Raw genomic sequence first — 57,671 nt, forward strand, 5'->3', positions numbered from 1 at the left:
CTTTCACAAGGCACTATAAAAATATTTTATACTATACGATATTATAAATTGAAAATTTGGAAAAATGGAAAATGAGATAAACTCCTTGATAGTACATTGTTAGTATCAATTTATTAAATGATTTTTCTATCAAAGAGTAAAGCATTAAAAAGTAATATTGAAAAAACACAGAAATGAATTAATGAAAGCAGTATGGTCAATTAATAGCAGTCAAGAATGAACAAAGAGAAAAAGTAAAAAGTATTCATCTCTTTCTAATTAATACCGCCGCTAACCCAACTACAACTACTATCACTACCACACCTATTATGATGTATGTAATAGGTAGGTTTGCAGACATTTCAGTAGAATTAGTTTGTATCATTTGTGTAGATGTAGCTGTTTCAGTAGTAATAATACTGATAGACCCAGATAAAGAATTCGTTACGTATATATATCCGTTAGAGGGATCATAAACAATACCTGTCGGACAATTTCCAACTGTTATATTCGCTATTACTTGATTTGTTAAAGGATTGATAACTGAGACCATGTTAGATTTAGCATCTGTAACGTATATGTATCCATTACTAGGATCATATAAAATACCTAACGGGCCTTGTCTGATGGATATATTAGCTATCACAGTGTTGCTACTAGAGTTAATTACAGAAATTGTATTAGACTTAAAATCTGTAACGTATATGTATCCATTACTAGGATCATAAACCATATTCGATGGATCTTGTCCTACAGATATATTAGCTATTACTTTGTTCGTAGAAGTATTAATGACAAGAACTGAGTTAGACCTAGGGTTTGCAACGTATATGTATCCGTTACTAGGATCATATAAAATACCTGATGGAATTACAATATCATGAGGGATTCCTCCGAGTTTTATTCCATGAATTACTTCGTTTGTAGAGGAGTTAATAACAAATACTGGAAATAATATAGAACTACTTGTGATATATATATAACCATTAGAAGGATCATAAACCATATTATCCAGTACTTGTAATGGAGAAAGTAATACATTAGTTATATTCGCTATTACTTGGTTAGTAGAAGGGTCGATAACAAATAGGCTTACTAGACTTGTGACGTATATGTATCCGTTAGAAGGATCATACAATAGACTCCATGGATGCCCTTTAATTGTTATATTAGCTATAACATGATTTGTAGTAGAATTAATTATAGATACCGTATCAGACCCAGAATCTGCAACGTATATGTATCCGTTACTAGGATCATATAAAATACCAAATGGGCTAAGATCACTCTTAGGGCTTATTACATTACCTTGTAGTAGTGTATTATTGTACAGTATTAATGTGTATTTCACATAACCTACGTTGGTATTTGTATTAACATATGCAACTATTATTGAGTTTAGATTAGATAAAAATGTTAAAAACATTAGTATTAACAATATCTCAATTATTATCCTCCTCACATTACTATTGACCATAACAAAAAATGAATGAAAATCTCTAATATTTTTTTTTCATAATAAAAAGTCATAGAATATTTTAGCATTATTTTATCTTAGATTTTGAAGTGCAAAATCTTCTCCTTATTATTTTATGTAATTCCAAGATCTAGCTTTTTAAGTCTTATTATTACACTTTACAGACATTTTAAAGGTAAGATTTTCCATGGAAAAGGTTTCTGTATAATTTGAAAAGACGTTGTTTCACTCTAAACTATAACCAGGTGTAACAATAAGTATATGCCTTTTCGTAATAATTATGACGAGTAAAAAGCTTGCTTAATATATTGAATAATAGGAGCAACTGAATATTATTCCCTATAAACACAATTTCGCTTTGCATCAATAAGAAAAAGAATATATGGTTAATATGGGTAAAAGTCTTCTCTGAGTTGTTTATATTCTTTAGAACGAATCTATGTTTAGAGCTGATTTATTCAAGCCCTATTATATAAAAATTTATATATTTAATTTTCTTTAGTGATTTCATGAAAAGAATAGTATTAGTGATTCTAATAACATCTATAGTGGTTCTCGGAATTGTAACAGCCCTAATGATCCATGTATTCGGTTATGTAACAGTAAATAAAAACTATGTGATGCCGTTAAAACTACCTTTACATAATATTGTGATAAATAATGATGTGGGAAATGTTGTAATTACCCAGAGTCAGAATCCTAAGCTTATAATCCATATAATGGCGGAGGGATTTTTCTTATCTGGTAATATTTGTACCTTATTGTATGGAGAGGTAAACGGTACGTTATTAGTAGCACTAAGATTAAATCAACCATGTTTAGGCTTCGATACTTCTTATAATTTCACTATATATGTTTGTCTTCCAAGCGTTGTGCTTAACAACATAAATGTTACGTTAGATAACGGTAATATAAAGATAGAAAATATAAACTTCAAGAACGCTGATATTAAAGTAAATAATGGAAATGTCGAGATAGAAAATATAAACCATGAGTATTTACTTAAATGATATAAACGGAAACGTGATGTTGATAAATACTAATACATCTGTAATTAAACTTAATAGTGTAAACGGAAATATCAAAGCTGAAGACTTTTACTTCTTCCACGGTTTAATTAAGACTCTAAACGGAAATATAGAGCTAAAAAATGCTATAGGGAATTACCTTAAAGCCTCTACCACGAACGGTAATATTTTCATGATAGTTAACAAATACTTCAACTTGACTTATTACCTTAATACAAGGAACGGAGATATTGAAATAACAGCCCTACCCTCTATACGCATAGTTACATATTCTGGTGTGACACATCCTCCACCGGTAATACATGTTAATACAACTAATGGAAATGTAGATGTGAATACGATCTGAACTGTTATATTAGTAGTTTACACGTGGTACCGTTAAAGAGATAGGGTAGGTTCTGTAACCTTAGGTTTTTATACTTAAAATTTAAAGGAAAACAGAAAACCTTTAAATTACACAGACTGCTAACATCTTTACGTAACTTTTAAATACTTTTAATTATTTTTAATTAATATCTTTATTATGATTATGTTTAATAGTATTACCTCAATATCTTGTGTTGATGGGCTCTCTACTGATGACGGGCTTTGCTCACGAGGTTTTGGGAGTGATAAATAGGGATGGGAGGGTAGTGGTGTTTCCCTCGACTAGCCCCAATGAGTTAAGGGTGAGTGTGATCTCTTAAGAGGGGTACCCGTGGCGGAATTAGAAGTAATTAAAAGTAAAGATAAGTTACGCCACGGGTAAACACATGCAAGTAAAATAACTTGTCCTTTAACACATAATCACCCTATAATAAGGGCACATAAGTAGTGATAATGCTACTTTGCACATTTTAACGGCTTTTCTTTGTATATCTTAATAAGTCCACATTTTTAGTAATATAGTTACTAGTTATTTATTCCAGATTTATTCTTGTAAAATGTTAATCTTTATACTAGAAAATATCGTAAGTACCAGACTAGGTTGTACCTTTTATATTCGCTTAATTTAAAAATCATAGAACTTTTACGCTAATATAATCTTGGTTATAACTACTTCTCTTCTGCTTCTCATACTAAACATACATTCATTAAAGGAGTGTGAACATCAGTTAACCTAAACGGCAATAGCGGCTACCACATAAAGATCTATAGGGGTTTAATCTCTGATTCAGTGAAGTCGCTTTATTTTGAGTCCCTAAATACTAATTAGGATTAAATAAATTAAAAAATGATACTCCTCTTCTTATAGTCACTAAGATAACTTCAACAGCTGTACGGAACGTAATTGAAGAGTCTTTAAGGTCTTAAAAAGAGTAAATCCCCCCACTCATTTTAAGAGATAACTTTAATTACCCAAAAGATATACCAGTATATTGGAGGAACTCCAACCCCGCAAGGTGGCGAGGGTGCCACCATATTGGGGCAATGGGGTTCCTCTTTGCTCTTTCTGCAATCTTCCTTATAAATAATATTAGTATAATAAGATTCTATCGAATCCAAACTTCACTTAATAATTAACCTGAAATGATCTTTGAATATCTTCACTGTAAGCATAAATATTTCATCTTATAAAGATACTATATTTAGAGTATCATGTATTTCCTTTTTAATGCAAATCCTCAAATCTTCTCTCTCACACCTTTTTAATGAATTCACAATCTATTCTATATTCATACCGTTGGAAACACTTTCACTTTCTAACACCTTTTACCATAACCTCTCCGAATCCTATTGCCCTAGATTTACCCACTCCTATATAGTTAGAATAAGCTAACAACTTCCTAATTCCTTCCCTTAAAGAGCTGTTCTTCCTAGCTTCTAAAGTAAAGAGTGTCCATCCCACAAATCCCCTTACCTTACTTTTATCGTAAATTACCGTAACGGGCTTTAAGTTGTAATCAACCTCTTTAAAATAGTAAAGTGCCCTACTGTAACTTATTATTATCTTCTTTTCTTGGTATTTATTCCAATGCCTCTGTATTGAAACCAGAAAGTAAGGTGAAAAAGGGAATAGTAAATACCTATTCTTCTTCCTCTTAAAGTTAGGTCTAGGAGGTTGGATCAGAGTAGGGGTCTTAAACTCAATCTTATAAGCCTTAGAATCTTCTATCTCTACCTCTTCAAACACTTTAGTCTCTCCAACTTCAACAGAAGCCTCAGTACTGTAAACCTTAGTATTAAAATAAGGGTTAGATACAATTTCTTCGAAGAGGTTAATATCTAGACTAGTCAAGTCAAAAAAGTAGTTGATTTGGGGCTTGAGCCTCAATACATTTTTGTCCATCCCCTTAAATATCGATCTCCCTTCTTCATCCTTGATTACTGTAACCCTAACCGGCTTCAAGGGCTCACTACTCTCAGAAATCTTCACATAAGAAGGGTAGTTGTTCATCACAATCCTGGAGACTTTAGAGGTAAAGGGCTGCACGATTACTTCATCCTTAAACTTAAGCGAGAACCTAATCCAAAATATCAATTTAATATAAATCTAGGTAAAGAGTTATATAGCCTTTTTTATAACTACAGCTTAAATTAAACGGTGCGGAAACTTGCATATGAAGCTCTTAAAAAATCTCAGAGTGTGAAGCTCATGTCAGATTGATGAAAAACAACACTTATCACTTCATAAAATATATAAAAAAGCGTAGGTGATAATGTTCTAGTTTAAGGAAAATGTTAAAGTTTTTATTACTCTATTATTAAGTTTTACTTATGACTGAAGAATTTAAAAAGTGGTTTGCTGAATTCCTCAATAAGATCGCCGAGAAGATTAAAAAGGGGGAACAGTTAAGTGATATGGAAATAGAAATAGTGGTAAATTACGTTTCTAATTTACAATTATATGAGTATGTAGATAGGAGAATTAGTGATGTTGAGAGGAGTTTGAGGGATGAGATAAGGAAGACAAGAGAAGAATTACTAGCTAATGATGAGAAAGTAAAGCAAGAATTAATAAAAGAAATCAATACTGCGAAAGGGGATTTGGAGAAAAAAATTGAAGGAACACAAACAGAACTCAAAGCAGATATGTCTACAATAAAGGGCGATTTGGAGAAAAAGATTGAAGGTACTAGAGCAGATTTAGAAAAGAAGATTGAGGACACAAAAACAGAACTTAAGGGTGAGATATCTACAGTTAAAGGAGAGCTGGAGAAAAAGATTGAGGACACAAAAACAGAACTCAAAACTGAAGTCAATACTGTAAGACAAGATTTGGAGAAAAAGATTGAAAACACGAGAATAGACCTTGAGAAAAAGATTGATGATACACGAAAAGATTTGGAGAATAAAATTGAGAATACTAGGACGGATTTGGAGAAAAAGATTGAAGCTACAAGGAGTGATTTGGGTTTAATTGCTGAGGAGGTTTATATTAAGAATTTTGTTGATTATTTGGATAAGGCGGGAGAGAAGGTTATTAGTGTTTATAGGCATTATGAGGTTGGTGAGGGAGAGGTTGATGCTCTTGTTGAAACTCAGGCTAAGGTTTATGTTGTTGAGGTTAAGATGAAGGCTGAGTTTAAGGATGTTGATAGTTTACTAGTTAAGGTTAAAGTAATTAGTGAGGAGTATAAGGGAAAGGACATCGTCCCAGTCTTAACTGGATCAAGGATAAGTAAGACCGTAAGAGGTTATGCAAAAGGCCATAATGTAATGGTAGTGTGATTTATAAAAACTAACTTAGTATAGTAGTTTGAGTAATTCCCTTACCATACCATATTATAATATTTGTTCATGAAATAACAAATACCTAGAAACTACTCCCTTACTTTATTTCGTTTATCACAAAGAATTTTTCAGCTAATAAAACAACATCTCTACATCTGTTTAACGTAAAAATATAACGATTTCCCCATAAGTGCTATTCGTAGGGTTAAGTAGTGCTTTCATTATCAACAAGCTTAAATTTTGCCTTACTTCATTCTGATAAGTCGTTGCTAACAGTTACCAATAAACTATGAGATTTATATACTTTATACACAAAGTATTTTTCAGAAAGCTTGATACCACATGTGGATAGGTTTCCCGAAAGGTGGCAATGTGTCTCTGCGGGTTACCGTTTGTCCCTATACCATCATTTCAATCATTTTATCTTCAATCATGATCTGGTGTAGGGACTTAGCCCTCAACCACCTACCAAGTTTCACGGTAGGTGGGTCATGGGACTCCTTTGAGCCCAACGGCATAGGGCTCACATCTCTGCAATTTTCACCCCCACCCTTTTGGGCAGCGCCCACATCAGAATGAGGGATCATCTCCACCATAGAAATTTAAAATTAACAAATATAAAAATATTTCTATTAACATAAAGAAGGATTCAGCCCGCTAAAGGGACGGAGAGGGATAAGCGAGACTAATTCCTTGTGATGTTAATGAAGCCGAAGGGCTAAGAATTGGATGTAAATTTATGAAAATTCAATGAAAGCCCAACTAACAGATTCAGCCAATTCTTATTTTTGGACTACAAGTTTGTTCTTAAACTCATTAAAATCATCGACTAATATAACGTTAGGTGAGGAAAGGACATTTCTCACAATCCAATAATCTTTATTCTCGTAACAGACCACTTGATAGTCAAGTTTAATCCCGTTTAATTCTTCACCGAAGGAATAAGGTATCTCTAACCCTTTTCTTCCAAAACACTTCTCAGTTATTATCAAAACATCTAAATCACTAGCAGGATAATAATTACCTTTAATCCTACTGCCATGTAAAATAATGGCTACTTTACCAAATATAGGTCTCAATTTCTCAGCTAACTCATTGAAGAAGCTTATTTCCAAAATTAATCACCTTCAAAAGTATATTCAAACAATCCTCAGCATCTTCTTTAACATAGGTGTAACCAAGATTATACCTAGAAACTAAGTACTCATTGCTTAATAATCTCAACTCTTCTCTATTCTCCCTAATAAATTCGTCTATTATCGTGCTCTCACTCTTCCTATTAATCCTTATGTAATTCAGTATCTCTCTCAAATCGTGAACAGTTGGAAAACCCCCGGTAATAGCTAAACTAACCCCCTTAATATAAAGCTCTGCAGCTAAACTTGAAAGGAAACATACCTCAGAGTAAAAACCTTTTTCCAAAGCTAATTTAGCAAGCTCCATATACCTTTGAGCTTTAATCATAAGATCATTGGCTTCATTTGAAACCATTGACCTCACTACACAATATGTAATCCTAATATTAATTTTTCGATTCTCCGTCATATCGACTTTGATAATATTATCGTAAAGTCAATGTTTTGGAAAAGTTCTTGGATTTAGTGATATATCCTTAGTTTAAGGCTATAATTTTTCTGAAAACACTAGTGTTGTAAAAAATCATTTTATGTTTAAAGATGTAAAATCTTTTTCACAGCAAATGCTAATAGCCATTGCGTCTGAGAATACAAAGTATACCTTGCTAATACCGTTATCAGCTGTTAACATGAGTGCGGACATAGTGTCGTCACTAGGGTATTTAAATTTCTAGATTCACATTAGGATATATAAAACTTTTTCTTAGTATCTTCTCCTTATAGAGATTCTCATTAATTAATAAATTTATACCATAATGGCGACACTATCATTACCTTAAATCCCTCTTCCTTTTAAACACTTTAATTATACAGTAAAAATTCAAATATAGATTAAAATTGTAATATCCTTTATTATCAGTAAAGAAATCTAACGATAAATTGAAACTAAATTTAAACTTTATATAATTTATATCAAATTAAAAATATTGTCGTCCACACTCGTTAACATTATAAATTAAAATTAATTATCTTACTCCTTCGCAGATATTAAGACAGTACTCGGTCAAAGTTAAAAGGGAAACAATGACAAAACGATTGACAAACGCTCCACAAGTAAAAAGGTGGACTTTCAATTTAGAATTATTAGCCAGTCTAACGGATTTAATTCTTATGGAACTAGTGTGTGTTTCTCTTCCCATTACACACTCATAAACATTAACCATGTTAGACAAGAGTTAATACAGCTCATAATACAGCAAATATTGTTAACGGAATCCAAAGAATAGAGACTATCAGCCCTAAGACCCTCTTCCTCATTGTAGACAATAATATTCTTCCAGCTATGTATAGGCCTAAAAGCGTGAAAATTAGAGCCGACTCAATAGCAAATCCTATCAATATAGGGAGAGGTACTTCTTTCCTAAGAGCGTAATGACAAACGTAAATCCCTAGTGCGCTTTCCCCGTCATAAGCGACCATCTGTCCTATACCGATTAGGAACATTCCCTTTTTACGCTCAGGCTCCATCACTTTATAAAACAAGAAAGTTAAACTACCTACCATTACGTTTATAATAAGACCCGTTAAGCCTAGATAGCTAATAGCTGTAAGATTAACAGAAAACATCAAGTAAAAATTAGCGGAAGGAAAATAAATATTTTTGCTTAGATTGTGTACTTAGTTTAAAAGAAAAGAATAAGCCTTTAAATTAGCACGGAAACCCTAATAAGAGAAGAGCCTCACCCCTTAAAACCTCAGAGAGTATAAATCTATTGTTAGTTTTGAATAAAAATTCTATCTACAGACCGTTTTACCTTATAACTAAACGTATAGCTTACTGCCTCTTATTCCCTATTACATAAGTTGCATTTATTAAGGAAATTTAAAGAGTAATAACTATGGAAAAAGACCTTTATAAAGTGGATGAGGATTATGTTGAAGCAAGAGTAATTGAGTGTTTATCAGACCTTTTACTCTCTATTGCTTTATGGAAGGACGGGTATACTAGGAACTCAGCTGGAAAAGCTTTTAGTGCAGTAAAAGCACTACTTAGCGCGTTAATTGTAGTTAACGAGGAAAAATTGCTGAGTCTAGCTAAGGACGATAAAGAGAGGGAATGGATAAAGAAAAAGGCTCACACAGTCCCCACACATAGTATGTATGCTTTAGCTCAGATGTTGAAAGAAATTGGCATTGATGTAATACAATTAGTTAACTACGCTTTAGACTTACATGAATATCAATATAACGGCTTTGAACCTGGATTCAGTAAATACAGTAGAAAGGAAGATGTGTTGAAGGATTTAACCACTGTTATTAAAGAGACAGAAAAAGCTGTAATTACTTATTTCCCCAAGGTTGAAATTAAGGAAATTTACGAGAAAATTGACAAAGCATTAGCTAACCTTATATCACAAACTTAATATGACTTGAATTCTTCAAAAAATCTTATTCTATCTCCTTCGCTCTCATGCCCTTCAAACCTGATATTATAAAGGTCACCATTAAATGCAAATAACAATTTAAAATTCTCCAAATTACATCTCCACCTAATTCCTCATAATAATCGTTTTTAATGTACTTAAAAATCTTTTATATCTCTCCATGAGTGTGGAGCTTCCGGTATAAAAATCTTTCCATCAAAAATCAAGCATAGTCCCAACTACTTATGAAAAACAAGACTCTCCTTATAACTCGTCAGCATCAAAGGGCTTATTATAATACAGTACAGTCCAAGTAATAACAGCCTAGCACAAGCAATAATCAACTTCTTACCCCTCAACCTTCCCTTGTGCTCCTCACAAAAACGCTTGATAACAAGGTTAACCCTAATAGCAGTTAAAGCTGCAAGATAAAAAGCCCTCCTCAAAACAGCATCACCTAGAAATACCCCTTGAAACAACACCCCTAGACTCAACAACCTGATCAAGACCACAATAAGCAACTCTTCTTATCAGAAAAACGCCTCCAACCCTTAGCCAAAATTATATAACCCAGCGTCCTACCAATACCCGGAATAGTGAAAACCAAACTATCCTTGGGAACAACCTCTTTAAGCTTCTCCTCAATCTCCCACCCTCAAGCCTCTCCAACTCCTCCAAAAGAAACCTAATCTTAGCCAGAACAACACTATCCCCACCCTTCAAAACCTCCTTCAAATTCCTCTTAGACAAACTATCACTATAACCCAGAAGCACCAAATCCCTCCTTAGCCTATTCTTAACCTATATAGGGCATGGTGGTTTTTCTTCTATTCTCCTCTTTACTCCGAGTTTTTTAGTTTGGTGTTGATGGTGGTATTCCCAGCTTGGTGACTTGTACTCCTAGTAGGTATGCTGCTATTGCGTAAGCAAGGTCTTCTAAACCGTGTTTTCTTGGCTTAAATTCCTCAGAACCAAAAGTTGTGCAAGGGTTACGAGGTCCACCTTGTAACCTCCATATAACCTCATGACCCTTGCACATAAATTTTTCCTAAAACAATTTTTACTCTTTACACTTCTAGCTCTTCTCAGTGAGCCACATTAGAAAAAATATTTTTATGAATATCATAATATTTTTACAAACAATTATTGAATTTGATGACTGTTTGAGAACGGTCCCACCAACTGAACTCTTAGTCTTATGCTTTCCTCAGGGTCTACCTTTGATAATGCGTCTAAGAGTACATCTTCAACATTAATTCCCTTCTCTTCAACCTTCTTTATCAATTCTTCCATATGTTATATTAATAAAAGATGAAAATAAATGTGTAATCGAAGTGATAGTGTCGCCACTAGGGTATTTATATCTATGCATTAAGATATACAAAACCTTATCTTTGCATCTACTCTTTATAAAGATCTCAATTAATTTATACCCTAATTATGAATTGAAGCTATCAGTTTTTCATTGTGGTTTACGTTTGTATTATTAACTACTAAATTAATGTGGAGAATCAATAATAACATATAATTAAATGGGCTATATAATAAAGAATAATTTAACTCTTTGCGTTATTTATTCATTCAATTATATTAATTTGAAGGAGAATATTATAATTCGAGACAGAACAGCGTACTATGTTGAAAAGGCATATAGTAGTGTGGTTATTATCTAAATTACATAGAATATTTAATCTATACTGTATTATTTATACACTAAATTGTACTAATTTATATATATAAAATTATAATTCACACTGAGTCCGTGAATCTGCTAACCCAATTATTTTGCCACAGAGTTTATACTCTCCTTAGAGAATATTACATTTCGCAAAAACAACTTGAATAACCCTTGGGAACACTCGATAATGAATAATCAATTTTTTGATTTCAAAAATAAAGTAAATTTGCAAAAGAACCGTGAATTTCCCCATTTACTGAAATAACGAAAAATTTTTAACAAAGAGTATTCTTAGATATTTTATGGAGAAAAAAACAAATTACTTAAGAAAGGAACTTAGCTTATTAAATTTAGTAATTATTGGTATAGCGGGTGCCGTAGGAACCGGAGTACTATTTAGCTCTGCTGGAATGGCAGCATTGGCTGGTCCAGCAATTGTAATATCTTGGCTCCTTGGAGGTATATTTTATTTATTTATAGGCCTTACTTATGTTCAACTTGCGTCTTATTATCCAGAAGCTGGAGGACCTTCTAGGTACCCATTATATTCTCACGGAAGAATCACTAATTTAATAAATGCCTTTTCTGATCTGATTTGGTATTTGTTTATTCCACCTATCGAGGCTTTAGCAGTAGTAGAAGGGTTAAATTATTTCACTAGTAATTACAAGATTGTTTTGATTAACAGTAATGGTTTTCCTACACTCTTAGGAGCTATAATAGGAGTTTTAATTATGCTACTCTTTATACCGTTTAATTATTATAGCGTGAGATTTTTTGGTATGTCCACAACTTGGTTCGGAAGCATAAAGCTCTTGCTATACTTGGCCGTACTTTTAGGTTTTTTAATTTATTTCTTTCATTTCAGTAATTTTACAGCATATGGAGGATTTGCTCCCTTCGGTTTTGCGGGAATATTCAGTGCAATTCCATTAGCGATGTTTGCATTTGGCGGAATAGGGGTAATACCAGATTATGCAGAAGAGACTAAAGATCATAGTGTGTTGGGAAAAGCCATAATTTATACTGTACTAGGACAAACTGCGATTTATGTTGCATTTGCTATTGCATTTATAGCCGCATTAGATTGGAAAGGTTTAGGAATTTCTCCAGGAAATTGGGCGGCTTTGAGTAATCTCCCGGGAAATCCGTTTATTGACATTGCTGGTACCAGAGGAGTAATTTCCTTGCTAGTATTAACCGGAATTATAGGAATCATTGGTCCTTTTGTCACTGGTTATATTTATCAAGGTGGGGGTATGAGAGTTCTATTTGCTATTAGTAGATCTAAATATGTTTCTGAAAAAATCCAGGAATTAAATAAATATTCCATCCCACTTTGGGCGTTAATAGTATTTGTTATAGTAGGAGCAGTTGTTGCCTATATTGCGGCACCTCTTCCAACAATATACGGTTTAATAAGCGATTCCGTAGTAGCAGGTTATATAGGTTTCTCTGCAAATCCAGTTGCAATGCAAGCGTTAATATCTAAAGGTAAGATGAAGCCAATGATAGCTGGGTCTAATATAATCTCTGCACTGGCATTTATTTTCGCATCTTTAATAATATATTGGAGCGGTTGGCCATCAGTACCTTATGCAGTTCTATTGCTACTTATAGCTTGCATAGTTTTCTCGGTAGTTTACAAGGTAAAAGAAGACTTTTGGAATTCCATATGGTATATTGCTTATATAGGCTTCTTGACTTTAATGACCTTCATAGGTGATAATGGGGCTTTAGCAATACTAAACTTTTATGAGGCTTCTGCTGTTACAGCGATAGCTTCATTAATTTTCTATTATTGGGGTATAAGGTCTTCAAAATGAGTAAGTGTTTTTAAGAATGTAAGTGACATACAGCTTTTAATCTCGATAATCTTGATGAGGAAGCTAAAATTTTAGTTTTTTGGATATTTTCTTCAAATTAGTGTGTAAATTTTAAGATTACTTTTCTCTTATGAGACTAGTACATTTTGGATATTATCCACACTACAAAACCAAAATTACTTTTCTCTTATGAGACTAGTACTATGGAGTATTTCAAAAGAAGGAAGCTCTCATCCATTTAGCCCCCTTAAGAGAAAAAGGAAAATGAGTGTTATCCCTATAACAGTTTCCTTAAGCTCCCTAATAGAGCTGAGGAAGAGTGCCATTAATATCATTACACTTTATCCCAATTTTCGTAATGTCGTAGGAATATTCGTATTATATTTCTACGTACTCTTTGATGAACTTTAAAAAGAAATCCTCTTCGTTCTTCATAAGTACTTGAACATTTATTACAACTATTTCCTCATCTATTCCGTTAAGTATTTCCAGAGCCCTCCTAATCTTCTCCCTATCTGTTAGTTTCTCGTCATAAAATACTGCTATATCTAAATCACTACTACCCGTGATTTTGCCCTTAATTACCGATCCAAATACTACTACCTTATCAACTCTTCCCAATTTCTCAGCAGCTAACTTTACTTTTTCCGCAATCTTCTTCCAGTTACTTTCTAGATATTTTATGTAATCTAGCCCTCGCACCACTTCTCACCCCATATTTTCTTCACTAGAGGTAAAATTATGTTTTCTACTGTATCTAAACAATCTGAGGCTAAATCAGAATCAACATCTATTGGGGAATATTGGCCCTCAAATCTGCTAAGTTCTACTAAGTTGAGCTCCTTTCTCTTTTCCTTAACTAATCTGCCTATCTCTTCTAGTTTAGTTAAGTTAGCCAATTCACTTAAAAGCTTCCTAATGTTATGGGTTTCTGGATATACGAAACCGAGAAATAAATAAGTTGATTTTATTAATAGTTCAGCAGAAATTTGACAGTTCGTAGCGGCAACATCATAAAGTCCTTCATGGAATACGTCTTTAGCAACTTTTAAGTAACTTAATGCCCTTCTACAGAGTAAAGAGGCTTTTTCGTATGAACTCATCTATATTATGTTAGAGAGTAGGCATAAAAGCTTCGTTTATCTCCTCAAATAAGTCTTGGATCATTCGCTTTGTTACTTCCTATTCTATGAAAATGAGATATTTTTGTTGTTTCCATGAAATTTTATATTATGCATAAAATTATTCATGTAAAGTGATGAAATCAAATGTAAGTTTAATAGCCCTTCGGTTTTCTATTAGTTTTGAGCTGAAATTACGTAAAAAAGAAGAGGATAATGAGTGCACTTAATATAGCAAAAAGCACTAATTATTCTAACTGGAAAGCATTTCTTGCATAAAAGGCTTCACAGCTTTATATTAAGGATGTTTATTACGAGACGGCGTCTAATTCGTAATTAATATAATTTACTTTATTAACAAAATTTTCATAGGAAAAAACAAGAATTATAGAACACAACTGATAGAATAATATCTAAGAGAATTGCATCTATATTATATCATGAGTTGAATTCTTAATCAAAAACCACTCTAGGAAAGTTCTTTTAACTTTGATTACTGAAAATTACGAGATTATTTGCAGTCACTTTAAAAAACTGATTTTGTATTATCATACTTGTCGTAATTAAGTGAATTTAATTCTAGGTAAACATGTTTTATAACTTTTTACTTTATTTAGTTATTCACGTTAATTACACATTGGACGCTCTCTCGTGGATCACATAAGCTTCGCATGAAATTAAAAAGAAGTTACGCCACAAATTAGAGGAATAAAGGCTTTTAAATTCTCGTAACAAAATTCTTATGTGAAATCACTAAAAGAAGTTATCCTAGAAGTTCTTGAAAGAGCTGATGAAGAGTTGTCTAAGATGCAACAGAATAAGATTGAAGAAATTTTTAAGGAATTTTCTAGTTCCGATTTCCCTTTGAAAGTTTATCCTGATCCCGCTTTATTCCAAATAGATTTTACACTGTGGTACGGGCTATTCTACAGAAACCGTGAAACAGATAAGACGATTTTTGAAGAAGTCTTACAAAAATTCGATAAAGAGGCATTAGATAAAGTCAAAAGCATGAAGATAATATCAGGGAACTTCAGCATTAGGGGATTTCAGAGAATAAACGATAGATACTATGTAAAACTTTATAACAGTATAGGTGAATTTGTAGTGGAAGTAGGAAAGCAAGAATGGGAAACCCAACAAAAGATCAAAAACACTCACACGATCGCATGCCATATTATGAGCTATAATGGAAAATACTACTTAGTTGGTGTAGTAGAGTACATCCCCTTGGTAGATGAAAATGGTCTTATAATGCCTACATATGTGGATAAGGCTTTAGAAATGGTAGACAGTACAAAGTTAAAGGCTATAGAGGACTTAAATGTGACGGATAAGACAACGTTAAAGCAATGTCTCTCTAAATATCCCGCACAGTGGATAGATCAGATATGTGATACCTTAAACATTAAGGGAAGAGTTAAGAAAGAAAAAATAGATGCAATAACTGAATTCTATACAAAAAACCTAGATAAAATATTAGAAAAATTACCAGAGGAGGCTATAGAGATACTAAGACTAATTCTAAAGGAGGGAGGTGTAGTGAAATATGGCAAGCTGTCTAAGAAGTTCTTAGATGACACTTCGTACTTTCACCATGAACCTAAGACTCCTTTGGGTATTTTAAGATTTTATTGCCTAGTGTTTGTAGGAAAAATGAATATAAATGGTAAAAATTATAAGGTAGCGATAATACCTTCTGACTTGAGAGATGTACTAAAGAAGCAACTAGATTTTGTGTAGTTACTGTAGCCTCATATTTATTCTTGTTGAGGTGATTTAAGGGTTTAATTGTAGTATTCTCTAGGACTAGTATAGTCATTATCCATAATAGGCACTACAAGCTAAGCCCTTCTAATAAACTTGGTTTTGCAACCGTAGGAATTACAAAGGAGTAAAAAGACTTGTTTTGATTTAATTTAAGTTAACTAGATAATTGTATCAACAATATTTATTTTGTAATTTTCAGATAGCACTTATAGGAAAATCGTTACATTTTTACGTTACGTTAAACAAATGTAAGATATATTGTCTTATTAACTGAAAATTCCTTGTGATTAACGAAATAAAGTAAGGAAGTAAATTCAAAGTATTTATTAGTTAATGAGCAAATATTATAATTTTTTATGGTGAGGGAATTTCCTTAAACTACTATTCAGATATCATGCCCCTTAACACTTACTAAGAAAAAGATTATATAATTCTACAAAGAGGTAATTGTATTACATAGCGTAAGTTGATTTAGTTTGTTACAATATAACCCTTTAGTCCCATTGCTGATGTGAAATCAAATATTTAATCATAAAATGAAATTATAAAGAAGCTTGAATTACCCAGAGGGATTCACGGTTCTTTTGCGAATTGTAATATTCTCATAGAATTGGAATAATTCTATGAAGAAATAGTTGATTATATGCCATTACCCCCATTAAGTCCGCGGTACAAACTCCTTGGTCGCTCCAATTGCAAATGTACAATAAATTTTTTAACTTCAAAATGAAAAAATAAAATGAATTTGCAAAGGAGCTGCGAATCTCCCAATTACCCAATAGCAAGGTTTTTTATTCTATTAATTCGAGATATACTTAGATATGTCATTAGCTAATGAGATCAAAAAGGTCTTAATGGAGAACCCCTCTATCTTAGCAGATGTACTGGCATCTAAGCCTGAAATTCTCTATCAAGTCTTAGCAAAGCTTATGCCTTGGCAGAATTTAGCCACAAAGCAAGATTTAGAGGAATTAAAAACTACGTTGAGGCAGGAAATAGAAGAAATAAGGAAAAACATGGCAACAAAACAAGAGTTGGAGGAAATAAAGAAAGTAATGGCAACAAAGGATGATATTAAGGACATGGCAACAAAAGAGGATCTGAAGAACTTAGCTACTAAACAAGAGTTGGAGGAAATAAAGAAAGTAATGGCAACAAAAGAGGACATCAAAAACATGGCAACAAAGGACGATTTGAAGAGTTTGGCAACAAAACAAGAGTTGGAGGAAATAAAGAAAGTAATGGCAACAAAGGATGATATTAAGGACATGGCAACTAAAAAGGATATTAAGAAGTTAGAGGTATGGATTAGCGCCTTAGGTGCTAGATGGGGTATTGTTGCTGAAGATGTTTTTAGGCAAGGTATCATAGAGTTATTGTCCAATGCCGGTTGGAAAGTCGATAGAGAGATTATTTTCGATAAAGATGGTTTTGTTTATGGTTATCCCTCTGAAGTCGAGATTGATGTTGTTTTGAGTGATGGTAAGGTTATTTTAGTTGAGTTGACCGCCTCATTGAAGAGGGGCGAGTTAATCCAGATAAGTAGGAAGAGGGAGTTGTATGAGAAGTTAAAGGGTAAAAAGGTTTCTGAGGTTATTGTAGTTACTCCTTTTATAGATGATAAGAATGAGGAAAGGGTTATAGCTATAGCTAATTCCTTAGGTATTAAGATAATTAAGCCCGGTGAGATAAATAGTTAAGATAAACTTCATGACCTTAACAATTTGAATTATAAATCTGAGTGTATAATTATTTAATGTATAATGAATTTTACTGCTTTGTTAAATTTTCCCCTCCTTAGTAGCTGAGAATTTTTACCTTTATGATTCTGGTGAAGCTAAAAACTTTCTGCTAAAGTTTTATGTTATCTTAGCTGTATTATTTCACTTTAATTATAATCCGCAAATTGATAGTCGAAAATTTAAATGTTAAAACCATTTTAAAAGTTATAGCGTAGGTTAAGGGGTGAGAAAGCTTAATTGGAGGGAATTGCTATTCTTTAATCATTTTCGAGTATAATTAGTGCACTTTTTAAGGATTTCTGCATTTTCTAAGATATTAAACCTTTATTTTCTATGTGGTAAATTATTATCTTACTGCTTCGTTTACTAACTTATTCACTCCTTTTTCGTTTTCTGCGAATTCTTTGTAATTTTTTATTCAATATAACTTAATAGATGGTGCTCAAATTATTATAAGTATAGTACCACTTTTCGTAGAAGGGAAAGAGAGCTCAAACTTTTAGAGGAGAGTTACAAAGAGGATATAGCACAACCCACAATTATTACGGGAGGAGAAGGATAGAGAAGACGGAGAAATAATTAAGCAGTTGAGTAGGGAAAGATAGCTATTTACCATTTATGTACTTAAGACGGACTGACAGGTACTGTTAACAAGCTGAAAGAGAAATTTACAGATTCATGGGGAAAGCATATTTCAAGTCCATAAACGCAAGTTTAGACGAGAGAGCGTCCAATGTGTAATTAATGTGAATAACTATACAAAGTAAAAAGTTATAAAACATGTTTACCTAGAATTAAACTCACTTAATTATGAAGAGCATGATAATATAAAATCAATTTATTAAATGTAGTTACAAATAATTCCGTAATTTTCGATAATAAAGGCTAAGAAAGCTTTTCTAGTATGTTCTATAATATAGAGTTCAACACAAAGTATAATCTAGGTGTAACCTCAATTAAGTATTACTATGCCAGTTGAGTCTGTGATACTTATTTTTCATATGAAAATTTTATTAATAAAGTAAATTACGTTAATTACACATTGAACGCTCTCACGTGTTTTATACTTTCCGTTCAATTTATCATGGTAAAGTCATCTTTATTTAGATTGTTGTAACAAAATTTTTTGCCACATAATAGTAGGTAATTAATATGACAAAACGCGGGGCAAGCCTCGCCTTTTAAAGCGGGGTAAAGTTTTTAATCTTAGCTTAAAACTATTAATAAAGTGCGGGGAAGCCCACAAAGGTGGGCATACTGAAGATATGTGTCCCCGCACAGAACTACATATCCCCGAGTCCCCAAGAGCCAAGAGCAGAGGGCAACTCTTGGTGAGGGATAGGGGTAATGGGCTGAAGACCCAGCCCGTGGTCTACCGCTGGATGAACGGAGCGGGGTGGGTGCTTTACGCACCCACTAGCTATGAAGTTGTGAGGATGAAGGTGGTAAACCACAAACCTATGAACCGCCCTAAGGGAACCCTCGCCCTTTAGGGCGGGGAAGAGGTCAGAGAATGGGTTACGATCTCAACTAAGGTCAGAAAGGAAATAGTTGAAAAAGCAAGAAAGTATGATTAATATCTCTGAAGTGTTAAGAAAAACTTTGGATGATGAAATAGTGAAGAAAGAAGAGGAAGAGGCTAGAAAGTCTTCTAGGAGGATAGCCGAAGAATTAAATCTGACTGTAAGAGATGTTGTGAAACTTATTAGAGAGGATAGAGAAAGTGAAATACGTTTTAGATATGTCGGCAATTATCAGATTAATCCAAAGGCTTAAGGATAAATCGATAGATCTCTTAAAGGAGTGTATAAAGGCTAACTTAGTATATTATGAAATCGGGATTTCCTTTGGAGGGTTAAAAGACACGACTCATTATCTGACTTTTTTAAGGTTGATTTTGTAAAATCCCTAGCTTTCTCTTGAAACCAATCAGAGTTGTAGAAATATTTTAGCAATTATGCCAAACTCGTTATCTTAGAATTTTCCAAGAGGGGGATTTATGAAGTTCAATGAGGTTTAACCGTACGTTATAATAAAGTATAAAATACTCTAAGTCTAAAGCACAACTATGGCATTAGCAATTTTTAACATGATTATTGAAGGAGAAGTAAACGTTAAAAATTTTCAAAAATTTTTCAGTAATATATTAATAGCCGCTGAAATACTGTCCCAAGCACCTACTGAAGAACCTTTAAAATCTCTATATGAGAAATATGCAGAAGAAGTAAAGGGATTAGAAGAGTTGAAAAATAAAGACGATATTTTCTATTTCTCCTATTTAGCACACAGATTATTTGATGACTATCTTAATAACGGTAAGCTGAAGAGCTCACTTGAAGAAGTTGATAAGCTAAAAATTGATAAAACTCAGTTGTCGAGGGAGGAAAAAGAGGTAGTTAAAGACGATAAAAAACTAGAGTCACCAATATATTGGATTTTAAAGACACATGATTTACTAGGTCTGCTAAGGAAGTTTAACTCGGTTAGGGATAAAGAATTTGAGTCTGAATATTTAGGAGTGAAAGTATATGTTACTATTAGGCCTAATGAAGAAGAAATAGGTCTCTATGACCCTTTAGTCTTCTTTACTAAGAGTAAGCCCAGGTTAGGGATAAAATTCGGTGAGATTGCTATAGATCCTTACGAGATTAGGATACTTCAGATGTATGAGATTAGGGAGTACTTCATATTATCTATAGTAGAAAAAATCTGCGGAAAATTTACCTTAAAAACAAAAACTGTACCAGAGATTACTAACGTCTTTACATTTAAACATACTGCATTTTTGATCAGAGCACTGAGATATACTCATTGGGCGTTAAGGACTTCAAAGCTGACCCTAAGTGAAGCTGTTAATCATTTGCCATTCCTTATGAACTCCATTAATAGGCCCAAACAGTTTGTTAATGACGTATTGAAGGACTGCAAAAGAATGCAGACAGAGGGGATAGATTGGGACTATATAAAGAAAGAAATTGAAAATTTGGGTTGGTATAGCATAAAGTTGCCCAATAAACCTAGTAGAAGGGAGAGCAGAAATCTAAATAGACTGAAAGACTTTTATGATTTATCTGAAAAGCTAGGAAATCCTATAATATTACTAGCGTATCTCCTTACATCTATAATATTTGTTTACGAAGTTAATGGGTATGATTATGAACAACTGTTTGAAATCTAGAATCAATAGGTCTTTTTTTAACTCTGACCATATTATTCATTTCTAAATTCATGTTTTTCGCTACACCGCATTGGAAAAGTTCTTTTAAAAACTATTTTGAAATTAAACATAATGATCAAATTTGGTCTCTATTGCTTCATTTAAAAAATTATATGAAAAGTATAAGTGATGCGGCAAACTTGTTTTTATTTTCCTTGGCATCGATTTCATTAAATATTTTGTTTGATATGAACATTGGTATCCCTCTTATTTTGTTTTTTAAATATTCGTCCATTTTCAATATCTTTGTTCTCTCTCCTTTTAAGTAGAAGTATGCTTTAAGTACTGGTATCAAATGGTGAATAGGAACTAATTTCTCTAGTGCATATTCTAGCTTTTCTATTATGGGTTTGCCTCCTATTCTAATAGCCTCTACTTCCTTGAGGAACTCCCTTTTTTCCTCTTCACCACTTATTAATGCTAAGGATGTCTTGTAAAGAATCGCTTCAGGTAACTTTGGTATTGTTTTCTCAACTTCCTTATATAATATCAGCTTTGATATGAGATACGCTAATCGTATCCTTTCTTCTAATTCCTTATCCTTAATGTTTTTAGCCTTAGAGTATAACTCTATAATATCTTGTAATACAGACTTATACTCATACCTTGAGGCAAGGAGTACACGAGCCAACTTCACAATATATATCTCAAACAATGATTCTAATTCTTCGTCTCTCATTTCCTTTTTTCTAGTTAAAGTTATATAAGTAGGTTGAACGAGTGAATCTATGTACTCTAAAGCTTCTTCAAACTCACTTTCTGAATCGTAATCAACAAACATTATAATGCCCGTACCGAAACCATATGCTTGCACATTTTGAGTTATGAAGTCAAATATATGGTTTTTATTATCTAGTTGTGCATCATATACAATGTCAAATATAATCGATAGACTTTGCTCATCTATATTTTTTATGTAGTTAACAAATTTTTCATATAGAGGATCTATATATGAATAATATTTGACTAAGGTGTATGGCATTTTGGGCTCTGCTCCATATATTCCTAGATAGATAAGTGAAAGTAACGTTGCATAAACTTCTACTGGATCTTTTATATCATCTACCGATATTTCATCGGACAGTACTTCATAAGGTCTAATTATAGGTGTAACAGCTAATTTTGCGTAATCTGAAATTTCTTCAATCCATTCCAGATGCTCCTTATTAATAACTGTGTTATAGCGGGCAAAATATTTAAAACTCATTTTTGCGTAATCTCGTATTAACTCTTCATCTTTTGTCTTTATTATAGCATTATATAATTTATCTTCAAACCATGGAAATACTTCTAAGTCTTCCGCGTTTACTATGTACAATTTTAATATCTTAGATGCTTTCCTCAAACACCCTATATTAACGTTTTTAGATGATAGGATTCTATAAATATTCTGATAATTATTTACGTTAGATTCATAAAACTCTATGATTTTCTTCTTTAATCGATAAGGAATTTTACCTTTAGCTAATTTTTCTACACCGATTTCACTCTCTTCGTCACCAATTATGTCTTCAATACTCCTTAACGAATTACATACCTCGCTTAGCTTTTCGCCCAAATCCCAATTTAACTCTTCTATAATATCTGGGTTGTAGAGTATATATTGCGTAATGGGAGAGTAAGAACCTTGTGCAGTCTCTACAAAGTCCTCTATCTTAATATTAGGAAGAGCCTCATCAGAAATTAGCCTGTGGAAAAATACTTTTAGTAAGTCATTTTCAAGTTTTTTCTCCTTAACTTCTTTAATGAGCTCTTCCCTTGTTTTTTCAATGACCTCGGTCTCCTTACTCTCTATTTCCTCGCTTTCTCCTATTTCATAATCGTGGAAATCAAATACTGAAAACCACGTAATAAAAGTCTCGTCTACTTGCTTATTAAAATACCTTAATATTATCTTGCTTACCTTCGGAGGAAAAGGCAGATACTTATGACCTAGAACAAGAAGAGGGAGATAATTGTTGATTAATTCGTTATTGTTTCCGAAAATCGTACTTATGACGTATTTGGTCATATCTGACCTATACTCATCTTCGATTTTTCGATAACTCATATTATATTTCAGTTTATAGAGGTAATAGTAGTAATGTGGTATGTTAATGTTATATTTCCTCCTGCGTATTTTATTGTTCTTTAGATATAAATAGTCGATAAAATCTTTAACATAAGTATCCGAAAATATAAAGGCACATTCTAAGGGCAAGGCATAAAGGATATCCTCTGTTAGTACTGCAATAAACCTTTTATTTTCAGAAGACAGCTTCTCCTTCAACTTAAGTAAGTCGTAATTGTTATAGTCTACAACCTCAACATCCCCTAAATTAGCCATGGAATGGACGTAGTTTGCTAAAGTAGACTTACCGGAACGTATAGGACCAACAATACAAAGATTATTACCGTTAAGGAGTATTGACATTCCCTCTTCAGCCAAACTTACAAAAAACGGGTCCACATCAACTAAGTTTACCTTATCTCCCATGGGTCTTATCTCTCTCTGGCTAACTATTCTTTCTGCAGAACCAGGTAAAAGCCTAAGAGCAGAATCTAATCTATAATATGTCAGTTCCTTCCAAGTCTCGCTCAACTCACTCCATGTCGTCTTAAAGTCTATGTCCTTTGGTATAACTTTTTCTAAAGCATATATTACACTGTCCTCCCCACTTACATCCCCCTTAGGGAAAGAGTAATAAAGCCTCTTTAATCCCAAAACAAGCTCTAAGATCTTGTTAAGTTTGCCTTGCTTATACAGCTCAATACCCTCGTCAACTAGCCTGGGTATAACAGTGTAATAATCAGACATAGTGACTGTCGAGTACATCAAAATTTTCGAAACAGCACTATCATCCCTTATACCGTTATAATAGATCTTTTCAATAGCATCTAAACTTTTCATACTCACTATATTTCCTCTTAAATCCAGGTTTAATGACTGAAGGGAAGGTTTATCAGCTAAAGATACTTTACCTAGCAAAAGATCTATTATATAGCTTCTTCCCTCTATAATAGCCTTACCTACTCCTTTAATCTTCTCCTTCCATTGGTTTAACTCATCTATATTATTAAACTTCTTAGGTAATTCGATAAATTGTACCCCTCTTTCCTCACAATAATCTTCACAGGCCTCTTTAATGAGAGTAGTCTTCCCGCTAAAAGGTAGACCTCCTATTAATGCCTTACCTCTCCTAATCAACCTTCTGATCTCACTAACCTTGAAAATCTCCCTCATGTTATATTCATTTCTCAAAAGCAGAATTTAACTATAGCTGTTTTAGACCTCTGTTGATTCGTCGCTTAATACTATGTTAAAAACATTAATAGAATATGTGTTAGCACTTATAGGAAAATCTTTACATTTTTACGTTACGTTAAATAAATGTAAGATATATTGTCTTATTAAATGAAAATTCCTTGTGATTAACGAAATAAAGTAAGGAAGTAAATTCAAAGTATTTATTAGTTAATGAGCAAATATTATAATTTTTTATGGTGAGAGAATTTCCTTAAACTACTATATGTGTTTATCCGTGGCGTAACTTATCCTTACTTTTAATTCCACAACAGATCTTCTAAATATGTATAATTAGAAGACTTATTGTTTTATTTAAACTGTGCACAGTATAAAATTATGAAGGAATCTACTATGCATAAATTGAAGAATGAGCAATAAAAAGAAGATTAAACTATACTACTAACAACCCCAGCTAAAACCCCATTTAAAACATCAGCTGCAATTACTAATCCTATATAAGTCTGTATGTAAGGTACTCTAAAAGCCACTGGTAAAAGTGAAAACACTAAATAACCCACAGCTGCAATTATAGCTAATTTTCTTACAACTATTAGTGACTCCCCAGCTACTCTAGTTCTAACGGGGTATGTAAAAGCTACCATTAACCCTAATAATATTAATTGAATAACGCCCAGTGCTGGAGATTCTATTAATGAGACTATAGGTACAATGCTGAATGAAGTCGGTGGATAAAAAACCTTTACAATAACATATGCGATTCCCATCAATATCGTTAAAATGAAGGAATAACCTATCCCAGCAGCGATATTCCAGCTTAATTCCCTACTGTTTATTACCCACCACCCCCAAATACAGCCTTAAGTACAGATTGAATAGTTTGAACTTGAGGTGGGGATGGAGTTCCAGTAGGTGTTCCAGGAGATTCACTGTGAGCTGGTGGGGTAGTATGCGTTGGTGGTGCTCCAAATGGGAGATAATATCCTCCTATTACTATTGTAGACAATTGAGGGAAGTATGGAGTGCCTAATGCCATATTAACGCTTGAAGGGTCATTTCTCTCTGCTAAAATTCTTGCTAAACCTAATCTTATTGCCTGACCTCTTCCCCGCCCTAAAGGGCGAGGGTTCCCTTAGGGCGGTTCATAGGTTTGTGGTTTACCACCTTCATCCTCACAACTTCATAGCTAGTGGGTGCGTAAAGCACCCACCCCGCTCCGTTCGTCCAGCGGTAGACCACAGGCTGGGTCTTCAGCCCATTACCCCTATCCCTCACCAAGAGTTGCCCTCTGCTCTTGGCTCTTGGGGACTCGGGGATATGTAGTTCTGTGCGGGGACACATATCTTCAGTATGCCCACCTTTGTGGGCTTCCCCGCACTTTATTAATAGTTTTAAGCTAAGATTAAAAACTTTACCCCGCCTTAAAAGGCGAGGCTTGCCCCGCGTTTTGTCATTTATTTCTATTCCTAAATCCCTTAACTGTAATATCCTCCTTAATTCTGGATCTTGTGGTATAAGCTTTGTAACTCTAACAGAAATTAAGTCTATCCCTATTTCACTGAGGAAAGTCTTTAGCCCTGCAGTTACTGCTGTCGATATATCGGAAAATTTCTTATACACGTCGACAAGCTTTACATTATTAAGAACTTGGCTCACCTCTTGGTCTATTATTGGATTAATATAACCAGCTAAATCAGCATCTTTAAAATACTGCGAACCGAATTGTACGTTAGTCACTAGAAGGGAAGGATTTTGAACTCTGAAATATACTGCTACTTCATACTCTAAGGGAACTAAATCATCGGTTTGGCTAATTCCGGCAACTCTAACTTCATGTCTTGTCATTGATACGAAGTAGACTACAGTATCATAAGGTAGAGACGAATACCTAAACTTTGAAAGAAATGCTGAAAGTGGATTTGCTGGAGATTGAATATTGTGAGTTCCAGGTGGAAGATCTGCTGCAATTTGCCCTTGAATTACGACTATACATCTCTCGGTAGGTTGAACAATAAATATTGATTTTGAGGTTATATTTTCTTTGGGAAATCGATAAATTATTGTGTCTTGAGTCATTACAGAAGTTCCATTTTCCAATTCTGTGCTTATAACTTGTGCTCTAAGTGACATTTCACATCTAATAATTATTAACTATATGAATATAAAAAGATTATGATCGAAAAGAGAAAAGCTTACCTTCAAATTCTACATAGTATAATCTATCTATCTTGTCTCTGGTGGGAAAAACAACTTATTTCTATTTATTATAACTTCCCTCAACTTATTTATCATAGAAAGTATAATGTCGACGTTCTCTGTAGAAGTTGAAAGGTTTAGTATATCATTAGCAATACTTACCATTTGTAAGTCATTATTCAATATTTCATCAAGCTGTTCAGTCTGTATTTTATACCTAGCATAAACATCTCCGCCACCACCTTGTTGAGAGCCTATTAGTCCAATTATCGATCTCAACTGAGACTGTAAATACTCTATTTTCTTTAAAAGAGGAGAAAAAGGTTCTATTGAAGCTATTTGAGATTCTTGCTGAGCGATATTATTAATCGCATTTTCTAGCTTAGATATGGTAGATTGTCTAACTAGAAAATCATCTTGTCTTATTAAGTCCTTTACCTTATACCCTCTGTAACCTGGAACGAGTAACTGTAATTTTTCTAATGGGGTTAACTCTTTTGGCATGATTTAACTTTTCCTCTGAAGATTAAAAATATTTTATGGAGATTATGAATAAATCTCTTATCTGACTCTCGCGATTGAAATGTCAAGTCCGTTAGAGGCATAGCATTTAGTGCCTCCTAACATCATAAGTCCTAGTCTAACCATGAACTCCATTAAGTTGAGTAAGTGTTTGAGGGCTGACTCCCTACACTCAATAATAACTGAAATGAAGGTGTAGTGACAAAAGAAAGCTTTAGTCTCCTTGATTTAATTTTGTAAGGTATCATACTAGAAGGGATAATCTCTATATAGAGTTAGCTAGAGTAGATTCTCATATTAGCGATACAATTTTCACGTTAATAACTACACGTCAGTATGGGAATCTCTTTTTTCTGAGATAAATGATAACATTAGCCAAAATTGAACAAAACCAGTACCATTCAAATAAGACCACATATATTTTATGATATAGAGTATAATTAAATCAATTTTTATTAGAAAAACATGAAATATTGAATTAATTTCACGTGGTTAAAAAGGGGTACATAGAGTTAGCTGAAGTTCACGAAAAATAACTCCCCAACTTGAGGTAAACCTTGTGAAACAACTTCCCTCATCTCCTTGAAGACAAGAAAATCAACGAGAGCTTGAGAAAACTCCCACAACCTCACCCTCCTCCAAGAACGAACCAAAAACCAAACATTCAAAAGAAAATAACAGAGGAGGATAAGAACCAACTCCTTCCTAACATCACAAGTCCTAACCCTAAACTCCTCTAGCGAACGAAAAGCATTCTCAACACCCCACCTCTCCCTATAATCCTCAGCCAAAACAACAGCAGTCCTAACATCAACCTCACCACTAACAAGAAAAGCTATAATCCCATCCCCCTTCCTCAAAATAACAAGATAAGCACCACTAACATGCCTAACACAAAGAAAACCAGTATACCTAACACCACAATAAGTAATATTAACATCCCTCAACTTATCCTCATACTTCTTGTACATCTGATACCTAGCGGTAATAACAAAATCCACGCCAAGACCCAAGAGAAACTTAATAACCTCATTCACCGCACTATCAGCATAAACCCTAACAAGCCTAAGATCAAACTTGTCCAACTCCTCCAAAACAACTTGCATAACCATCTTAAAATCCTCAGCAATATTCTTCACAGTTATAGGTAAAACATCAAGGAAAATACTCTTCCTACCCAAGAGGAAAATTGCAATTTGAGCGAGACCCCAAGAAGTACCCTTATTAGGCTTAATCCTACTCAACAAACTCTTATCCTTGTGGTACTGTGGTTGAGAATGGAGGTCAATAGCAACCCTCCTATTCCTAGTCTCCCTCAAGACTTTCTTACCCATCTCCCTTAATGCCTTTCTAACATCATCAACGTCAATATTGTTCAAGAGTTTTAATGCTCTCCTCCCCTCATTCCCAAGCCTACTCAAGTAAGTTCCTCTAGCTTTAAGTAAGGTTTTGAGGAGTTCTTCGGGGAAAAGTATATTAGTTAGAAAGGTGTAGATTAGTTTGAGGGCGGACCGGACGAAGTCCCTATTGTAGGATTTAGTCCCTTTGTCTTCATTCCCCTTCATATGTTAAGGTCCGCCCTCTAATATACAAAATTTTCTACAAAAATTAGTGTTCACTAGATCTTTTCTGAATTTTATTCATCTCGTTTTTTACGCTAAAAAAGAGATTCCCATACTGACGTTAGAAGACCTATGTGAATTTTTTAATTCTAACCATGTTACTTTATTTGTGAGAAAGACAATAACAGCTTTTATGGATGAAGTTGTTGATTGGTTTAATAGTAAAAGTACTGTAGGCGTTACATTTAATTCTCAAGGGCTATACATAGCTGACGCTATTGGGATTCGTAGAATACCAAAGATTTATATCCTATTTGCTCTGGCCTTTGTATTCTCTTTATCAGTCTTTATTCCGGTAATTATTGCAACTTATGTCTTCTTTCTCGTTGTTAGGTCTACTATAATATATGCAATTGTGCTTATAATATCAATGAGCATATTATCACTATATAGGGATAAGATAGTAACAGCCCTTAACAAGTATCTAATATACTATGCAAGTGATATTGTAGTTCTGTGGAGTGAAGTAAAGGCAATTTCCACCATTAATAAGAGATTTGATAGATATTTCTTGGTAACTTATGTTAATCTTGGATACTGGTATGTTGAAACTTTTAATCATAAGATTATTATTATAAACAACATAGAAGTTCCAGAAAGTAAGCTGGATTACGTAAAGAGTAAATTTATGCTTAAGATATAATTAAACTGAGATTAGTTAAATTATTTTTCCTCTAAAAATTTATTACTTTTTCCAAAGAAGACAATAATTAGCCTAAACTCAGTGAGTATTCTAATGCAGTCATGAAATTCAAAAATTGTTTGTAATATTATATGAAATTAACATTAATGTGTTTAACTATCTTCAAATAAGTCTCTCTAAGGTGTTATCTAGCTAGAGAAAATGCAAGTATAAATAACCTTTAGTTGTTAGGTAACCTTACAAGGACATCATAACCTTTATATCCAAACGTTTAAAACAATAGTCGCTCTTTACATTTTTAGATCTTTTCAGCAAATCATATTAGAAAAACTATTTTTTTATGAATATCAACAATTTTCCTATAAAAAATAAATAGTAAAATAGGGGAAAACTTTTAATAAGAAATCTTGCTACCCGCACTTATTATATTAAGAGAAATTCAAGTTGATAAGTACTTCCACGATAATAGAATTCCTATAGTTGATAAGATTAATGCAAACAAGCCTAGGTAGAGGAAGTCAATTGTTAAGTTTGTCTGTATTCCGAGTAAAAGTCCTCTTATTGCACCGTTAGAGTAAGTTAGCGGATTTACATAAGCTATGGGCTTTAACCATGAAGGCATTGATTTTATTGGGTAAAATGCATTACTAGTAAAGAGTAACGGTAAGTTAAGTAGGTTCATTATTGCCATTTGTGATTGCCAATCAGTTGCTCTTAATGCAAGCATTAGGAATAGTGATGATAGTCCGAAAGACATTAGAAATAGTGCTGCATAAACTCCTAAGAAATCTAAAGCATTAATACCCGGTGCAAATGTCATTCCAAGTAATACTGCAACTACTAAGACTATTGTTGCTTGAACTAATGATCTAATAACAGAATTTAGAACTTTAGCTATAATAATGTTTCCTCTGGGTACTGGCGTTGTTAGTAATCTATCCAGCACACCTAATCTTCTGTCCCAGACTATTGACATACCACTCTGCATTGAAGTAAATAATACAATAAAGGATAGCATTCCTGCAGCTAGGAAAGAGAAGTAATCCGTTGTCCCGAATGTCTGTTTAAGTATTTCTTGTCCAATTTGATCAATTATAGTTTTAGGTATTATTACCCCTGGAAGATTAATCGATGTGCCAGTAAATATGCTCCCTAGATTCATAGCTTTTCCAAATAATGCTATCCAGAATATTGGCTGTATTATGGAGAGTAAAAGGATTACTGGGGCTTTATACCATTTCTTCAATTCCCTAGATGTTAGTGTCCATAAACCGTGATAAAGCGATAAATTTCTCTTTTCTTCTTTTTGAACTTCTACTGTCATCCTCTCGCCCTCCTTAAGGTTCTCCTAAATGCAAACATTTCTTGTGAGCTTGCTTCTTCATCTCTTAAACTTTTACCAGTTATCTCCATGTAAACTTCATCCATTGTTGGTTCTGTTATTGACATTCTAGTAACCTTAATACCATTTTTCATTAAGACTTCTAAGATAGTTGGTGCTTTTTCCTCTCCGTTTTTCACTTTTATTCTTATACCGTCTTGAAACTTCTTAACTTCGAGTATACCATCTGCGAAAAGATTGGAAAGTACTGTTAGTGCTTTTTCGTCATTATTTGTTTGTAATGAGATGACATCACCACCGATTCTTTCTTTTAATTCCTTAGGTGAGCCAATAGCAAGTATTTTACCCTTATCTATTATTGCGATCCTATCCCCGTACATATCGGCCTCTTCCAAATAATGGGTAGTTACAAATATTGTCATATCGTATTCCTCTTTTAACTTCCTAATATACTGCCATATAGCGGCTCTAGTTTGTGCGTCTAAACCTATTGTTGGTTCATCAAGGAACAATACTTTCGGTCTGCTAACTAAGGACATTGCAATTTCTAATCTCCTTCTCATTCCTCCAGAATAAGTTGATACTTTTCTATTTGCTGCGTATGTTAGTTCTACCATCTCTAACAACTCCTTTGCCCTTTCTTCGGCCACACTTCTAGGTATACCATAAAGTCCAGCCATCATCATAATGTTTTCCCAACCAGTTAAGTCTTCATCAGCAGTATATTCTTGTGGTACTACACCTATTGACTGTCTAACCTTGGCTTGTTCTTTAATTATATCGTAACCATTAACGATTGCAGTTCCTTCTGTAGGTTTTAATACTGTTGTGAGCATTTTAATAGTTGTTGACTTTCCAGCACCGTTTGGTCCTAAAAAGCCAAAGATCTCTCCATCATACACTTCGAAGTTTATATGATCTACAGCCACAAAGTTACCGAATTTTTTGGTTAGGTTTATTGCTTTTATCATTACATTACGCATTTTCTACCACCCCTTGTATCAGTTTTAATAATTCGAGGATTTTCTCTTTATGAGAGTGAAGCTTATTTCTGTCAACTTCTTTAAAAAACATTAAAATTCCTTTAAGTTCCTCCACTGCATCTTCCACTGACCCGGAATATCTTGATGGTAAAAGATATTTTATCTCTTCAATTCCTTTCTGTGTAATACTGTATCTTCCATCATCTAACTTCTCTATAACTCCCTCTTCTTCCATTTTTGCTAATAAGGGATACACTGAGCCGGGTGATGGTTTCCACCAGCCCCAGGTCATCTTATATATATCATCAATAATATCTATCCCTCTCCTTGGAGACTGCCATAACAGCCAAAGTATAAGGTTCCTTAATCTACCCTTTTGCTTTGCTATTAATTCACTCATACTATCGATATCGATAGTAATAAATTTAAATTTTTCGATATATCGATATCGATAGAAGATCAATAACTCATTTGTTCCGCTATCATTAGAGAGAAAGCCTTAGCAACATCTCTTATTGATATAACTCCTACACATTTTCCATCTTTTTCAATTATTAAATGTCTAATATTGTTCCTTGTCATTAAATAAAAAGCATCATAAATACTCTTATTATAATCTATCCTTATTAAATTAGTTGAGGCTATTTCGATAGCTGGTGAATTGAGACTTAATCCTCTGTGAACAGCATTGACTATATCCCTCTCAGTAACGATCCCGCTTATCTTCTCTCCATCCTTAAGAACTACTGAACCTACATTTTCCTTTATCATCATGTCTGCTACTTCCTTAATTGTTGAATTTGAAGGAAGACTTACTAAATTTTTGGTAATTAATTGACCTACTATCATAAATATATATACGCAATAAAACTATTTTAGCTTTTCTATAGAGAAAATAAGGAATAAATGATAAAAAATAATAAAAGGGAATTTATATATCTCATCCGTATCTTAAAGATATCCCTAAACCATATCTTGGGTATCTCCAAATAATGTTATTGAAGGGACAAACTATTTTGCAAGCTCCGCATTCAAGGCAATTTTCATATGAGACTATTATTTTTCCTTCGGCAAAAGAGTATACGTTTGCTGGACAGACTGTGATACACGGTGACTTATAAGTTTCGTGACATTTATTGCAGGTTTGTTGATCTTTTATCTCTAGATGCGGTTTCTCATCCCTTTTATACCTTAAAGTATAAAGCCTTTCTTCTACTCTCATTCTAACACCCCTAAACCTAAGATTAAATGTTTCATGAGCTTACCTAGACTACTTTTATAATATCTTAACTTTGAAAAATCTCCTTCGACCCAGCTTGTTAAGAAATCGTTAATAAGATGAGAGTAAAGACCTATGTTTGGTAATAATTCCTTAACTAATGGTCTTGATTTTATAACCTTAGATATTTCTCTAGCTTCGAAAAGCGTTTTTGAGTAGGAGTAACAATTCTCAGCCTTCCCGGCTAAGTAACCAGATATAATTGCTGGTCCGATACCGTCAAAAGTTAATGGATCAATTAATCCTAATGCATCACCGGCAACATAAATTGCACCTTCACAAGGTTTAAATGATGGGAATCCATTCTCTGGAATTATCTTTGCCGAGTATTCCCTTAATGAGAAACCCTTTACCAACTCCGCATACGGCATCTTAAATGAATCTAAAAGTTCAAAAGGTCTAATACCTCTAGTTATAATCTCATCAACCCTAGCACCAACTCCTATAGCTATTGAGTCCTTATAAGTATAAATGAAACCAGCTGAGGGAAGAGGGTAATCGGTTATTATTCTCCAGCTTTCTCCTTCATCCCCTTGTAAATTAAATCTCTTCTCGACTTCATTTCTTGTAGATGCATAAACCTCTTTCACTCCTAGTACAGTTTCCTCATTCTTTAACTCTCTTCTAAGCCCTAATGACATTGAAAGTAAAGCGTTAGCTCCCTCGGCTATTATTATTTTATCTCCTTCTACACTTCCCCTTTCAGTTATAACCTTATTACCTTCAATTCCAGTTACAGTAGTTTTAGTAATTAATAATGCTCCTGCACTTTCAGCCCTTTGAGCTAACCATTTATCAAATTTTAAACGTGAAACTGTATATAACTTACTCTTGGGTTTAACTACAATCTCACTTTCATCATCTTTACTTCTGAAAATTAGTCTAACTCTTTTTACTATTCTCTCAAATGGGATATCCTTAGTTTCAAAGACTTTAGAAATTTCAGACTCCCTTATCATTGCCCCTGAAACATTTTTTGCCCCTGGCTCTGAGCCTCTCTCTATTAAAAGTACTTTATACCCATTTTTTGCTAAAGTGTAAGCTGATGCTGAACCGGAAGGACCGGCACCTATTACAATTGCATCATATTTCATTGAGGAACACCCCTTTCTCTAACGATCTTAACTAATCCTGGTACTACTTCAAAAATATCTCCTATTACACCATAATCGCAGTTTTGAAATATTGGGGCTTCGGGATCTATGTTTATTGCTATTATTCTTCTCGCTCCAGAAATTCCTACTAAGTGTTGCACCGCTCCAGAAATTCCGAGGGCTATGTAAAGCTTAGGCCTAATTGTAGTCCCAGTTTGACCTATTTGCCTTTCTTTAGGATACCATCCCATATCTGCTAAAGGTTTAGAAACACCAACAACTCCGTTAAGTACTGAAGCTAATTCCTCAGCGAGTTTAATATTTTCTGGTGACTTAATCCCCCTACCAACACCTATTACTATATCTGCCTCAGCTAATACATTCCTCTTCTGTAGTTTAGTGTAATTCAATACCTTAAATTTCGTAGAAAGATCTTCGATTTCCTCAACTATGACTTCTCCTTCCTTTGGAATTTTAATGGGATAAAACACACCACCCCTTACTGTTATCATAACTGGCTTATGATTAGGACAAATAATTGTACTCATTTCTTTACCGCCAAAATCCGGTCTTGTTGAATAGATTATTCCTTTTTCATCTACATCAAAACTCACACAATCAGCAATTAATCCAGTGTCAACTTCAATTGCGGTAGTTGATGCTAATTCTCTTGAATTTCTCGTTCCAGGGAAGAAGATAGCTTCAGGTTTATATTTCTTAATAACTTTTGATAAAGCCCTAGTATAAACATCATTAATGTAAAATGGAAATCCTTTGACTCTAGCATGATATACTTTATCAACACCGTAATTAAATGCCTCTTTAATAATTGGTTTAACTTCGTCATCTCCAACTATTACACCAGCTAATTTAGTATCTAAGAGATCTGCTATTCTTCTCCCTTCAGACATAATTTCCCATGATACCCTGTTTACCTCATCTCCAGTATGGTCTATATAAACCCATATTTCACCATTTACCTTAGCCTTTGGTTGAGGTTTAACATATGTCTCTTTTACTTCATTAACTTCCTTCAACGATTTAACAATTTTATCATAAACCCATTGTGGTGCATCATTACCTCTGTAAATTTCCGGATTTCTTGTTTTTGGTGGTGGATGAACTTTAATTACTTTAGTTGGTGAACCAGCTAAACCAATTTTATTAGGCTCAGCACCTATATCATCTTTAGATAATTTCGGTATCTTAACGGTTTTTGATTTAATTAGGCTAAGAATATCAGGCTCTCTGGGTTTATTTATCGTTTCTAAAACTGTAAAAACTGCAGGTAAAGGAACTTCTATTTCCTCTTCCTCATTCTCTACAGTCCTAATTACTCTGGCTTTTCCCTCACCAATTTCGATGAATTTAGACACATAACCAACTGAAGGAATTCCTAGCCATTTTCCAGTTTGTGGTCCAACTTGTTCTGTTTCTCCATCCACTGCTCTTCTCCCGAATAGGTAAATATCACCTTCGCCAATCTTCTTTATTGCCTTATACAAAGTATATGAGGTTGCCCATGTATCAGCACCAGCCATAGCTCTATCAGTTATTAAATATGCTTCATCAGCACCCATCGCTATTGCTTCTCTCAATGCATTTTCAGCTTGTGGCGGACCCATTGTAATTACTATAACTTTTCCACCATACCTTTCTCTAAGCCTAATTCCTTCTTCAATTGCATGTAAATCTGGTGGATTAATTACTGCAGGGACTCCCTCTCTTACAAGGTTATTTGTTACTGGATCTATTCTTAAATCATCTGCATCTGGAACTTGCTTAATTGAAACAAATATTCTCATCAACTATAATATCTAATCATACGTATATAAATCTACATTTGATATTTTTAAAATCATATTGAATTTTTTAAGCACATCTCTGTTGATTAACGAGAGATGAGAAGTTTTGGAAGTAATCTTTTTCTATGTGATATGAAACACTATAAGTCTTTTTAATACTGACTTCATCCTCGCCCTGAAGGGCGAGGGTTCCCCTCATCGGTTCGGGACTACATCCCTCATTTGAGGGGCAGACGAGAGGGTCAGAGACCCCCTCCTGTTAAGATTCATAATTCCAATAACATCCCTATCATTCTCATAACCACAAATACACTTAAACCAACGATAAGAAACCTCAACCATCTTCTTTCCACACTTAGGACAAGAGACAGAAGAATAGCGAGGATTAACATACACAACCAACAAGCCGTGTTTCTTAGCCTGCCACTCAACCCAATACTGAACACGACGATATTGCATAAGATACAGTTTATCCCTAAACTCAGATGGTAATTTATTAAGCATGTTTAATCAAATTCTTGAGGTTCTCTAACTTAATAACATTAGCATTAAAATCCTCTGCAACCTCAACAACCCACTTCCCAACCTTCCTTGCAAAATCCTCCATGATTCGCTTAGCCTTAGAGTAGAAGTACTTAATCCTTACAAGAATCCTCTTATTCACCCTCCACCTCCTTGGGTACTTCATTTGCAGAGCTTCAGCTAAAGACTTCCAATGATGAACCTCATGAAGGCGTGTGAAAATCCTAACATAACGAGTATCATCCTTACCAACAACAATCTCATTCATGTTAATATCAACAGCAACACTTTCCCTAGGTTCAACTTTCTCCAACGGTTTCTCAAAAACTACTTTAAGGAAAGCCTTGCCATCCTTCAGTACGAGTCTCGCTTCCTTCATCTTCCAGTTCACGTAGTCCTTAATGTTTCTAGGATAACCAAGGATTGGGAGCTCACCGACACCAGCAATTCTAACAGTCATCCTTTCTAAGTCCACGTTATAACTTGCTTTTGGTGTTAACCATACAGTCGGCCTATACACTCTAGGAAACCTACCCCTCCTTGGGTTATTATACCAACCCTTGTATACTGAGAGTGCATCCCTATAACAGTCCTCAGCAACCTTTGATGGTAGATTGTATTCCCCTCTTAACTTATCATATAACTCCTCATGGACTCTTCCTAACACACCCTTCTCTTCTGGATTTGGAACATTCTCCTTTAGCCAGAATAGGGTGAAACGTAGTGCCTTAACGTAGTTATTCACAAGGGCTAGGAGGGGTTCAGATAGGGCGATCTTCATCGAAACAGTAGCTCTGATCGCTTTAACCCTCCTAGCCATTAGGAGAAAATTAAAAGAGCTAATATTTAAACTTTATAAGGGGGCTATCCATTCCCTGCTGGCGAGGCTTTCAGCCCCCTTAACCTATATAGGTTTTAATAGCCGGGGAGAGTAATACTCCTCGGCTGGGGAAACATGGTCGATCTCCTATCTGAAGCAAAGTCTTCGTACGAGGGCGTGACAAACCCCTACCATCGGACTGAACATTGTGGAAAAATCCACGAATATAGGTGTGGTAAAGAGGTAGGGGTATTAGGAATAGATGTATCAAAAGATTATCTAATTACAAGTAGGGGGAGGGAAAGAAAATACAAGAACAACTTGAAGGGTTACGAGGAAATCCTCGAAATGAAGCCTTGCCTAATAGTCCTAGAACCTACGGGAGTATACGCAATAAGGCCTAGCCAGTACTTCAAGGAGAAGGGTGTAAAAGTACTACAAGTAAGCCCAAACGTGTTATCAAGAGAAAAGGAGTTTAGGGGGAAGAAAACAGATTTTTATGATGCTGAAAAATTAGAAAACATGGTTGACAAGGCTAAGGAATACGAGTACAACCCCTTGAGGGAACTGGTAACACTTTACCTCTTCCTCAAGGATATAGAAGTAAAGTACAAGAACAGGCTGAAGAGGACATTATTCTTAGTAAGTGATAATGACAAGATAAGTAAGGAAAGGTTAGAAAAGCTCGCAAATGGAGATTTTGCGCAAGAAGAACTATATCAACTAGAATATACACCAATAGTACTTGAGGAAATTAGAGTATTGGCAAAAACACTCTTGGAAACACAAGAGAGGTTAAAAGAAGTTAAGAAAATGATTGAGGAGCAAGTTCCCGAGAACCACGTTTTGTTAACGATCCCGGGGATTGGGAGGCTTGCAGCTGGTATAATTATTGGTGTTGTTGGTGATGTTAAGCGCTTTCCTAAGCCTGAGTCTTTTGTGGCTTATTGTGGTTTAGATCCCGTTGTGGAGAGGAGTGGTAGGAGTGTGATAAGTAGGGGGATTTCGAAGAGGGGTAATAAGTATTTGCGTAGCTTATTCTACTTTTTGGCTGAGATGAATTATTCTAGGAATCCAACATTGTTGAAGTTTTATGAGTCTCATAAGGATAGGTTGCAAGGTAAGAAGTTGTATACTGCTTTGGCAAGGAAATTAGCTAGGATTGTATGGAGTGTTTGGTATAATAATAAGCCTTATGAGCCAAAGTGATTAAAGGTCCCTTCCCCTTAATCGCCACGTGGGTCTAGAGGGCCCACGTGGCAATCTTAGCTAGTACTATGCTTGAAATATGACCGAAAGATTTATTACTGAACGCCCCCATTTTTGTAAATGCAAAGGGACATAGAGTCTGATAATACAAAGCATGTCTTTTGATACCGTTACGTTCACTCTTAATATCTTAAACTGAAACAAGTCTTTTAATCCCTTGGAACAATTATGAAAAAGAGTATATGTTTAATATACAAATATTAACCAGATTATTAATATAGTAGTATTATGGTATCAAAAGGGAAATGCCTATGGTGTGAAAAAGGAATAACTACTTCTACTGCTCTTAGGCATTTTAACTCATGTGATAAAGTTAAGGATATCTTGAATGGAAAAATAGATGGATTCCTAATTAAGGTGAAGGATAAGTTTTCCTCCGATTATTGGTTATATATAGCAGTGCCTTCGTCCTTTACTTTGGAAGATTTAGACAATTTTCTAAGAGATATTTGGGTAGAATGTTGTGGTCATTTAAGTGAATTTATGATTAATGGAGTCCATTACGGTTCTTCTAATACAATGGAGGTGAGTGAGGAAGAGCCAGATATATTAGAATTCGTACCGGCTAGCAAAAAGAAGCTTTCAGATGTTCTTGATAAGGGGTTAAAGTTCAATTATACATATGATTTCGGTAGTAGTACTGAACTCATATTAACAGTGATAGATAACGTTAAACTAAAAGATAAAAAAATATATGTTTTAGGAAGAAACGATCAACCACAGTTTAATTGTGCTAAATGCGGTAAACAAGCAGAATATATTTGTTATGAGTGTTTAGGAGACACAGGCAATTTAGACGAATCTACTTACTGTAAGGATTGCTTAAAAACACATGAACACGCTGATGAGAACTCAGGGTTTATACCCAACTCTCCGAGAGTGGGAGTCTGTGGATACGTGGGAGATGAAGAAATGGAAAAAATAAAAGTATGGCCCATCAAGTCAGGTAAGTCACTTCGCTTATCTTAAATTATGTACTAATGCTAATTGATATTATGCCCAAAGTATAAACTAAAAGTAGAAAGATTAATCATTTAACATGGTTTTTTAAGCTAAGATCAAAAAACTTTACTTCGTCTTGAGGATAGAACTTGTTGTTCATTTTTGTTAGAGCAAATGATAAAGGTAAAATAAAAATATTAACTTACTTTCATAATATCTCTTCAGGTCTAACGGGTGTCTTTGTAAACCTCTTCCCTGTTGCATCCTCTAATGCTCTGATAATTACTGCTGGTCCAACTATTAATGCGGCTTCACCTACTCCTTTAGCACCTGTAGGCCATGTTGATGTGTGAGGTTTTTCAACGAAGTAGCTCTCGAACTTTGGTGCTTCAACAGCTGTCGGTATAAAGTAATCAGCATAAGTAACAGTGAGTTGTCCATCTTCGTTAATGATAGCCTCTTCATATAATGCTTGTCCAACAGCTTGCACGCCACCCCCGTGTATTTGACCTTCAGCTAACGCCGGATTTATTACATTACCTATATCATCATATGCTTTGTATGTTAATACTCTAGGAATACCATAGTCATCGACTTCAACAACCGCTACATGAACACCATACGGGAATGTAACATCACCAGGTAAGATTATTTGGGCTGATATTCCCAACTCTTTACCATAATAACCGTTTCTAGCTACATCATTCCAACTTACTTTTTTACTCTTATCTTTCTTATTATAGAATTCTCCACTTTCATACTCAATTTCTTCTACATCTGCATTTAATAACCCAGCAGCAATTCTCTTCATTTTTTCTAATACTTCCTTTGAAGCAACCATAGCCGCACTAGCTGCAGCAGCAGCTGTTCTTGAACCATAAGTTCCCATACTTGCTACTACTGTTTCTGTATCTCCCCATATTACCTTTATTCTACTAATGTCTATTTGTAAAGTATCTGCAACTACTTGTGCTATTGCCGTTTCTGTTCCTTGACCGTGAGGAGTTCCTCCAGTGATAACTAATACATCACCGTTTTCATCGACTCTGATTTCTCCAAATTCCCAAGGACCAAAACCACTAATTTCCAGGTAATACGCCATACCAACTCCTACTTTTCTTCCCTTCTTTCTCTCTTCTTCAGCCCACTTCTTTAATTCATAGTATTGAAGTTTCTGTATTCCATCCTTTAGTAAAGCCAAGTAATCACCAGAATCGTATTTCAGCCCAAAGGGATTTGTATATGGCATTTCATTTGCCCTTACCAAATTCCTCTCTCTAATAGTTACGTCGTCTAACTTTAATTCATCGGCTACAATACTCATAATTCTCTCTATGATAAATGTTGCCTCTGGTCTACTCGCACCCCTATACATCGTAATTGGTGGTGTAGTAGTATAAACAGCCCTACTTCTTATACTAACGCCTTTAATCTTATAAGGTCCAGGTACCATTAGTGGGATTATTGCAGGTTGTAATGGTGCAGTAAGCGTTAAATAAGCACCTAAATCAACTAGTAAGTCTCCCCTTATACCTAATACCGTACCGTCATTCTTTACTGCTACTTCTCCCTTAAACGTATTATGTCTGGCCTCTGATGCTAACATTTCCTCGCTTCTGGTAGCTGTCCATCTTACAGCTCTTCCTAACTTTATTGAGGATGCTATAACGCTAACTTCTTCTGGCATAAAGTTAACTTTGCTTCCAAAAGCTCCGCCAACATCTGGCATTATTACTCTTATTTTACTAGCTGGAACTCCAAATATTCTCGCAAATTCACTCCTAGCTAAATGAGGAACTTGAGTAGAATACCATATTGTTAACGTTCCGCCTTCATAGCGTGAAACTATACCTCTCGGTTCCATTGGTGATGGAATTAATCTATTATTGGTTATTTCAACTGGGATAACTTTATCTGCTTGCTTAAAAGCTTCTTCTACATTTCCACCATTAAAGGTTTGATCAAAGGCTACATTAGTTTTTAACTCTTCGTGGATTATTACTTTATCTTCTAAAGCCTCTTCCATTTTTACTACTGGCGGTAATTTCTCATAATCAACGTTCACTTTATCAATAGCATCTCTAACAACATATTTATTTACACCAATAACTATTGCTACAGGCTCACCGGCAAATCTAACTTTACCATCTGCTAATGGCTTTCTGGGAACAAACTTCCACATCCTCGGATCTTCATATGTGGTCCAAATTCTTATACCGTCTTTTATTAACGGTGCTAAATCCTTGTAAGTGTATACAGCAACTATACCGGGGACTTTTAACGCGTCTGTAACATCAATACTCTTTATTTTAGCATGTGAATAGGGACTTCTTACAAATCCGGCATATAGTGCTGATATTTGAATATCATCCACATAGGTACTTTTTCCGGTTACGAACTTATCATCATAAAGTCTTTTAACTGCTTGACCAACATACCTCATGCTCTCATCCTCTTAGAAGCATCTTGTACAGCTTTTATTATGTTTTGATAACCAGTACATCTGCAAATATTACCGTGTAAGCCATCTCTTATTTCCTCTTCTGTGGGTGACGGGTTTTCCTTAAGTAAATAGTAAGTTTGCATAATCATACCAGGTGTGCAATAACCGCATTGTAAGGCAAAATTATCTTTAAATGCCTCTTGGATTGGGTGTAATTTACTATCTGATGATAAGCCTTCAATAGTAGTTATCTCTGCACCATCAGCTTGAACAGCTAATACTGTACATGATTTAACTGACTTACCATTCATTAATACTGTACAAGCACCACAAGTAGAGGTATCGCAACCAACTTTTGTACCAGTTAAGCCTAGTTCGTCCCTTAAGAAATGTACTAATAACATTCTAGGCTCAATATCTCTTTCATACCAAACTCCGTTAACTTTTACCCTAATTTTTACCTTTTCTCCCGGTCTAACTAACAACTCCTAACACCTCTTTTAACACATTTATGGTAACGAGTTGAGTAACTTTCCTTCTATAAGATGAACTCCCTCTTGAATCAGAGGGAGGATTAATGGAGTTTGAAACTTTTTCTGCAAATTCCTTAATCTTACTTAATGAAGCTTCACCGACTAGCATTTTCTCAAGCTCATAGGGCCTATAAGGCTTATCACTAACCCCAGTATAGGCTACTCTTACATCTTCAACCTTATTACCTTCAACTTTGGCTAAAACTGCCATTCCAACTAAAGCAAAGTCTCCGGCTCTTCTAACAATTTTCTCGTACTTAAATTTGTAACCTTGAAGTACAGGGAATTTTATCTCTCTAAGTATTTCATCTTCTCTAAGTTCAGTAGTGAATGGACCCTTAAAGAAGTCCTTTGCAGAAACTTCTCTTTCTCCAGAAGATGAAATTAAAACCATTTTTGCATCATAGGCTAGTGCTACTGCAGGATAATCTGCCGATGGATCGGCGTTACTTAGACTTCCACCTATTGTACCCATGTTTCTAACCTGCATATCTCCAACTTTCAATGCTGTATGTGAAAGTAACGGTAATTTATTCCTTATAGTTAGATCTTTAACAATATCAGCGTGTTTTATCATAGAACCTATAGAGACTGTATTTCCCTCATCTCTTATGAAGTATAATTCCCTAAGAGAGTTAAGGTCAACAAGGAATTTAGGTTGTATAAGGCGAAACTTTAACATAGGTATTAAACTTTGTCCTCCAGCAAGAGGTTTTGTACCCCCACCACTCATGAAATCTAATGCGTCTGCAAGAGATGATGGTCTGTAGTATCCGAATTGAGGAGGAAACATTATGTCTTTCTACTCATTACAATATAAAAATTTTTGTATTCGTTTCGTATAAAAAGTAATTAATGTAAAATATGAACAACTATTCATATTTTTTCTTAGCATTATTATGGTAACAAATGAGGTAAAACTATTTCCAATTTGAGAGAAAATAGAAAAATTAAACTATAATAGTTAATTCGATTTTGACTATATAACAAGTTTTTAATTGTTTAACGTTCAATTGGTACCCCTACTAAATTACCATACTCTACCCATGAACCATCATAAAGTCTAACATTTTTATAGGAAAGAACTTCCTTCAACACGTACCAAACTGCTGAAGCTCTCGCTCCAGTCCTACAGTATACTACTATTTCTTTATCCTTATTTATACTAGAAAATATTTTTTCTAGTTCTTCTCTTCCTTTCAAAGTGCCGTCTTCATTAAATAAGATTGTCCAGGGGATATTCTTGGCATTAGGTATATGACCACTGACTTGCGTTTGCTCACATTTATGTTCTGGTGGAGCAGATGTTAAACCTTCATACTCTTCTCTATTTCTAGCATCTATTAACTCGATAGAGTTCAACTTTGAAAGTAATTCCCATAAGAGTATACGCGAACTCCAATCTACTCTTTTAACAATATAGTTAGATTTTTTAGATGGAAACGTAGGCTCATTCTCTACTGGATAACCTTCTTTTAACCACTTATATATACCGCCATTAAGTATAGCAACGTTTTCGTGACCGTAAGCTTTCATTAACCAATAAGTATAGAATGCATATCTGTTACCCATGTCACTATATAAAACGATTAAGTCGTCCTCTTTGACCCCTAAATTACCTAGTACTTTGCTGAACTTTTCTGGTGGTGCGAAATCCCTTATCTTATCGTGAAGTAATGACTTCCATGGTAAAAGTAAAGCACTAGGTATATGACCTTCATAATAATTAATCTCTGGATCAAAATCTATTTCCAGAATCTTCACTTCATTTAAATTCTCGTAAAGCCATTTTACACTTACAAGCATAAGTTGAAAGTATAATATTAGTTAAAAAGGTTAGCTTTGCATTTATTATAGTTTAAGCATAATTTGAAAGTATATTTATATTCATACTCTGTAAGTAGTTATTGATGGTAGAAATAGGAGAGTTAGCCCCAGATTTTGAGTTACCAGATACAGAATTAAAGAAAGTAAAGCTCTCAGCCTTAAAAGGAAAAGTAGTAGTTCTAGCATTCTATCCAGCGGCTTTTACACAAGTTTGTACTAAGGAAATGTGTACTTTTAGAGATTCTATGGCGAAATTTAATCAAGTAAATGCTGTAGTACTAGGAATTAGTGTTGATCCTCCATTTAGTAATAAAGCTTTTAAAGAACATAATAAGCTAAACTTTACCATTTTAAGTGATTATAACAGAGAAGTAGTGAAAAAATATAATGTAGCGTGGGAGTTTCCAGCACTTCCAGGGTATGTCCTAGCTAAAAGAGCTGTTTTCGTAATAGATAAGGAAGGTAAAGTAAGGTATAAATGGGTTTCAGACGATCCTACGAAAGAACCGCCCTATGATGAAATTGAAAAAGTTGTAAAATCCTTAAGTTAAGATTTTTTATAGTGACCCCTCTTGTTAAGATCACAACTTTATGTCCCGGGTAATAATGAGAAAATGATTAAGAAAACTGAAAGTATAAACGCAGACTCTTTTATTTTTGATTTAGAGGATGCTGTACCTACACAAGAAAAAGATAAGGCTAGAGAACTACTCTTATCTCTTTTGCCCTCATTAAACATTAAAAGAAGCTTAATTTGCGTTAGAATCAACTCGCTCTCAACTAAAGAATCTATAAAAGATCTTGATTTTGTGATAAAAAGTGATATTGATTGTATAGTTATTCCAAAAGCCGAAATTGATCTTTCTTTCCTTCATAAAATGACTGGAAAGAAAGTTTTACCAATAATAGAAACAGCAAAGGGTCTAGTTAAAATTGAAGATATAATTAGGAGTGAAGGAATAGTAGGAATAAGTTGGGGTGCGGCTGACTTAGCTGATAGTTTACACGCTAATTTGCCTAAGATAGAAGGAAGTGACTATATAAGACTGAAAATTGTAAGCATAGCTAGGACATACGGTATTCCTCCAATTGATAAAGTATTTTTTGATGTGAAAGACCTAGAGAGCTTTAGGAAAGAGTGTGAATTAGCAAGAGCTTTTGGTTTTGAAGGAAAACAAGTTATTCATCCTAATCAAGTCACAATAGCTAACGAAGTGTTTTCCCCAAGTAAAGAGGAAATAGAATGGGCAAAAAAAGTAGTGGAAGAATACGAAAAATACGCTTCTGCAGGAAGGGGTGCAATAACTATAGATGGTAAATTAGTAGATGCTGTTCATTATAGAATTGCGAAAAGAATTTTAGAGTCATCATAATATAACCTTACCCTCATATATACTCTTTATTCTTTCCCACATTCTATCTATATATTCTTCAAGACCTTTCACAATTTCTGGTGAAACCCCCTTATATCTACCTTGTATCTTTAAGAACTCGTCGATTGGTTTTCTCGTCCTTCTGTCGAGACAATGCATACTCTCTTGAGAAATAGTTAATTTACCATTCTCATATTCTATTAATGGCCAATAACATGTTTGAACTGCTAATTTCCCTACTTCAGCTGTTTTAGAAGGGTCAAACATCCAACCATAAGGATCTGGAGTTAAAACTTGAATATACGTAAAACCTTCAATACTTCTAGCCTTTTTAACCTTTTCCATTAAATCGTGTAGATAGCCTACACTAGCCGTAGCAACATAAGGAATGTGATGAGCCATCATAATAAGCGGTAAGTCTTTTTTATTTTCTTTTTTACCACCAGGCGTTGAAGCTGTTTTAGCCCCAAATGGTGTGGAACCACTTCTATGCCCCCCAGTATTCATGTAAGCCTCATTATCAACGCAGATGTAAAGAATGTTATCATTTCTTTCAGCAGCACCGCTTAATGAAGCAAAACCTATATCTGCAGTACCACCATCTCCTGCCCATACAACTGGTTTAATGTTTTTGTTCCTCATCTTAAATGCTTTAGCCATTCCAGCAGCTGCTGCTGGGCCAGCTGCAAAAGCTATATTCAATACTGGGTAATTATAAGTTGATTTTGGACCCATACCTTGAATTATCGAAGAACAACCAGCAACAACGATAAACACAGCATTTTCTCCTAGAGCCATACTTATTGATTTTAATGCTATATTCTCTGGACAACCTGGACAAGCTGAAGTACCGGGTAATAATCGGGGTTTATTTAATATATCTCGGACTCCTAAGCTCAACTTTTTCCACCTCACTCGGATAAAACCATTCGCCGTCTGTCTTACCTTCAATAAACTTTTTCGTTAGGGAAGAAATTGAATCCTTATTAATAGCTACTCCGCCTAAACCAGTAACTACTCCTTTTATATTAACATCTGGTAAAGTTGCTTTTAACTCTAGGTATAAATGCCCTCCTCTACCAAAGCTCACTGACCTATCAAGCACTAAGATTCCATCTTTATCTCCTAATTTTCTTTTAATATCTTCTTCATCCCAAGGTCTAACATATCTGATCCTATAGAGACCTATTTTCACTCCCATATTTCTTAATTCATCTACAACTTGCATAGCATCTAAAGACCACGCACCCATGGATACTAGAGCATATTCCGCATCATCGAGTTTATAAGATTCGTTTAAAGAAGAATATGAACCTACTGGTACTACTTTTTTCTCATATTCCTTTCCAATCTCTTTGATTACCTCCTTAGAGTTTAACATAGCTAGATGCATCGAATGCCTAAACTTCATGTAATCAATTGGTTGAAACATATTTCCAATATCAACAGGATCTTCTGGATCTAAAACATAAGGCTGTTTCCTTGGGGGTAAGAACGAATCAACTTCTTCCTGACTAGGAATATAAACTCTGGTCTTAGTGTGGGAAAGAATAAATCCGTCCATTCCTACCATCATTGGCAAGAAAACCTTTTCATCTTCAGATATTTTAAAGGCTTGAATTGTTAGATCCAAAGCTTCTTGAGGAGTTGATGCAAATGCCATAAGCCAACCACTATCTCTCTCGCTCATAAAATCCGTATGCTCATTCCAAATATTCCATGGAGCTCCAACGGCTCTGGTACCTACAGTCATAACAATAGGTATTCTACTACCAGCGACCCACCAAATCATTTCATGCATGTAAAGTAGTCCTTGAGATGCAGTAGCAGTATAAACTCTTACTCCAGCAGATGCAGCACCATAAACAGCTGCCATTGCAGAATGCTCGCTCTCAACTCTAATTACTTCAGCATCTAATTCCCCTTTATCTCTCATAGCAGCAAGTTCTTCTATTATATATGTCTGTGGGGTTATTGGATAGATTGCTATCACTTTTACCCTAGACAGTTTAACTCCTAAAGCTACAGCTTCATTCCCAGAAATTACTTTACTAATCATTTTCACTCACCATACTTATTGCTTTTACCGGGCATACGTTTGAACAGACTCCACAACCTTTGCAGTACTCATAATTTATTGATACTTTACCATCAGTTGGTATGATAGTATTTTCTGGGCACCATAAGAAACAAGCTTTGCAGCCAATACACTTATTTAAATCAACAACTGGCTTTACAATTCTCCAATTTCCAGTTTTACCCCCACCACCTTCAGAGGGTCTACTTACAGGAAAGAACTGATAGTCAAGCGACAATTGGACTCACCACCGTTGTTTTCTCATACGCTATTCTTACTGCCTTCTTGTTTAGTTCAGCAATTTTACCTTCAAATTCTTCGTCAATTGCTTTTTCAAGCGAGGGTAAGGAAATATAATTTACTGCCTTTAAGAGTGAACCTAAAACTACTACATTAACTAAAGGCCAACCAGATTTAACTAAACCTAATTCTCTAGCTATTTGAGTTGCATTAACATAAAATGTAGTATAACTAAGTCTGGGTTCTGAAGGAGAATTGAGAACTACCACCCCATTTGATTTTAACCCTTTAAGTGGATTAGAAATTTTTAATAATGAGGGGTCTAAAATTACAACATAATCTGGATATTCAATTGGAGAAGTAATTCTTATAGGTTGTGAATCAATTCTACAGTAAGCCTCTATTTCTGCACCCCTTCTTTCTGCACCATAAAAAGGAAAGGCTGAGCTCCAAAAGCCTTCAATATCCGCTGCAATAGCTAACAAATTCGCGGCTGTTACTACACCTTGTCCCCCTCTCCCGTGAAATCTTATTTCGAGCAATAAAAACCACTCTCAAAATGTAATTTATTTTCCATACTTTAAAAAGTTGAGTATTAAAAAAGTTTATGGACTTGGTAGACCGTAGTATGTAATCTTTTCAAAGAAATTACGTCTTGCTATGATTTCTGATGAAATACCAACTAATGAGGCTAGAATACTTATTAACGGGATAAAGATAGAAATTACCAAGAGTATCAAATACGGTATATGTAGTATTTTCTCTTTCCTTGCAAGACTTATTTCAATAACTCCAAAAACTAAAGGAATTAGTAAGAATAGCAGAGAGTGAGTGAAGTAAAATCCTAATGGGAATACGGTAAATATAGTACCTATGAAGGATAACGGTGTATTAGGATTATACCAAGAGGGTGTGGTCTTTAGCATATATATCATAATGGACGAAAATACAGATAAGGAAATTAGTATAACTGATAAGTAGTATAAACTAGGTGTTACGAGTTCCAGTAGTAATGAAAGGAATGATAAACCGCCAAAGAATACTTCCCTACTAAGCCAAGAAGATTTTAAATTCATTATAACCCTATAAGCCCTTTCTCTTCTATTAACGTGGAAAATCGACGGAACTAAACCAATAGCTAAAAGAATGAGAGAGATTAAGGAATAAAACGGAATCCTAGTTATAAGAATCCCTAGAGAGAGTTCAGAAAGAATTGTAAAGAGTAAAAGTTCAATATATCTTTCCTCTCTTCTTCTCTTTAGCGGTGAAGCCTTGATCTCTTCCTCTTTGGGCTTCTTTATTTCAAGCTTAGGTTTTGTAATATCATAAGGTGCTAGGTAAGGTGCATCATATTTAGGTTTATCTATCCAACCGAAAGATAGTGCACCAGTAGGACATGATTCAACACAATAAGGCAATCCTTCTTTTTTCAAAATCCTTTGCCTACATAAATCACACTTTGTCATTATTCCTTCATGGTTAAACTTAGGTTCTTCATAAGGACAAGCCCATTGGCAATAACCACAACCTATACATTCATTACCATTTATGTAAACTATTCCCATATCATCTTTATGTATAGCATTAGCTGGGCAAACTTTCATACAAAGGGGGTTTTCACAATGATTACAAGCAATAGAAATACCAATTTTTACCTCATTTTGAAACACTAAAAGGGATCTCCAGTTCAGGTTTCCATAATGTTCATTACAAGCATTAACGCAAGCATTACAGACTATGCATTTGTTAGGATCGAATATAAATCCTAGACTTCTCTCCATAACTTAATTTTGTATTGTAACTTTATAAACTTGCCATTTATAATTCTAAAAAGTCCTCCAAATTTTTAAAAAAGGAATAGATTAGAATAAACTTCATAGTATAATTATGGACTTTTACTCTATAGCGTTAGTGAGAAACTTTATACGTTTTCTGATCGAGGATAACCCTACAGATGAAGAAATAGAAAATGTGCCGTTAGATATAAAGGAAAAAGTATGTTCATTAAATGACGAAGAACTCTTACAATTAATTAAGGAAACTGAAGAGTTTATTTCAAGCATTAAAAAGGATGAAAAAGAAGTAGTTGAAAAAATAAAAAGCATTTGCAATAAATTAGTCTCTGATTAAATGCCAAATCCCATTTCCTTTTGCACATAACTCATTATTACCGTCAAAACCCTCAACTTCAACATACGCATATCTTTTAGTTTCTCTTACAACCCTAGCTAGAAATGTGAATGGTGGTGTTTTCATTGCCTTTAGAAATATTACATTAAACTCTAAAGTATAAGCCTCCTTTACGTCAAGAGTTCTTACAGCATAACTACCAGAGTAATCCATAGCGGCAAATATGATAGCACCATGAAGCATTCCTCCAATTCTACTTAACTCCTCTTTATATTCAAAGGAAAGTTTAGCCACACCTCTCTCAATTTTTTCAAACTTAGCACCCATAAACCTAAAGAGAGCTTCATTCTCACTAAGAAGTTTATTTACCTCATCTTCAGTTATCATACCTTAACACCCATGAATCTATAGTAGAATTGCCTAGCAGCACTTATTCTCTGAATATCATTTGTACCTTCATAAGTCTTCAAAATTTGTAAATCCCTCAAAAGCCTCTCTAATCCAGTTGATACTGAAACCCCATAACCTCCATGAACAGTCATTGCCCTCATTACTATTCTTTCAGCTGCTTCAGTAGAATGGAACTTTGCTAAAGAAGCTGCAATAATATACTCTTGCATTCTTCCCCTTTTATAGAGTGTTCCAGCCCAATACGTTAAGAGCCTTGAAGTCTCTAAATCGTCTAGAGACTCAGAAACTTTTTGTTGAACTAACTCAAATTCAGCAAGTTTTTTCTCAAATGCTGTTCTTTGAAGAGAATAGTTGACTAATTTCTCAAATGCTTGTTGAGCTATACCTATAGCTTGTGATGAAACGATTGTACGTGCATAATCAAAAGATTCTACAGCATATTTAAAGCCCATATCAACTTCTCCAAGTACATTTTCTTCTGGAACTTTTACGTCTTCAAGCATTATTTCAGCTGTATGTGAAGCTTTTAACCCGGTAGTTTCTATTCTGCTAACAGTCTTCACTCCCCATTCTCTTTCAACAATAAATACTGTTATACCTTTCCATTTAGCCTTAGGATCTGGAGGAGAAGTTCTAGCAGTTATTAAATAGTAATCAGCAACATCCCCATTTGTGATAAACATCTTTCTCGCATTTAGAACATAGTGATCGTTAACTTTTTTTGCAGTGGACTTAATTCCAGCTACATCAGATCCTGCATCTGGTTCAGTATTGCAGAAAGCAGCTATTTTTTCACCCTTAGCTGTATCCCTTAAATATCTCTTTTTCAAACTCTCGTTACCCCACTTTAGAATAGCCTGGTTGAACATCCACTGAATAAGAAAGAAAGTTGAGAAAGAAGTCCAAATTCTACTTAATTCCTCAGCAGTAACCAAAAGTGATAAATAATCAGCACCTTGTCCATTATATTCTGTGGGTACATCAAGTCCGTAAAGTCCTAAATCTTTAGCCCTTTCTTTAAGATCTTTAGGAAAATCCCTTTCTACCTCTCCCTTGTCTACGTATTTTTTCACTTCGTTTTCAGCAAACTCCCTTACAGCATTCCTTAATAATTCATGATCTTGAGTTAAATCTATAGTAAAATCCTCTATTGACTTTAAAGGGAATACCATCACATATAAATGCATCTAATAACTAAAAAATGTTAAGCAAATAATATTAATGAGTTAAAATCTTGTATTTTTTGATGAATATAGTAACTTGTTTTAAAATAGTTCCCGACGATACTTTAATTAAAATAGTCGGAGACAAACTAGACTTAAACGTTCCTCCAAAAATTAGTACATATGATAAAAATGCAATTGAAGAAGCTGTTAGGATAAAGGAGAAATATGGAGGAAAAGCGATAGGAGTTACTGCTGGAAATACAGACAGAAAAAGTATTAGAGAAGCACTAGCTATGGGTTTAGATGAGGTAATAGCAATAAACATGAAGGAGCCAGACGTAATGACAACTGCTGAGGCAATAGCTGAAACTATTTCACCAATAAAACCTGATATAATTCTTACTGGAGAATCTACCACTGATAGTAGTACATCAGTATTTTCCTCCTATCTCGCTTCACTCTTAAATTATCCCGTAGTCACTTATGCTAAGTCGATTACAATTGAAGGTAATAAAGTAAGGGTTGAGAGGAATTTGACAACATTCCAAGAGATTGTAGAGACGGATTTACCGGCAATAATTTCCGTTGTAGGTGAGATAAATACTCCTAGAATACCTAGTGTTAAGCAGATACTTGAGTCGTCAAAAAAGCCAGTGAAAAATATTGATTATAATAAACAGCCAAAGGTGAAAATTGTTAATGTTTCGCCATATGTAATAACTAGGAAAAAGATTATAATTGAAGGTAAAATGGAAGAAGCTGTAGATAAACTTCTCAATTATTTATCTCAAGAAGGTGTTTTATGATGAAGATTGTAGTATATTCTGAAGATATAGATTATATAAAGACAGCTGTCTCATATTTTCCTAACGAACATGTCATAGGGATAAGTAATAAGACAACCAAAGTTGTAGATGAGTTACATATACTTGATGATATAAATGAGGAATTTATTGCCAATTATATAGCATCATTGAAACCTGATGTGGTCATTACTGGAAGTACTAAGAGGGATAAGACTGTAGCTGGGGCAGTTGCTGGTTTGTTAAGATATCCAATAATAACTGATGTTATCGATCTCTCTAATAATAAAGCTAAAAGAGTAGTTTATAGTGGAATGGGAATAGCTGAAATTGAGTTTTCTTATCCTGTAGTATTAACAGTAAGTAAGAAAAACGTTGAAGTGAAAGAGAAGGAAAGCAAAATAATACAAGTTAAAACTGAGATGAAAAGAATTAGAAGAGTTGAAATTAAGAGCAAAGGAGAGAGCACTGTAGATCTTTCATCTGCACAAATTATTGTATCTGTAGGTAGAGGAATTGGAAGTAAGGAGAATATAAAATATGCTGAAGAATTAGCTAAGGCTTTAGGAGGAGCATTAGGCGGTAGTAGACCAGTAACTGCAGAACTTGGCTGGTTACCAGAGGATAGGCAAATTGGGTTATCTGGAAATAAAGTTAAACCGAAGCTTTATATCGCATTGGGAATTTCTGGCCAACCGCAACATTTAGCTGGGATTAAAGATGCTAAAATTATAGTGGCTGTAAATAAAGATAAATCAGCGCCTATTGTTGAAAATGCTGATTATATCATCATAGGTGATGCTATAGAGTTTTGCCAGGTCATGACTGAAAAGGTGAAGAAAAAGTGAGTTTTGATGCTGACGTGATAATTGTAGGGGGAGGATTATCTGGGTTATCTGCCGGAATAACTGCAGTAAAAGAGGGTTTGAACGTTATACTTTTAGAGAGAGGGGAATATAGCGGTGCTAAAAATGTATCTGGAGGAAGAATGTATATCCATGCTCTTCAAAAATTGATACCAGATGCTTTAGAAAGAGCTCCTCTTGAAAGACCTATCACAAAGGAGACTTATGAATTTTATTGTAAAAATAAAAAGCTAATATTCTCCTTCGAGGAAAAAGGTAAGAAAAATAGTTATAGTGTGTTAAGAGCTAAATTTGATAGATGGCTAGCTAGTGAAGCAGAAAGTTTAGGTTTACTAATATCTTATTCAACATTGGTTACAAATGCATATAGAGAGAATGGTGGAATTACGTTGGAAACTAATAGGGGTACCTTAAGAGCACCATTAGTAATTGACGCTTCTGGAGTAACATCGGTAGTATTTAGATATTTAGGTTTAAGAAACTTTACTCCAGATAAATGGATGCTAGGAGTGAAAGAGATAGTTAAAGCCAACGTAAGCCTATCAGAAGATGAGGGAGAAGCTAGGACAATTGTAGGTTTAATTAACGGAGTAAAAGGAGGGGGATTCGTTTACACAAACAAGGATACTTTATCTGTTGGTATGGCTGTAACTTTTGATTCCTTACCAAAATCAGAAGTGCCAGCAAAAGATCTGGTAGAGAATTTCAGGGAAAAACTTGGTATTGAGGGGGAGATTCTCGAATATTCTGCCCATGCAATACCCTACTACGGTTTTAAGAATTTACAACAGCTTTATGCTGATAATTTAATTGCGGTTGGTGATTCTGCTGGATTTTTAATAAATGATGGGTTTACAATAAGAGGAATGGACTTAGCAATAGCATCTGGAATGATAGCTGGGTTAGTAGCTAAAAAAATCGTGGAAATGAAAGACTTCACAAAGACGAATATATATTACGATATGTTAAAAGAAAGTTTTGTACTTAAACATCTAGAGTTGGCTTATAGTAGATTCGAGTTGATAAATAGGGGAACAACTCTTAACAATTACACCGAGATACTTTGCGATTTACTATCAGATATGTTTACAGTTACTGAAGATAGAAAGACCTTAATAGAGTATGCTTTGCTAAAATTAAAAGAGAAAGGAATAAGTTTAACCCAAGCAATAAGAGATATGGTAAGTGCTGTAAAATGATACCCCTACTTAAAAGATTAGGATTAAATAAATACTCAGTAGATCCAAAACCACACATAGAAGTTAATACTGACATATGTATTACTTGCAAAGATAAACCATGTACTGTATCTTGCCCAGCTGGTACTTATGAAGCACAGCCAGATGGAAGAATTATTGCTCACTATGAAAGATGTTTGGAATGTGGGGGAGCATTAGTTATTTGTCCCTTTGGCGCAATAAAATTTAGATTTCCTGAAGGCGGAATATCATACAATTATGGTTAACTAGTTAGGGCTTTTTTAATTTCCTCTAAAGCTGATGGATTCTCAAGAGCACTTATATCTCCAGTAGGTTTCCCTAATACTACTGCTCTTATTAACCTCCTCATAATCTTAGCATTCCTAGTCTTTGGCAATTCCTTAACAAATATTATATCCTTTGGTGCTAATGCTTTTCCTAACATTCTCTGTGTATAATTTAATAATTCATCTTTCTTGATCTCCTTATTAGTTACAGCAAAGCATAAAATTTCTTCTCCTTTCATAGGATCTGGGACTCCTACACATGCACTTTCAACTACACCTTCGTAAGAGTTAATTATTTGCTCAACCTCTGCTGGTCCCACCCTTTTACCTGCAACCTTAATAGTATCATCACTTCTTCCAACAATGTAATAAAATCCATCTTCGTCATAATAGGCTAAATCACCGTGAACCCATACTCCCTCCCACCTACTCCAATAAGTGTTAAGATATCTTTCTTTGTCCTTCCAAAAGCCTCTTGCCATCCCAGGCCAAACACTTAATACAACTAACTCTCCCTCAACATTTGCTGGTGCATGTTTTCCATTTTCATCAAATACATCAGCATGAATACCAGGAGAGAAGCCGTTGAAAGCGGTAGGTTTAATTTCATTTATTACATAATTTCCTAATATGCCTCCAGAAATTTCAGTACCTCCAGAGTAGTTAATTATTGGACCTTTAACAGCCTCATATAGCCACTTCCAACTTTCATAATCAATTGGCTCACCAGTATTCCCAACAATTCTAACGTCTAACTTACCTTTTTCAACTTCACTTCTAAAGGCTCTAATTAAACTTGCAGATAAACCCAGGATATCAACCTTCATATCTTCGATAAATTTACTCAACAAGGAGTAAGCAGTATAACCTTCAATCATCCCAATTTTCCCTCTCAACAGTAAGGCAGACAATATCATCCAGGGACCCATCATCCAGCCCAAATCAGTAACCCACATGAGTGTCTCTCTTTTCTTCAAATCAAATTGGAAATAAACATCTGCAGAAGCCTTTATTGGGAAACCGTCGTGAGTATGTACGCACCCTTTAGGTTTTCCAGTAGTTCCACTAGTATAAATTATCATGAAGGGGTCTTCAGTATCTGTTACTTCTAACCCATCGCCAGCAGTAGATAATACTTCTGAATAACTAATAGAATCTTTATCCTTTTTCCCGCCTCTTTCCACAACTACTTTAGTTAGCGTAAGCCCCTCTAAATTTTCAAGTGAATTTATCTCTTTTCCTTTTCTTATAGTCATATCTGTAGTAAAAATAACTTTCATTCCACTATCTTCTGCTCTAACTCTTATTGGCTCTTTACCAAATCCCGAAAACAAAGGAACTGCAATCATTCCAGCTCTTGCTATTCCTAGAAATACTGGAACTATTTCTGGTATCATTGGCATATAAATTCCTACAGTATCACCTTTCTTTAATCCGAATTTCTTTAACCAGGAAGAAACTGCCTTAGCTTGTTGAAGTACATCAGAATAGGTTATTGTCCTTGAATTCTCCTTCTCATCCATCCATTTTATGAAAACTTCTGAAGAATCTGGAATTTGATCCCCAATATTTAATTTTCCATTAATGAACCACTTTGCCCACGGCTTTCCTTGAGATAAATCTAAGACTTTATCATATTTAGAATAAAACTTTAATCCTATCCTTTTGACAAATTTGTCCCAAAATTCCTCAGGCTTTTCATAAGTATAAGAAATAAAATGTGATAACTTAGAAATATCGTTTTCTAACATAAAAGAATAAACATTACTTTCCTCAATCCAATCCTTTGTAGGTAACCAACTCATTTAACCCTCACTATTAATGGTATTTTGTATTCAAGTATTTCAACTTCTTTTCCAATATCTGCCTCACCTTCAATGTAAGCTAGTAAACCACCATGCGTACCTTCAAATCGTATTAACGCTATTACTTGAGGCTTTTCCAGTTTGTTTCCTTCATCGTCTTTATAAACAACCGTATAAGTATCTATATATGGTTTTGTAGTAACCTCAACAAAATCATTTTTAACGAAGCATTCCTCACAGTAGAGCCTTGCTGGAACGTATATTCTTCCGCATTTAGGGCATTTTCCTCCTATAATTTTCCTTTGCTTTAGTCCGTTAAAGAATTCTTCACCAGCAACACCTACAGTATAAACATATTCTTCAGCTTCCATTATTTCGTGCCATGATAATAATTTATCTTCAATACCAATCTTATCCCAACTCATTCTATCACCTTAAAACATTCAATATCGTTTATACTTCCAACTCTTTCTTCTCTCCATACTGCCTTAACTTTCTTACCAAATAAACTCATATTTTTCACATCCTCAAAATCTGCACAGATTCTATGGAATAAACCTGGGAAAACCCAATCTTTATCTCTTGAAGGAAATAATCTAATTACTCCAACAATTTCCGGTTTCTCTATTTTCTCTCTAGTCCACGAAATAAAACTTGCAACAACAGTTTCGACTATACCTTCATCCTTAACTTCAACCCACTCGTCTGTAGGTCTAAAACAATCATCACAATACATTCTTGGCGGTACATAAACTCTTCCGCATTTATTACATTTCCTACCAATAATCTTCTTCTCCTTTAATCCCAGCAAAAACTTACTATAGGCTTGCCCAGCACTATAGGCATACTTAGCATTTGGTTTATATACAATTGTATTTACTTTCTTTAAATCTTCTTCTTTTAAGGGAGTCCCATCCATTTTCTCACCCCTTAATTTCTCATAACTATAACAGTTGAGGCTTGCATTAAATCGCCCCAAGCTTGGGCTACTCCAGTATGTACTGGTTTCTTTACTTGCATTCTTCCAGCAGTTCCTTTCAATTGCCAATATATACTGATAGTCTTCATCAGACCAGCAGCCGCAATAGGATTACCAACGCCGAGTAACCCACCTGATGGAGAGCTTGGAATATCTCCATCTATATCAAACATGCCTTCCTTAAGAAGCTTAGGTGCTTCTCCTCTCCTAGCAATCATTAATCCCTCTATATGATGTAACTCTTTATAATCAAAGGGG

55 protein-coding genes and 6 pseudogenes (1 of these 61 cut by a window edge) are annotated in these 57,671 nt (G+C 34.5%); 21 read left to right on the forward strand and 40 right to left on the reverse strand.

The genetic code is table 11. The features are described 5' to 3' along the window. Positions 1-244 precede the first annotated feature (244 nt). On the reverse strand, positions 245-1,456 hold the full coding sequence (locus STK_RS09775; protein WP_010979815.1) for a YncE family protein: 1,212 nt from the start codon (positions 1,454-1,456) through the stop codon (positions 245-247). Positions 1,457-1,965: 509 nt separating this feature from the next. On the opposite strand from STK_RS09775, the gene STK_RS15895 reads away from it, so the two are divergent. From STK_RS15895 to STK_RS15730, 3 genes and pseudogenes are all read left to right on the forward strand, one after another. Further along, positions 1,966-2,466, forward strand: a complete 501-nt coding sequence (locus STK_RS15895) for a DUF4097 family beta strand repeat-containing protein (RefSeq protein ID WP_010979816.1) — start codon at positions 1,966-1,968, stop codon at positions 2,464-2,466. Continuing rightward, positions 2,447-2,830: a DUF4097 family beta strand repeat-containing protein gene (locus STK_RS15900; RefSeq protein ID WP_010979817.1), complete on the forward strand. Its 384-nt coding sequence runs from the start codon at positions 2,447-2,449 to the stop codon at positions 2,828-2,830. Before STK_RS15895 ends, STK_RS15900 begins: the two co-directional genes overlap by 20 nt. Before the next feature lie 183 nt (positions 2,831-3,013). Beyond that, positions 3,014-3,232, forward strand: a pseudogene (locus STK_RS15730) (hypothetical protein). A gap of 927 nt (positions 3,233-4,159) precedes the next feature. On the opposite strand, the gene cas6 reads toward STK_RS15730, so the two are convergent. Further along, entirely contained in the window at positions 4,160-4,945 is a 786-nt protein-coding gene (gene cas6 / locus STK_RS09790; RefSeq protein WP_069168154.1) for a CRISPR-associated endoribonuclease Cas6, read from the reverse strand. A 236-nt stretch (positions 4,946-5,181) separates the two neighbouring features. On the opposite strand from cas6, the gene STK_RS09795 reads away from it, so the two are divergent. Then, positions 5,182-6,135 (forward strand): hypothetical protein, encoded by a 954-nt coding sequence (locus STK_RS09795; RefSeq protein WP_010979819.1) that lies wholly within the window; start codon positions 5,182-5,184, stop codon positions 6,133-6,135. 401 nt (positions 6,136-6,536) lie between these two features. On the opposite strand, the gene STK_RS09800 is transcribed toward STK_RS09795, so the two are convergent. From STK_RS09800 to STK_RS09815, 4 genes are all read right to left on the reverse strand, one after another. Next, positions 6,537-6,725 carry a hypothetical protein gene (locus STK_RS09800; RefSeq protein WP_052846987.1) on the reverse strand — a complete coding sequence of 63 codons (189 nt, stop codon included), beginning with the start codon at positions 6,723-6,725 and terminating at the stop codon, positions 6,537-6,539. Positions 6,726-6,920: 195 nt separating this feature from the next. Continuing rightward, a complete protein-coding gene (locus STK_RS09805; RefSeq protein ID WP_052846644.1) occupies positions 6,921-7,253 on the reverse strand; it encodes a nucleotidyltransferase domain-containing protein in 333 nt (110 codons plus the stop codon). Then, the gene (locus STK_RS09810; RefSeq protein ID WP_198429679.1) at positions 7,231-7,629 is read right to left on the reverse strand and encodes a HEPN domain-containing protein; all 399 of its coding nucleotides are present in this window, start codon (positions 7,627-7,629) and stop codon (positions 7,231-7,233) included. Before STK_RS09810 ends, STK_RS09805 begins: the two co-directional genes overlap by 23 nt. 830 nt (positions 7,630-8,459) lie before the next feature. Further along, positions 8,460-8,840: a hypothetical protein gene (locus tag STK_RS09815; RefSeq protein WP_010979821.1), complete on the reverse strand. Its 381-nt coding sequence runs from the start codon at positions 8,838-8,840 to the stop codon at positions 8,460-8,462. Between the two features lie 272 nt (positions 8,841-9,112). On the opposite strand from STK_RS09815, the gene STK_RS09820 reads away from it, so the two are divergent. Further along, entirely contained in the window at positions 9,113-9,637 is a 525-nt protein-coding gene (locus STK_RS09820; RefSeq protein ID WP_010979822.1) for a PaREP1 family protein, read from the forward strand. A 264-nt stretch (positions 9,638-9,901) separates the two neighbouring features. On the opposite strand, the pseudogene STK_RS09825 reads toward STK_RS09820, so the two are convergent. The 3 pseudogenes from STK_RS09825 to STK_RS15345 all read right to left on the reverse strand — a co-directional run. Continuing rightward, positions 9,902-10,438: pseudogene (locus STK_RS09825) on the reverse strand (transposase); the annotation flags it as partial. Positions 10,439-10,444: 6 nt separating this feature from the next. Beyond that, a pseudogene (locus tag STK_RS09835) lies at positions 10,445-10,663 on the reverse strand (IS1 family transposase); the annotation flags it as partial. A gap of 153 nt (positions 10,664-10,816) precedes the next feature. Next, positions 10,817-10,930: pseudogene (locus STK_RS15345) on the reverse strand (superfamily I DNA and RNA helicase and helicaseubunit); the annotation flags it as partial. 687 nt (positions 10,931-11,617) lie between these two features. On the opposite strand from STK_RS15345, the gene STK_RS09840 reads away from it, so the two are divergent. Next, positions 11,618-13,141 carry an APC family permease gene (locus STK_RS09840; RefSeq protein ID WP_010979823.1) on the forward strand — a complete coding sequence of 508 codons (1,524 nt, stop codon included), beginning with the start codon at positions 11,618-11,620 and terminating at the stop codon, positions 13,139-13,141. Between the two features lie 378 nt (positions 13,142-13,519). On the opposite strand, the gene STK_RS09850 is transcribed toward STK_RS09840, so the two are convergent. Both STK_RS09850 and STK_RS09855 read right to left on the reverse strand, forming a co-directional pair. Beyond that, positions 13,520-13,843 carry a nucleotidyltransferase domain-containing protein gene (locus STK_RS09850; RefSeq protein ID WP_232616464.1) on the reverse strand — a complete coding sequence of 108 codons (324 nt, stop codon included), beginning with the start codon at positions 13,841-13,843 and terminating at the stop codon, positions 13,520-13,522. Next, a complete protein-coding gene (locus tag STK_RS09855; protein WP_010979825.1) occupies positions 13,831-14,244 on the reverse strand; it encodes a HEPN domain-containing protein in 414 nt (137 codons plus the stop codon). The genes STK_RS09850 and STK_RS09855 overlap by 13 nt, the downstream gene beginning before the upstream one ends. Positions 14,245-15,006: 762 nt before the next feature. Between STK_RS09855 and STK_RS09860 the strand changes: the two genes are divergently transcribed. The 5 genes and pseudogenes from STK_RS09860 (at position 15,007) to STK_RS09875 (ending at position 20,952) form a co-directional block, all read left to right on the forward strand. Next, the gene (locus tag STK_RS09860; protein WP_010979826.1) at positions 15,007-16,005 is read left to right on the forward strand and encodes a hypothetical protein; all 999 of its coding nucleotides are present in this window, start codon (positions 15,007-15,009) and stop codon (positions 16,003-16,005) included. Positions 16,006-16,853: 848 nt separating this feature from the next. Continuing rightward, positions 16,854-17,732, forward strand: coding sequence for a PD-(D/E)XK nuclease family protein (locus tag STK_RS09865; RefSeq protein WP_010979827.1), 879 nt, complete (start codon positions 16,854-16,856; stop codon positions 17,730-17,732). A 1,271-nt stretch (positions 17,733-19,003) separates the two neighbouring features. Next, positions 19,004-19,267, forward strand: a pseudogene (locus STK_RS15350) (hypothetical protein); the annotation flags it as partial. Between the two features lie 58 nt (positions 19,268-19,325). Beyond that, positions 19,326-19,550 (forward strand): VapB-type antitoxin, encoded by a 225-nt coding sequence (locus STK_RS09870; RefSeq protein ID WP_232616466.1) that lies wholly within the window; start codon positions 19,326-19,328, stop codon positions 19,548-19,550. Between the two features lie 292 nt (positions 19,551-19,842). Beyond that, entirely contained in the window at positions 19,843-20,952 is a 1,110-nt protein-coding gene (locus STK_RS09875) for a hypothetical protein (protein ID WP_010979830.1), read from the forward strand. Between the two features lie 148 nt (positions 20,953-21,100). Here the strand turns inward: STK_RS09875 and STK_RS15735 are convergent, their stop codons facing one another. The 6 genes from STK_RS15735 to STK_RS09905 all read right to left on the reverse strand — a co-directional run bounded on the left by STK_RS15735 (position 21,101) and on the right by STK_RS09905 (position 28,518). Continuing rightward, the gene (locus tag STK_RS15735; RefSeq protein ID WP_232616467.1) at positions 21,101-24,232 is read right to left on the reverse strand and encodes a hypothetical protein; all 3,132 of its coding nucleotides are present in this window, start codon (positions 24,230-24,232) and stop codon (positions 21,101-21,103) included. Between the two features lie 431 nt (positions 24,233-24,663). Beyond that, positions 24,664-25,002 (reverse strand): hypothetical protein, encoded by a 339-nt coding sequence (locus STK_RS09885; RefSeq protein ID WP_010979832.1) that lies wholly within the window; start codon positions 25,000-25,002, stop codon positions 24,664-24,666. Between the two features lie 68 nt (positions 25,003-25,070). Continuing rightward, entirely contained in the window at positions 25,071-25,271 is a 201-nt protein-coding gene (locus STK_RS09890; protein ID WP_052846649.1) for a hypothetical protein, read from the reverse strand. Positions 25,272-25,348: 77 nt separating this feature from the next. Beyond that, a complete protein-coding gene (locus tag STK_RS09895) occupies positions 25,349-26,365 on the reverse strand; it encodes an SPFH domain-containing protein (protein WP_010979833.1) in 1,017 nt (338 codons plus the stop codon). Positions 26,366-26,458: 93 nt separating this feature from the next. Beyond that, positions 26,459-26,935, reverse strand: coding sequence for a hypothetical protein (locus tag STK_RS09900; protein ID WP_010979834.1), 477 nt, complete (start codon positions 26,933-26,935; stop codon positions 26,459-26,461). A 530-nt stretch (positions 26,936-27,465) separates the two neighbouring features. Further along, a complete protein-coding gene (locus tag STK_RS09905; RefSeq protein WP_010979835.1) occupies positions 27,466-28,518 on the reverse strand; it encodes an ISH3 family transposase in 1,053 nt (350 codons plus the stop codon). A 166-nt stretch (positions 28,519-28,684) separates the two neighbouring features. Here STK_RS09905 and STK_RS09910 point away from each other — a divergent pair, with 166 nt between their 5' ends. Then, positions 28,685-29,218: a hypothetical protein gene (locus STK_RS09910; protein ID WP_052846650.1), complete on the forward strand. Its 534-nt coding sequence runs from the start codon at positions 28,685-28,687 to the stop codon at positions 29,216-29,218. Positions 29,219-29,657: 439 nt separating this feature from the next. Here the strand turns inward: STK_RS09910 and STK_RS09915 are convergent, their stop codons facing one another. The 8 genes and pseudogenes from STK_RS09915 to STK_RS09950 form a co-directional block, all read right to left on the reverse strand. Next, positions 29,658-30,542: an ABC transporter permease gene (locus STK_RS09915; RefSeq protein WP_010979837.1), complete on the reverse strand. Its 885-nt coding sequence runs from the start codon at positions 30,540-30,542 to the stop codon at positions 29,658-29,660. Beyond that, positions 30,539-31,543: an ATP-binding cassette domain-containing protein gene (locus tag STK_RS09920; protein WP_010979838.1), complete on the reverse strand. Its 1,005-nt coding sequence runs from the start codon at positions 31,541-31,543 to the stop codon at positions 30,539-30,541. Before STK_RS09920 ends, STK_RS09915 begins: the two co-directional genes overlap by 4 nt. Then, a complete protein-coding gene (locus tag STK_RS09925; RefSeq protein WP_010979839.1) occupies positions 31,536-31,943 on the reverse strand; it encodes a PadR family transcriptional regulator in 408 nt (135 codons plus the stop codon). Before STK_RS09925 ends, STK_RS09920 begins: the two co-directional genes overlap by 8 nt. Positions 31,944-32,002: 59 nt before the next feature. Next, complete coding sequence (locus tag STK_RS09930; protein WP_010979840.1) at positions 32,003-32,392, reverse strand: CBS domain-containing protein; 390 nt, start codon at positions 32,390-32,392, stop codon at positions 32,003-32,005. Positions 32,393-32,483: 91 nt separating this feature from the next. After that, a complete protein-coding gene (locus STK_RS09935; protein ID WP_010979841.1) occupies positions 32,484-32,765 on the reverse strand; it encodes a ferredoxin family protein in 282 nt (93 codons plus the stop codon). Further along, positions 32,762-33,916 carry an NAD(P)/FAD-dependent oxidoreductase gene (locus STK_RS09940; RefSeq protein ID WP_010979842.1) on the reverse strand — a complete coding sequence of 385 codons (1,155 nt, stop codon included), beginning with the start codon at positions 33,914-33,916 and terminating at the stop codon, positions 32,762-32,764. Before STK_RS09940 ends, STK_RS09935 begins: the two co-directional genes overlap by 4 nt. Continuing rightward, entirely contained in the window at positions 33,913-35,721 is a 1,809-nt protein-coding gene (locus STK_RS09945) for an FAD-binding protein (protein WP_010979843.1), read from the reverse strand. Before STK_RS09945 ends, STK_RS09940 begins: the two co-directional genes overlap by 4 nt. A gap of 195 nt (positions 35,722-35,916) precedes the next feature. Next, positions 35,917-37,063: pseudogene (locus STK_RS09950) on the reverse strand (RNA-guided endonuclease TnpB family protein). 135 nt (positions 37,064-37,198) lie between these two features. Between STK_RS09950 and STK_RS09955 the strand changes: the two are divergent. Together STK_RS09955 and STK_RS09960 are read left to right on the forward strand one after the other, a co-directional pair. Next, a complete protein-coding gene (locus STK_RS09955) occupies positions 37,199-38,272 on the forward strand; it encodes an IS110-like element ISSto6 family transposase (protein ID WP_010979846.1) in 1,074 nt (357 codons plus the stop codon). A gap of 288 nt (positions 38,273-38,560) precedes the next feature. After that, complete coding sequence (locus tag STK_RS09960) at positions 38,561-39,301, forward strand: IS1096 element passenger TnpR family protein (RefSeq protein WP_010979847.1); 741 nt, start codon at positions 38,561-38,563, stop codon at positions 39,299-39,301. Between the two features lie 181 nt (positions 39,302-39,482). On the opposite strand, the gene cutA is transcribed toward STK_RS09960, so the two are convergent. From cutA to STK_RS09980, 4 genes are all read right to left on the reverse strand, one after another. Further along, complete coding sequence (gene cutA / locus STK_RS09965) at positions 39,483-41,717, reverse strand: glyceraldehyde dehydrogenase subunit alpha (RefSeq protein ID WP_010979848.1); 2,235 nt, start codon at positions 41,715-41,717, stop codon at positions 39,483-39,485. After that, positions 41,714-42,202, reverse strand: a complete 489-nt coding sequence (gene cutC, locus STK_RS09970; RefSeq protein ID WP_052846651.1) for a glyceraldehyde dehydrogenase subunit gamma — start codon at positions 42,200-42,202, stop codon at positions 41,714-41,716. Before cutC ends, cutA begins: the two co-directional genes overlap by 4 nt. After that, positions 42,192-43,043: a glyceraldehyde dehydrogenase subunit beta gene (cutB, locus tag STK_RS09975; protein WP_010979850.1), complete on the reverse strand. Its 852-nt coding sequence runs from the start codon at positions 43,041-43,043 to the stop codon at positions 42,192-42,194. The genes cutC and cutB overlap by 11 nt, the downstream gene beginning before the upstream one ends. 209 nt (positions 43,044-43,252) lie before the next feature. Beyond that, positions 43,253-44,056 (reverse strand): sulfurtransferase, encoded by an 804-nt coding sequence (locus tag STK_RS09980; RefSeq protein WP_010979851.1) that lies wholly within the window; start codon positions 44,054-44,056, stop codon positions 43,253-43,255. A 104-nt stretch (positions 44,057-44,160) separates the two neighbouring features. Between STK_RS09980 and STK_RS09985 the strand changes: the two genes are divergently transcribed. Together STK_RS09985 and STK_RS09990 are read left to right on the forward strand one after the other, a co-directional pair. Then, positions 44,161-44,628 (forward strand): peroxiredoxin, encoded by a 468-nt coding sequence (locus tag STK_RS09985; RefSeq protein WP_010979852.1) that lies wholly within the window; start codon positions 44,161-44,163, stop codon positions 44,626-44,628. A gap of 21 nt (positions 44,629-44,649) precedes the next feature. After that, the gene (locus tag STK_RS09990; RefSeq protein WP_232616468.1) at positions 44,650-45,450 is read left to right on the forward strand and encodes an HpcH/HpaI aldolase/citrate lyase family protein; all 801 of its coding nucleotides are present in this window, start codon (positions 44,650-44,652) and stop codon (positions 45,448-45,450) included. Here STK_RS09990 and porB read toward each other — a convergent pair. The 5 genes from porB to STK_RS10015 all read right to left on the reverse strand — a co-directional run bounded on the left by porB (position 45,445) and on the right by STK_RS10015 (position 49,548). Further along, on the reverse strand, positions 45,445-46,350 hold the full coding sequence (porB, locus tag STK_RS09995) for a pyruvate synthase subunit PorB (RefSeq protein ID WP_052846652.1): 906 nt from the start codon (positions 46,348-46,350) through the stop codon (positions 45,445-45,447). The genes STK_RS09990 and porB overlap by 6 nt on opposite strands. Further along, complete coding sequence (locus tag STK_RS10000; protein ID WP_052846988.1) at positions 46,319-47,509, reverse strand: pyruvate ferredoxin oxidoreductase; 1,191 nt, start codon at positions 47,507-47,509, stop codon at positions 46,319-46,321. Before STK_RS10000 ends, porB begins: the two co-directional genes overlap by 32 nt. Beyond that, positions 47,502-47,765 carry a 4Fe-4S dicluster domain-containing protein gene (locus tag STK_RS10005; protein WP_052846653.1) on the reverse strand — a complete coding sequence of 88 codons (264 nt, stop codon included), beginning with the start codon at positions 47,763-47,765 and terminating at the stop codon, positions 47,502-47,504. Before STK_RS10005 ends, STK_RS10000 begins: the two co-directional genes overlap by 8 nt. Then, positions 47,755-48,309 (reverse strand): 2-oxoacid:acceptor oxidoreductase family protein, encoded by a 555-nt coding sequence (locus tag STK_RS10010; RefSeq protein WP_052846654.1) that lies wholly within the window; start codon positions 48,307-48,309, stop codon positions 47,755-47,757. Before STK_RS10010 ends, STK_RS10005 begins: the two co-directional genes overlap by 11 nt. Positions 48,310-48,372: 63 nt before the next feature. Further along, positions 48,373-49,548, reverse strand: a complete 1,176-nt coding sequence (locus STK_RS10015; protein WP_010979857.1) for a DmsC/YnfH family molybdoenzyme membrane anchor subunit — start codon at positions 49,546-49,548, stop codon at positions 48,373-48,375. 106 nt (positions 49,549-49,654) lie between these two features. On the opposite strand from STK_RS10015, the gene STK_RS10020 reads away from it, so the two are divergent. After that, the gene (locus STK_RS10020; protein WP_198429680.1) at positions 49,655-49,897 is read left to right on the forward strand and encodes a hypothetical protein; all 243 of its coding nucleotides are present in this window, start codon (positions 49,655-49,657) and stop codon (positions 49,895-49,897) included. Here STK_RS10020 and STK_RS10025 read toward each other — a convergent pair. Together STK_RS10025 and STK_RS10030 are read right to left on the reverse strand one after the other, a co-directional pair. Continuing rightward, positions 49,883-50,284 carry a PaaI family thioesterase gene (locus tag STK_RS10025; protein ID WP_010979858.1) on the reverse strand — a complete coding sequence of 134 codons (402 nt, stop codon included), beginning with the start codon at positions 50,282-50,284 and terminating at the stop codon, positions 49,883-49,885. The genes STK_RS10020 and STK_RS10025 overlap by 15 nt on opposite strands. Beyond that, a complete protein-coding gene (locus STK_RS10030; RefSeq protein ID WP_052846656.1) occupies positions 50,281-51,480 on the reverse strand; it encodes an acyl-CoA dehydrogenase family protein in 1,200 nt (399 codons plus the stop codon). The genes STK_RS10025 and STK_RS10030 overlap by 4 nt, the downstream gene beginning before the upstream one ends. A 74-nt stretch (positions 51,481-51,554) precedes the next feature. Between STK_RS10030 and STK_RS10035 the strand changes: the two genes are divergently transcribed. The 4 genes from STK_RS10035 to STK_RS10050 are packed head-to-tail and all read left to right on the forward strand — an operon-like array spanning position 51,555 to position 54,608. Beyond that, positions 51,555-52,280 (forward strand): electron transfer flavoprotein subunit beta/FixA family protein, encoded by a 726-nt coding sequence (locus STK_RS10035; RefSeq protein ID WP_010979861.1) that lies wholly within the window; start codon positions 51,555-51,557, stop codon positions 52,278-52,280. Next, positions 52,280-53,125, forward strand: coding sequence for an electron transfer flavoprotein subunit alpha/FixB family protein (locus STK_RS10040; RefSeq protein WP_052846989.1), 846 nt, complete (start codon positions 52,280-52,282; stop codon positions 53,123-53,125). The genes STK_RS10035 and STK_RS10040 overlap by 1 nt, the downstream gene beginning before the upstream one ends. Continuing rightward, a complete protein-coding gene (locus tag STK_RS10045) occupies positions 53,122-54,342 on the forward strand; it encodes an FAD-dependent oxidoreductase (RefSeq protein WP_010979863.1) in 1,221 nt (406 codons plus the stop codon). The genes STK_RS10040 and STK_RS10045 overlap by 4 nt, the downstream gene beginning before the upstream one ends. Beyond that, positions 54,339-54,608 (forward strand): ferredoxin family protein, encoded by a 270-nt coding sequence (locus STK_RS10050; RefSeq protein WP_010979864.1) that lies wholly within the window; start codon positions 54,339-54,341, stop codon positions 54,606-54,608. Before STK_RS10045 ends, STK_RS10050 begins: the two co-directional genes overlap by 4 nt. Here STK_RS10050 and STK_RS10055 read toward each other — a convergent pair. The 4 genes in view from STK_RS10055 to STK_RS10070 are tightly spaced (at most 11 nt apart) and all read right to left on the reverse strand, a layout consistent with a single transcriptional unit that may run on beyond the window. Continuing rightward, positions 54,605-56,434, reverse strand: a complete 1,830-nt coding sequence (locus STK_RS10055) for an AMP-binding protein (protein ID WP_010979865.1) — start codon at positions 56,432-56,434, stop codon at positions 54,605-54,607. The genes STK_RS10050 and STK_RS10055 overlap by 4 nt on opposite strands. Continuing rightward, a complete protein-coding gene (locus STK_RS10060; protein ID WP_010979866.1) occupies positions 56,431-56,859 on the reverse strand; it encodes a Zn-ribbon domain-containing OB-fold protein in 429 nt (142 codons plus the stop codon). The genes STK_RS10055 and STK_RS10060 overlap by 4 nt, the downstream gene beginning before the upstream one ends. Next, complete coding sequence (locus STK_RS10065) at positions 56,856-57,353, reverse strand: Zn-ribbon domain-containing OB-fold protein (RefSeq protein ID WP_010979867.1); 498 nt, start codon at positions 57,351-57,353, stop codon at positions 56,856-56,858. Before STK_RS10065 ends, STK_RS10060 begins: the two co-directional genes overlap by 4 nt. 11 nt (positions 57,354-57,364) lie before the next feature. Further along, a protein-coding gene (locus tag STK_RS10070) for a thiolase domain-containing protein (protein ID WP_010979868.1) crosses the window boundary here: on the reverse strand, positions 57,365-57,671 show its 3' end. The gene runs 869 nt beyond the window's last position; the window shows 307 of its 1,176 coding nt (coding positions 870-1,176); its start codon lies off the right edge, out of view; its stop codon occupies positions 57,365-57,367.

It is taken from the genome of Sulfurisphaera tokodaii str. 7 (assembly GCF_000011205.1).
Lineage (GTDB): Archaea > Thermoproteota > Thermoprotei_A > Sulfolobales > Sulfolobaceae > Sulfurisphaera > Sulfurisphaera tokodaii.

What these genes read in the sequence shown, in the direction of transcription:
- STK_RS09885 (WP_010979832.1), bottom strand. Translation starts at nt 25,002, where the DNA reads ATGGGAATCGCATATGTTATTGTAAAGGTTTTTTATCCACCGACTTCA.
- STK_RS15900 (WP_010979817.1), top strand. Translation starts at nt 2,447, where the DNA reads ATGAGTATTTACTTAAATGATATAAACGGAAACGTGATGTTGATAAAT.
- STK_RS09815 (WP_010979821.1), bottom strand. Translation starts at nt 8,840, where the DNA reads ATGTTTTCTGTTAATCTTACAGCTATTAGCTATCTAGGCTTAACGGGT.
- STK_RS09935 (WP_010979841.1), bottom strand. Translation starts at nt 32,765, where the DNA reads ATGAGAGTAGAAGAAAGGCTTTATACTTTAAGGTATAAAAGGGATGAG.
- STK_RS10060 (WP_010979866.1), bottom strand. Translation starts at nt 56,859, where the DNA reads ATGAGTTGGGATAAGATTGGTATTGAAGATAAATTATTATCATGGCAC.
- STK_RS09930 (WP_010979840.1), bottom strand. Translation starts at nt 32,392, where the DNA reads ATGATAGTAGGTCAATTAATTACCAAAAATTTAGTAAGTCTTCCTTCA.
- STK_RS09925 (WP_010979839.1), bottom strand. Translation starts at nt 31,943, where the DNA reads ATGAGTGAATTAATAGCAAAGCAAAAGGGTAGATTAAGGAACCTTATA.
- STK_RS09865 (WP_010979827.1), top strand. Translation starts at nt 16,854, where the DNA reads ATGTCATTAGCTAATGAGATCAAAAAGGTCTTAATGGAGAACCCCTCT.
- STK_RS10030 (WP_052846656.1), bottom strand. Translation starts at nt 51,480, where the DNA reads ATGGTATTCCCTTTAAAGTCAATAGAGGATTTTACTATAGATTTAACT.
- STK_RS09855 (WP_010979825.1), bottom strand. Translation starts at nt 14,244, where the DNA reads ATGAGTTCATACGAAAAAGCCTCTTTACTCTGTAGAAGGGCATTAAGT.
- STK_RS09895 (WP_010979833.1), bottom strand. Translation starts at nt 26,365, where the DNA reads ATGTCACTTAGAGCACAAGTTATAAGCACAGAATTGGAAAATGGAACT.
- STK_RS09920 (WP_010979838.1), bottom strand. Translation starts at nt 31,543, where the DNA reads ATGCGTAATGTAATGATAAAAGCAATAAACCTAACCAAAAAATTCGGT.
- STK_RS09900 (WP_010979834.1), bottom strand. Translation starts at nt 26,935, where the DNA reads ATGCCAAAAGAGTTAACCCCATTAGAAAAATTACAGTTACTCGTTCCA.
- STK_RS10035 (WP_010979861.1), top strand. Translation starts at nt 51,555, where the DNA reads ATGAATATAGTAACTTGTTTTAAAATAGTTCCCGACGATACTTTAATT.
- STK_RS10020 (WP_198429680.1), top strand. Translation starts at nt 49,655, where the DNA reads ATGGACTTTTACTCTATAGCGTTAGTGAGAAACTTTATACGTTTTCTG.
- STK_RS09960 (WP_010979847.1), top strand. Translation starts at nt 38,561, where the DNA reads ATGGTATCAAAAGGGAAATGCCTATGGTGTGAAAAAGGAATAACTACT.
- STK_RS10050 (WP_010979864.1), top strand. Translation starts at nt 54,339, where the DNA reads ATGATACCCCTACTTAAAAGATTAGGATTAAATAAATACTCAGTAGAT.
- STK_RS09905 (WP_010979835.1), bottom strand. Translation starts at nt 28,518, where the DNA reads ATGAAGGGGAATGAAGACAAAGGGACTAAATCCTACAATAGGGACTTC.
- STK_RS09875 (WP_010979830.1), top strand. Translation starts at nt 19,843, where the DNA reads ATGGCATTAGCAATTTTTAACATGATTATTGAAGGAGAAGTAAACGTT.
- STK_RS09820 (WP_010979822.1), top strand. Translation starts at nt 9,113, where the DNA reads ATGGAAAAAGACCTTTATAAAGTGGATGAGGATTATGTTGAAGCAAGA.
- STK_RS09800 (WP_052846987.1), bottom strand. Translation starts at nt 6,725, where the DNA reads ATGATCCCTCATTCTGATGTGGGCGCTGCCCAAAAGGGTGGGGGTGAA.
- STK_RS10055 (WP_010979865.1), bottom strand. Translation starts at nt 56,434, where the DNA reads ATGAGTTGGTTACCTACAAAGGATTGGATTGAGGAAAGTAATGTTTAT.
- STK_RS09985 (WP_010979852.1), top strand. Translation starts at nt 44,161, where the DNA reads ATGGTAGAAATAGGAGAGTTAGCCCCAGATTTTGAGTTACCAGATACA.
- STK_RS09810 (WP_198429679.1), bottom strand. Translation starts at nt 7,629, where the DNA reads ATGGTTTCAAATGAAGCCAATGATCTTATGATTAAAGCTCAAAGGTAT.
- STK_RS09795 (WP_010979819.1), top strand. Translation starts at nt 5,182, where the DNA reads ATGACTGAAGAATTTAAAAAGTGGTTTGCTGAATTCCTCAATAAGATC.
- STK_RS10040 (WP_052846989.1), top strand. Translation starts at nt 52,280, where the DNA reads ATGAAGATTGTAGTATATTCTGAAGATATAGATTATATAAAGACAGCT.
- STK_RS09980 (WP_010979851.1), bottom strand. Translation starts at nt 44,056, where the DNA reads ATGCTTGTAAGTGTAAAATGGCTTTACGAGAATTTAAATGAAGTGAAG.
- STK_RS09915 (WP_010979837.1), bottom strand. Translation starts at nt 30,542, where the DNA reads ATGACAGTAGAAGTTCAAAAAGAAGAAAAGAGAAATTTATCGCTTTAT.
- STK_RS09955 (WP_010979846.1), top strand. Translation starts at nt 37,199, where the DNA reads ATGGTCGATCTCCTATCTGAAGCAAAGTCTTCGTACGAGGGCGTGACA.
- STK_RS09890 (WP_052846649.1), bottom strand. Translation starts at nt 25,271, where the DNA reads ATGGCATTAGGCACTCCATACTTCCCTCAATTGTCTACAATAGTAATA.
- cutA (WP_010979848.1), bottom strand. Translation starts at nt 41,717, where the DNA reads ATGAGGTATGTTGGTCAAGCAGTTAAAAGACTTTATGATGATAAGTTC.
- STK_RS09945 (WP_010979843.1), bottom strand. Translation starts at nt 35,721, where the DNA reads ATGAGAATATTTGTTTCAATTAAGCAAGTTCCAGATGCAGATGATTTA.
- STK_RS09940 (WP_010979842.1), bottom strand. Translation starts at nt 33,916, where the DNA reads ATGAAATATGATGCAATTGTAATAGGTGCCGGTCCTTCCGGTTCAGCA.
- STK_RS15895 (WP_010979816.1), top strand. Translation starts at nt 1,966, where the DNA reads ATGAAAAGAATAGTATTAGTGATTCTAATAACATCTATAGTGGTTCTC.
- STK_RS09840 (WP_010979823.1), top strand. Translation starts at nt 11,618, where the DNA reads ATGGAGAAAAAAACAAATTACTTAAGAAAGGAACTTAGCTTATTAAAT.
- STK_RS10015 (WP_010979857.1), bottom strand. Translation starts at nt 49,548, where the DNA reads ATGGAGAGAAGTCTAGGATTTATATTCGATCCTAACAAATGCATAGTC.
- STK_RS10025 (WP_010979858.1), bottom strand. Translation starts at nt 50,284, where the DNA reads ATGATAACTGAAGATGAGGTAAATAAACTTCTTAGTGAGAATGAAGCT.
- STK_RS10065 (WP_010979867.1), bottom strand. Translation starts at nt 57,353, where the DNA reads ATGGATGGGACTCCCTTAAAAGAAGAAGATTTAAAGAAAGTAAATACA.
- STK_RS10000 (WP_052846988.1), bottom strand. Translation starts at nt 47,509, where the DNA reads ATGATTAGTAAAGTAATTTCTGGGAATGAAGCTGTAGCTTTAGGAGTT.
- cutB (WP_010979850.1), bottom strand. Translation starts at nt 43,043, where the DNA reads ATGTTTCCTCCTCAATTCGGATACTACAGACCATCATCTCTTGCAGAC.
- STK_RS09775 (WP_010979815.1), bottom strand. Translation starts at nt 1,456, where the DNA reads ATGGTCAATAGTAATGTGAGGAGGATAATAATTGAGATATTGTTAATA.